This is a genomic window from Paenibacillus oleatilyticus (assembly GCF_018998565.1).
Classification (GTDB): Bacteria; Bacillota; Bacilli; order Paenibacillales; family NBRC-103111; genus Paenibacillus_G; species Paenibacillus_G oleatilyticus.
This window is the reverse complement of the sequence record NZ_JAHNZO010000023.1, coordinates 1-57671: the sequence shown is the minus strand read 5'-3', so window position 1 is coordinate 57671 and position 57671 is coordinate 1. Positions and strand designations below refer to the sequence as shown.

The window sequence follows — 57671 nt, the reverse complement described above, 5'->3', positions numbered from 1 at the left end:
AGCTGCGCAACCAGCTTGCGCAAAGCGACGTGCCCGAGAAGGTGAAGGAGAAGATCGAGAAGGAAATCGACCGGCTCGAAAAGATGCCGGCGACTTCCGCCGAAGGCTCGGTCATCCGCAACTACATCGACTGGCTGCTTGGCTTGCCTTGGGCCCAATCGACCGAAGACGACCTCGATATCCGTAAGGCCGAGGAAATTCTGAATCAGGATCATTACGGCTTGGAGAAGCCGAAAGAGCGCGTCCTTGAATATTTGGCCGTACAGAAGCTGGTCAAGAAGCTCAAAGGACCGATTCTATGTCTTGTCGGCCCTCCCGGGGTCGGGAAGACGTCGATCGCTCGTTCGATCGCCAGGTCGCTCGGCCGGCAGTTCGTGCGCATTTCCTTGGGCGGCGTGCGCGACGAAGCGGAAATCCGCGGACACCGCCGCACGTATGTGGGCGCGATGCCGGGCCGGATTATTCAAGGAATGAAAAACGCGGGAACGAACAACCCCGTCTTCCTGTTGGACGAAATCGATAAAATGGCCATGGACTTCCGCGGCGACCCGGCTTCCGCATTGCTTGAGGTGCTGGACCCGGAGCAAAACAGCACGTTCAGCGACCATTTCGTCGAAGTGCCGTTCGATCTGTCCAATGTCATGTTCGTGACGACGGCCAACGCCATACACAACATTCCGCGGCCGCTGCTTGACCGGATGGAAGTGCTGTACATTCCGGGATATACGGAAATCGAGAAGCTGCACATCGCGCGCAATTACCTGCTTCCGAAGCAGCAGGAAAATCACGGGCTGCAGGACGGTCAACTCGTCATAGACGAAGACGCCCTCATGAGCACGGTGCGCGAATATACGCGCGAGGCGGGCGTTCGTAACTTGGAGCAGCAAATTTCGTCCATCTGCCGGAAGGCGGCCAAGGAGATCGTCGGCGGAGCGACGGCCGTGCATGTGAAGGCCGACAACCTGAAAGAGTATCTAGGCCAGCCGAAATTCCGCTACGGCATGGTGGAGGAACGCGATCAGGTCGGCGCGGTCACCGGGCTTGCCTGGACGGAGGTCGGCGGGGTTACGCTTGTTATCGAGGTGACGGTGATGCCCGGCAGCGGCAAGCTGACGCTGACCGGAAAGCTCGGAGACGTCATGAAGGAATCCGCTCAGGCGGCGTTCAGCTACACCCGTTCGCGGGTCGAGCAATTCGGAATTCAGCCGGACTTCCATGAAAAATACGATGTCCACGTGCACATGCCGGAAGGCGCCATCCCGAAGGACGGCCCGTCCGCCGGCATTGCGATGGGCACGGCGCTCATCTCGGCCTTGACCAATATCCCGGTTTCGCGCCACGTCGCCATGACGGGCGAGATCACGCTTCGCGGCCGCGTGCTCCCGATCGGCGGTTTGAAGGAAAAGGCTATGGCCGCCCACCGCGCCGGCATCCGCACGGTGCTGCTGCCGAAGGACAATGCCAAGGACATCGAAGAAATTCCCGAGAGCGTGCGCTCCGAGCTGACGTTCATCCCGGTTTCGCATATGGATGAAGTTCTCGAACACGCTCTGGTCAAGCCTGTAGGCGTATAATAACAGGCGTTGGGTTGGATGGGGTTTGCATGTTTATTTTACTCCAAAGCAAGGAAGGTATTTTCGCGGAAAGTTTACGGCCGCCTTTGAAATCAAGTTGTATCCGCTAAGGATCATCATAGACAACTTGAATTTCAAGAGCGGTGGAGCGGAAATACCTTCCGGTTCAGCCGGAAGAAATAAAAGCAATTCCATCCGGCCCAACGCCCCATCAAGAAATGAGTGAAACCTATGAAGGTCAATCAAGCTGAATTCATCATCAGCGCGGTTGGTCCGAGCCAGTACCCTACGGATGCCTTGCCGGAAATTGCTCTGGCAGGGCGTTCCAATGTAGGGAAGTCTTCGCTGATCAACCGGATGATCAACCGCAAAAACTTGGCTCGTACCAGCTCCAAGCCCGGCAAGACACAGCAGTTGAACTATTACAAAATTAATTCCGATTTGTTCTTCGTCGATTTGCCGGGGTACGGGTATGCGCAGGTATCCAAAACTGAACGTGAAAAATGGGGCAAATTTATCGAAAATTATTTGCTCCACCGGGAATTTTTGAAGCTGGTGCTGCTCGTGATCGATCTTCGCCATCCGCCGTCCAAAGACGACCAAGCGATGTATTCGTGGCTGAAGCATCACGGCACGCCGCTTTGCATCGTGACGACGAAAGCGGATAAAATTCCGCGCAGCAAGTGGCAGCAGCATGTCAAGATCGTCAAGGAAACGCTGGGAGCGGACAAGTCGGACCCGGTCGTCCTATTTTCGTCCGAGCTGGGACTTGGAAAAGACGAGCTGTGGCAGATCATCGAACAGAAGATCGGCTATGGCGCCGATACGACAGCGGAGGGTCTGTCTGAGACGCAGCCCGAATCCGCCGAGCAAGAACGCTAATACGCTGCCCTTCGAAGGGGGCGGAAACCAAAAAAAGCTATCTCCCGATCCGGTCATGTACCGTGAAACGGAGATAGCTTTTTTTAGATCGGCCATTACCGCTTAAGCTCATAATCCCACCACATTCGGCTCTGACCGGATGTCAGGTCGGAAATGCGGTTCACTTGACGGTCTACGACGTAAATGTGCCCCTTGCTGTCCACGTAGCCTCTGCCTGCTCCTTTGTACAAAAACAACCGCGTTTCTTTCCCCTGCAGGTCCAGATGATAGTATGTCTCCCGTTCCTCCGCATCAAGCGGAATGAAGCTGTCATGATAAGCTTTAAAACGGTCGCTGTAGGCTTTGACCGTCAAGCCGTCGGCGGTGGAAGCCAGCAGATCGATGTCTTTTTCCCCGAGCTTCGTGTTCATGCCATGGAGCTGTCCCGATGCGTCTAGCAGCGCGAGCTGGCCGTATACGTTTGGCGTCCGGCTTGTCATCCGGTCGGCCGCCTCGCTGGCAATCCAGAACGAACCGTCCGGATTGCGGACGACGCGGGTAGGCACCTGGGTCAAATCCGGCACGGCCGAAGCTTTCCCGTCCCGAAGGATGAAAGCCTCGTGCGTATAGGGCGTGTAGGGAGGCGGGATGTGCAGAAAGCTTGAGACCGAGATGACGGCGAGCACCGTTCGGTCGTCGAGCTTCATGATTTTGGATTGCACGTCCAGTCCCTTATTCTCATATTCCGTCTGCGATTCGTAGAAGGCTGCCGCTTTTTCCAGAATCGGCTTGAGCGACATCAGTTCGATGTTGTTGTAATAGACCGAATCCCCCAGACGCACGGCCTTTTGGTTCGCATCTCCCGCAAAAGGCATGCCGGGCTTCCGCTTTTCCGCCAATTGATTTACGCCAGCCTTCACCTTGTCGTCTATCGGGGACGGATCGCTTTTCAAATCTTTGTTCACCTTCAGCATCCGATTCGACTCGGCTTCCACATAGAGCGCTTCCGTATCCTCGGCGATAATGCGGTGGAGCACCTTTTGCTGCTCCGTTGTAAGCTGAAATCCTTCCTTCGCGCTCCACTCCGTCCGCCAGCCGAACTCGTTATGAGCATAACGCCAGGTCATCGGCAAATAGGAAACGTTATCTACCAGCAGCAGCGGGTAAGGCTCGCCGGCATTGTTGATGGATTTTCCGTTCACTTCGATAGGGAATCCGGGCAATACGGCATCATAACGCCGGCTTCCGGATGCTTTGTCCTTCGACTCTATCGTCGGCCGTATCCCCGAAGGACGCTCGCGGCGGCTAATCTTAAGCCCGCGGTTAGCGTCCCAAACCACTTCCAGCCCGAGGGTGTCCGCGAATGGCTTCACCGGAAGATAAACCATATGGTTATACGTCAAAACAGGATAAGGGCTTCGCTCGTTATCGACCTTAAGGCCGTTCACTTGAAGCGGGAATGAAGGAAGCTGCATCGGGACAGACGGTTCTTCGGCTTGCGCGGGGGCGCCGGAGGCAAGTGCAAGCAAAATCCCGGCGACCAGCCCACTGACGGTATGGCGTAAACGAATGCGATGATTTTTCATCGGACGGATTCCTCCTTCGTATAATCTGCCGCCTTTTACCCCAAACTTGGAGCAAGAGACTTTATCTTCCATCCTGAGCGAGGAGCGTCGGAGCGAATTGAACCTGTTAACCCGTTTCAGCTTAAAAAATGCGGCCGCCATCCTGTTGGGCTCCATCCTGCTTATGCTCGGCGGAATATACGCTTTCACATCCCTGAAAGTGGACTTGCTGCCGGATGTGGAACTGCCCACGCTAACGGTGCAGGCCGTGTACCCCGGGGCATCTCCGGCCGATGTGGAGGAGCGGGTGACGCGCGAGCTGGAACGAAGCTTGAAAGCGCTCAGCGGCCTCGAATCGTTAACGAGCCAATCGATGGAAAGCTTCGCCGTGGTGCAGATGAAGTACCCGATCGGGACGGATATGGAGCTGGCTTCCCGTCAGGCAGAAGACGCGTTCAAGGGACTGAAGCTTCCCGAAGGTGTGACACCCAAAGTGACGCGATTGAATTTCAGCGCACTGCCTATCCTGAACTTGGCCGTATTCTCGAAGCAGAGTGATTCCATTGAAGAGCTTATCGTTCAGGACATTCAACCCGAATTGGAAAAAATCCCTGGCGTCAGCAGCGTCGCGGCAGGTGGTTTAAAGGAAAGCTATATCCGAATTGCCGTCGATCCCGCCAAAGCCAAAGCGTATAATCTAACCTTAACCCAAATTCAGCAAAAAGTGCAGGGGCTATTTTTATCCTTCCCGGTCGGTTCCGTTGTCCAGAACGAGCTGGTCATCCCGGTCCGGGTCGAGCAGCGCGCCGCGGGCATTCAGGAATTGAAGCGGATTGCGCTCGATGTCCAGACGGGCTTTCCGCCTGTCCCTGCAGAGATCCCGCTGGAAGATATCGCCGCAGTGCAGCCGATAGAGGAAGCGTCCGAGCTGGTTCGCTACAACGATAAAAGCGCCCTGGCCCTATCCATTTCCAAAAAACAGGATGCCAATACGGTCCAAATCGCCGATCAGGCATTCGCCGTGCTGAACAAGCACCGGGACCGGATCGATTACGCGCTCGCTTTCGATCAGTCGGAAGGGATCAAAAAGTCGGTCCAAAGCCTGCAGAGAGAAGGGCTGTACGGAGCGCTTTTCGCCTCTTTGGCGGTGCTTCTGTTTCTGAGGAATCTAAGAGCGACGCTCATCGCCGTTTTATCCATCCCTTTGTCTTTATTGATCGCATCGATCGTCTTGAATCGCATGGATATCACCCTGAACATTATGACGCTGGGCGGCATGGCGGTTGCGGTAGGGAGGGTGGTCGACGACAGCATCGTGGTGATCGAAAATATTTACAGGCGCATGAGCCAAAGAAAGCCCGGGGAAGACCGGACGCAAATTACGCTGGATGCGACCAAAGAGATTATGGGCGCGATCACCTCGTCTACCTTGACGACCGTCGTCGTGTTTTTGCCGCTCGGCTTCGTAGGGGGAATTACCGGGACGTTTTTTAAGCCGTTTGCGCTGACTGTCGTCTTTGCGCTCATCGCTTCGCTGCTTGTCGCCGTTACCCTCGTTCCAATTCTGGCCAAAGCTTCCTTCGGCCGCATCCGGGAAACGGAGGAGCGGGAGAGCGCGCTGCAGCGGGGGTATGCGGCAGTGCTTAGCTCGGCGCTGCGGCACAAATGGTCCGTCATCGTCGTTTCGCTGGCGGTGCTTGCCGGGTCGCTTCTGCTGGTGCCGAAGCTCGGATTTATTTTTTTGCCGAACGAAAAGCAGCGGATCGTCGCCGCCGGAGTGCAACTGCCGCCCGCTTCCCGGCTTACGAAAACGAACGAAATATCCAAAGAGATTGAAACGATGCTCCGCGAGCAGCCGGACGACTTCGAATACGTATTTACGACGATCGGCGGGCTTGATTACCGTTCCGGTCTCAAGCAGGAGAATCAGGCGCAATACATGATGAGCGTGAATCGCTCGGCCGATATCGAAGCCGTCGTGAAGATGCTCACGATCAAGATGGATGCGATCGTTAAAAAGAGCTCGCCGGAGGGAACCGTAACGGTGCGGGAAATGAGCTCCGGTGGCCCCATGACCGGGACAAGCGTCGAAGTCCGGCTGTTCGGCAGCCAACCGGACCGGCTGGGGGAAGCCGCCAAGCGGGTGGAAGACCGGCTGAAGCAGATCCCTTATCTGCGCTCGGTCCAAAACAATTTCCGCGAAAAGCAGCGGCAGTGGACTGTCCGCATCGATCCCGGGAAAGCCGCCGCGGCGGGAGTCGATCCCCAACTGGTGCTCGGACTCGTCTCGGACCGAACCAAGCCGGTCGAGATCGGCACGTACAAGCTGGACGGCAAGCCGCAAAAGCTGCAGGCCACCTATACGGCGGGCCCTGCCAATGCCGCCGAGTTGGAGCAAATGCCGCTGTTCGGCAAAAAAGGTCCGGTGCTGCTTCGCGATATCGCGGCCGTTGAGGCCTCCGATACCGTATCCGCGATTCAGAAGCTGGACGGCAAGCCTTATGCCGCGGTCAGCGCGGAGCTGACCGGAAACAACATCAGTCAAGCGACGCAGGAGGTTTGGAACGCGGCTTCTGCTGTTCCGCTGCCGGAGGGTGTTACACTCGGCTTCGGGGGCGGCAGCGATGAGACGGAGAAGACGTTTAAGGATCTGGGCGTGGCGATTGCCGCGGCTATCGGGTTGGTTTATTTGGTTATGCTCGTTACCTTCGGCCAGGCGCGCGTTCCGTTCATCATCTTGTCTTCGCTGCTGTTCGTACCGGTCGGCGCAGCCTTCGGTCTGTATTTGACCCGTGAGCCGCTGTCGGTCAGCGCCATGATCGGGCTGTTGATGCTGGTCGGCATCGTCGTGACGAACGCGATTGTGCTGATCGACCGGGTGCGTCAAAACCGCGACAGCGGGTTAAACATACGCGAGGCGCTTATCGAAGCGGGCAAAACGCGGTTGCGTCCAATTCTGATGACCGCGTTCGCTACCGTCTGCGCGTTGGTTCCCTTGGCGTTGACCGAATCCGAGGGCAGCTTGATATCCAAAGGGCTTGCCGTCGTCGTCATCGGGGGCTTGGTTACGTCGACGCTGCTGACGCTGGTCATCGTGCCGGTGATGTATGAATTGTTTTTTCATCGTCAGCGCCGCAGGGAACTGCGGAACAAAAGGAGGTAAAACGAGTTTTTAAGCTTTTATGCCGTCCTCCTGCGAGGAAAACGCGGAATTTTCTGATTTCCGGCGAAAATCAATGACTGCCTGGCAGGAATATTAAATAATTATGTAGTATAATGTATATAGACAATAGAATCAGGCTCACAGACACATGGTTTGAAAAAAATGAATCGAGGGATTTTTATGGCAATTAGGTTAGCGACCGAATACGTCAAAACCTGCCTGCAGCTTACGGAAGCCGAGATGGCCAAGTTCATTCGGATGTTTGTCGATCACGGAGCCTCTCTGCAAGTCAAAGTACTCGAAAACGGAAATCAAGAGGTGGTATTGCCGGACGACGCCGGCGAAGAAATCGTGCTGTCGTTCGAACGTGAAATGAACTTGTATGTATGCCGGGGAACATGCCGCATCCGCAACAAAAATTTGGTCAACCTGATGCGCAAAGCGGTAGCCGAATTCAAAGGCGACGCTGTCGTACATCGCATTTATGCAGCATACACGATGGTCTATACGTACAAGCAAGGCGCAGTTATCCGAATTACCGAGAAAAAGGGCGCCGCGGAAAAAGTGATTTACGAATACCGGGACACCGTCGGACAATTGGAGCAGCTGTTCCATAAGAATGGGGTGGAGCAGGAAATCCAAATGCTTAAAGCCCAGGTGAATCATCTGCTCGATATGAGAAACGAGATGCAAGAAGCCGCCATCCGCGAGCACATCGACGGGCGTTTGCACAAACTTACCCATCGCTTGTTCGTACTCGAAGCTTAACATATATTCTTTTAACTTCTCGATCATAGCGGAAAAAGCTCTTCCTGATCGCCCGTAACAAGGGCAGGGAAGAGTTTTTTTGTATTTTTATGCATCGGAGGGTATATTTACCTCAGGAAAGAAGCGACAAGAAAAAAACGGAAAAGTTGGGCTTATCCGGAGCTTCCCGGCTTACACCCCGTGCGGGCTTCGGGCATAATTTATTGTTGTGTGCCACCGTCCCGCAGGTAAATATGGCCTGTGCAAAAAAAAGGGTTGCATTTCTGTTCAATAGATGTTATTTTTATCTTCGTTGAAAACAAAATAGGAACCAGGATTCACTCAGGACATGTAATGTTGCGAGAGATTATTCCCTCGGGAAGTGAATGACGTAGGTCCTAGCGGATGAAATTTTCAAAACATTTTATTCCTAGGAAGGGGGAACCGGAAGATGGAATATTCAACTTTCGGAAGACACGTAGCTGTAGACACTTGGGGAGTAGATTTTGAGCTTCTCAACAATGCTGAATGGTTACAAGCGCAAATGGTAGAAGCTGCTGAGGTATGCGGAGCAACCGTTTTGTCGGTACAATCCAAACAATTTGAGCCCCAAGGGGCAACCGTTCTGGTCATGTTGTCGGAAAGTCATCTCTCCATTCATACGTATCCTGAGAGAGGATTTGCTGCCCTTGACTGCTATACTTGCGGTGAGACGGTAGACCCTCAACTCGCGATCGAGCACATGCTGTCCGTGCTGAAGCCGGAAGTATCTCATGCGAAGAAACTGGTTCGCGGTATGGGTGAACTGCAAGTGGAAACACCGGCATTGAAGCAAGCTGAATTGGTAAAATAATTACAAGCGCATATACGATAACCACGGATGATTCCGTGGTTATTTCTTTTGCTCCGGGCCCATACACTCTCAAAGAGAGCTTGGTTCCTGCGGCGTCCGTCCGCCGCAGGCAGAGGAGGGGGACCCGGGTTGAAAAGATTCAGAAAAAAGCTGTTCATGTACCTGATCGTAGCCGTGCTGATCATCTGGCCCGTTCTGCAAATCGCAGAGCTGATCGGCCATAAGGCACCGCCCGAAAAAGCGGAGAAGCTGCTGTATCAAGTATCCCTCTTTCAAATGGAGCTGCTCGGCAGCTACTTGCAGGAAACCGGCAAGCTCAAGGATACCGAGGCGCTCAGCACGCTTCGTCAAGCCGTTTACTCGGCTTCATTCGCGCACGATCATCTGGCGCTTGCCTACGGCGACACCAGCTTGACGAAGCTCGATTCGCTCGCCCAGCTCATGCAATATTTGCTGCGCCTCCAGGTCGGCGGCTCCCGCCCTCTGCGCGCGGAAGAGGCTCAAACCCTGGGAGACGTTTCGACGCTGTACGCCGACCTGTACGAGGCTTACTCCAAACTGATGTCGAGCGGCGCCGACATTGTCGGTTCGCAGAACGACCGTTTGATGAAATCTGACAAAGCGATCGCCGACCTCCTGCGCAAAAAGCTGCTGCAATAATGGCCGTAATCGCATAGGCCCACGCGTTTCGGAGGAAACTAAAATTGGCAGCCTTAGGCAGTGAGAGGGCGGCATGGTAGGCGAGGTAGGGGGAAAGAAGTTGCTGACAGGGGAGCGGAGCGGTGGTTGGCTGAAATGTGGGCAAGTGAGCGTGATTTGAATCACAGCCTGCTTGAGTCAGGCGTGATAGGATGTTGGGGAAAGTTAGGGAATATTGATGTTCTCGGCATAATGCGACGGTGTGGGATATGGGGTTCGCCGCTCGATCCCACCGAAGAGTGTGGGAGTCGAGCCATCGCAGTGAAGCGTGTTCAGGAGACGGCCGCTTCCTGGGGGAAGCCGGCCTCTCCTGAACAGACGCGCTCCCTGCACCACAGCAGCTCTCATGCGCGTCTCTGTGCCTCCCACGTTCTTTACCCGTTCCCGCACGCCGTTAAGCGTATCCTTGCGTTAACCGGCCCCCTCTCCATAGGGAGAGAGGGGCGGTTAACACAAGGAGGAAAAGCGCTCACTCCACCAACTGCGCATCGAAGCTCGGGGGTCCAGGGGGCAAGCCCCCTGGGGTCCCCCTTACGAAGGGGGATTTAGGGGGATGGAAACTCCTTCCTGTAATAAAACTTTCAAAATTATTGTCGCAAAAACTCGGACTTGTTCCGCATCGTGTGATATAATAAATTGACTTTACGAGGAGGAGGCAGGTGAACCAGATGCATATCGTCGTGGCGGGTTTAAATTATCGCACAGCACCGGTGTCCATCAGAGAAAAATTTACATTCGCCGAAGGGGATTTGCCGCTGGCGCTGAAGGAGCTCAAGGAAACGAAGAGCGTCATGGAGTGCGTCGTCGTGGGCACCTGCAACCGGACGGAATTGTACGTGGCGGTCGACCGCCAGCCCTGTGCCCATTATTTGCGGGGCTTCATTGAGAAATGGTTCGGCGTGCCGCGCGGCGAGTTTCAGGAGCATTTGTACGTTTACGAGAACGAGAAGGCGATCGAGCATTTATTCCGCGTAACCAGCGGCCTCGATTCCATGGTCATCGGCGAGACGCAAATTTTGGGGCAGGTTCGGGACGCGTTCCTGCTGGCTCAGCGCGAGAAGACGACCGGTGTTTTGTTCAACACGTTGTTCAAGCAAGCCGTAACGATGGCCAAACGGGCCCATTTCGAGACCGGCATCGGGGAAAATCCGGTGTCTGTCAGCTATGCGGCCGTCGAGCTGGGCAAGCGAATTTTCGGCAGCTACGCGCATAAGAAAGTGCTGATTATCGGCGCGGGTAAAATGAGCGAGCTAACCGTCAAGCACCTGTATGCGAACGGAGCCGACAAAGTGACCGTCGTGAACCGGACGCTCAGCCGGGCGCAAGAGCTGGCGGACAAGTTCCGGGGCGTGGCCAGCACAATGGACCGGTTGATGGCGCACCTGGAAGAAGCCGACATCGTGATCAGCTCTACCGGCGCCGCCGGTTACGTGCTGACGGCCGAGCAGGTATCCTGTATTTTGCAGCGGCGCCGTTCGCGACCGCTGTTCATGATCGATATCGCGGTTCCGAGAGACCTCGATCCGCGGCTTGGCGAGATGCCGAACGTCTTTTTATACGATATTGACAATCTTCAATCGCTCGTGAATTCTCATTTGGAAGAGAGGCGTAAAGCCGCGGTGCAGATTGAGAAAATGATTCGTGAGGAAATGGTTGCTTTCGACCAGTGGACGAAAACGCTGGGCGTCAGCCCGGTTATTCAAGCGCTGCAGACCAAAGCGGCCACGATTCACGAGGAAACGATGGACAGCTTGATGAAGAAGCTGCCGGATTTGGACGAACACGAATTAAAGGTCATTCGCAAATTAACGAAAAGCATCGTCAATCAGATGCTGCGCGATCCCATTGTCCGCATTAAAGAAATGGCTGCCGAGCGTCACGGGGATGACGCGCTGGACATGTTCACGAAAATTTTTGCTTTGGAAGAGCCTTTGGCTGAGCAAAAACGGGTGGAGCAGGCGGTACGGAAGCAGGAGGCGGAGGCGGCGCAGGATCGGATCAAGGAAGAACTGCTATCCAAAGTGCGGGCCGCGGCGCCTGCCGAAGCGCTTGACGTTCTGGCCAAAGCTTGACCGGAAAGGAACAGCATGGTCACTCAAACCTGGTTGTACGATGTCATTTTATATATTTATGCCCTGAGCCTCCTGTTTTACTTCTCGGACTTTGTCGGTCCGAACCGAAGTGCAAAGCGGATGGGGACAGGGTTGCTTTCTTTTGTATGGGTGCTGCAAACCGCCTACTTAATCTACAGCTTGGTCACGCACGGCAAGCTGTCGGCGTTTTCCATGTTCGAAACGCTTTTTATTTTATCTTGGCTGCTTGTGACCGTCTCGCTGATCGTGAACCGGTTTTTCCGGATCGAGCTGTTTGTGTTTTTGGTTAACGTGTTCGGATTCGCGACGTTTGCGCTTAACGTTTTCAGCCGGCCGGGGCTGGCGCCAACCTTGGCGCATTGGAACATTAACGATGAGCTGCTGTTCATTCATATTACGTTCGCGATTTCCGGCTATGTCGCATTCGTCGTATCCGCCATTTTTTCCGGCATGTACTTGTTCCTGCACCGCAAGCTGAAGGAGAAGCAGTGGTCGCAGCAAATGCTGCGGCTGCCGAGTTTGGAGAATACGGACCGTTACGCGTTTGTTTCCGTAGTTATCGGAGCGCCGCTTCTGCTGCTTACGCTGTCGCTCGGGATCGTCTGGATCGCGCTTGAAGGTGATTTGATGCTGTTTTTCGATCCGAAGGTGCTGAATTCCTGGTTCGTACTGTTGGCTTATATTTTTTATTTGTTTCAACGGCTGGTGATGAAAGCGGCAGGCAACCGGCTGGCGTTGTGGAATTTGGCCGCGTTCGTCATTACGCTGCTTAACTTTTTGTTGGCTAACCAATATTCGAACTTCCACCAATGGTCCTGAAGGGGGCGTAGGACATGACGAAAGCTGGCGAAGGAAGGCTCCCGGGGCCGTCCCCCGGCGTCAAATCCTACTATCCCGCTATGCTCGATCTTGAAGGGCGGCCATGCGCCGTTATCGGCGGAGGCCGTGTGGCGGAGCGCAAGGCACGCACGCTCCTGGAGGCGGGGGCACACGTCACCGTCGTGAGCCCCGTTTTTACGCCGCAGCTGGAAGCGTGGGCGGCCTCGGGCGCGTTGCGCGCGCTGCGCGAGCGGTACGCGCCCGGGCTGCCCGCGCTGGCCGAGGCGCGGCTGGTGTTCGCGGCCACCGACGATGCGTCGGTGAACGCGCAAGTCTGTGCCGAGGCCGAGGCGCTCGGCAAGTTCGCGAACGCGGCCGACGACGGGGCCGGCGGCGGTTTTCTCGTCCCTGCCGCGGTCCGGCGGGGACGGTTGACGCTTGCGGTGTCCACCGCAGGCGCCAGCCCCGGCCTGGCCGCGGCGCTGCGCCGCAGGCTGGAGGAAGCGTTCGGCGAAGAGTATGCGCCGTACGTAGAAATGCTCCACGAGCTGCGCGGCATCGTACAGCAGGCCGTCCCGGAAACGGGTCGACGGCAGGAGCTGTTCCGCGGCATGCTGGAGTGGGAGCTGCTGCCGCTGCTGCGAAGCGGCCGGGCCGATCCGGCGGAGCTGCGCGCCGAGCTGGCGCGCAGGGTGCTGCAAGACCCGACGCCGGGAGGCATCGAAGCGATCGGCGACTGGCTGCGTGTAGATACGCGGCAATTGGGATATGAATGAGTACAGTGGTACATAGAGAATACAGCACTTCCGGCTTTACAGGGGAGAAGATAAGGGGTTGATTTCACGCATGCGTACCATCGTAGTAGGCACAAGGCAAAGCGCGCTTGCTTTGACGCAAACCGGACAGGTGATCGATCACCTGCGCGAGCTTTGCAAGCAGCACGGCATCGAAGCCGAATTCGAGCTGAAAAAAATCGTCACCAAGGGTGACCGCATTTTGGACGTTACGCTTTCGAAAGTCGGCGGCAAAGGCCTGTTCGTGAAAGAAATCGAGCAGGCACTGCTTGACGGAGAAATCGATCTCGCGGTACACAGCATGAAGGATATGCCCTTCGAGCTGCCCGAGGGACTTGTGGTCGGCGCCGTTCCTCTGCGGGAAGACCCGCGCGACTGCTTGATCACGCGGGACGGCCGCGGGCTCGATGACCTGCCTCAGGGCGCCAAGGTCGGGACAAGCAGCCTGCGCCGGGCTTCCCAGTTGCAGCATTACCGCCCCGACTTGCAGATCGAGTCGATCCGCGGCAACATCGACTCGCGGCTGCGCAAGCTGGAAACGGAAGGCTTCGATGCGATCCTGCTCGCCGCCGCCGGACTGCACCGGATCGGTTGGCAGGACCGCATCAGCGCTTACCTGCCGCCGGAGCTGTGCCTGCCAGCGGTCGGACAAGGCGCCTTATGCATCGAATGCCGCGGCGATAACGAGTTCGTGCTCGACCTGTTGTCCAAGTACAAGCACGAACCGACGGCGGTTGCCGTTGCCGCGGAGCGCAGCTTCCTGGGCCGTTTGAACGGCGGCTGCCAAGTGCCGATCGGCGCTCACGCGCATTTGACGGAAGGAAACGGCCCGTCGATTGTACTGACCGGTATGGTCGGATCGCCGGACGGCAAGCAGGTGCTGAAAGAGACGATGACCGGAGACGATCCGCAGCAATTGGGACTGCGGTTGGCGGAAGCGCTGATCGCGAAAGGCGCTGCCGAACTGCTTGCATTAGCTGAAGAATAGGGGAGAAGCGGTTGTGAACAAGGGTGTCGTTTATCTTGTCGGTGCCGGACCGGGAGATCCGAAGCTGATTACGCTGCGAGGCTTAGAAGCGATTCAGCGGGCCGACGTAATTGTCTATGACCGGCTGGCCAGTCCCCGTCTGCTCAAACATATGAAAGCCGGGGCGGAGAAAATTTTTGTCGGCAAACTGCCGGATAAACATATGATGAAGCAGGAAGAGATCAGCCGCCTGCTCGTCGATTTGGCGCTGCAAGGAAAAACGGTGACCCGGCTCAAGGGCGGAGATCCGAGCGTATTCGGGCGCGTAGGCGAAGAAGCGGAGCTGCTCGCGGAGCACGGAATCCGCTTCGAGATCGTGCCGGGTATCACGTCCGCGATCGCCGTTCCTGCTTATGCAGGCATCCCGGTGACGCACCGTGATTTTACGTCTTCCTTTTCGATCGTAACCGGTCATGAATATAAGAATAAAACGTACTCCCAAGTGAATTGGGATAACCTGGCGCAAGCCTCCGGCACGTTGATCTTTTTGATGGGTGTCGCCAATCTGGAGCAGATCTGCACGGAGCTGATCCGCGGCGGGAAGTCGCCGCAAACGCCGGTCGCCCTCATCCGGTGGGGCACTTGGATGGAGCAGGAGACGTTAACGGGGACGTTAACGGATATTGCCGACAAGGTAAAAGCGGCAGGCTTCCAATCCCCGGCCGTCACCATTGTCGGCGAAGTGGTCAAGCTGCGTGACAAGCTGGCCTGGTTCGAAACCAAGCCGTTGTTCGGCCGGCGTATTCTGGTTACCCGCGCGCGCAGTCAAGCGAGCGAGCTGTCCTCGCAAATCGACGAGCTTGGCGGGGAAGCCGTGGAATTCCCGGTGATCCGCACCCGCCCACCTTCCCGTCCGGAAGCGCAGGCAGAACGGGACGAGGCGCTTAACCGCCTTTCCACATACGATTGGGTCCTGTTCACGAGTGCGAACGGCGTCGAATTTTTTATGGAGCGGCTGCGGGAGCTGCGGCTTGACATTCGGGCGCTGGGAAATGCCCGCTTGGCGGCGGTCGGTCCGAAAACGGCGGCTGCTTTAGCGCAGTACGGATTGCTGGCAGAGGTCGTCCCTTCGGAATTCGACGGGGACGCTTTGCTCGACGCCATCGCCCCCGAGCTGCGTCCGGGGCAGAACGTGCTGCTTGCGACGGCGGATATCGCTAGAGCGTACTTGCCCGAACAATTGCGGGAGCGCGGCTTGAACGTAACCAAAATCGATATCTACGAAACGGTGCTGGACACCGAGGGCGGCTCCGAGATTATCGAGCTGCTGAAGCAAAACATGCTGCACATCGTTACTTTTACCAGTTCCTCGACGGTTACGAATCTGCTGCGAGCTCTGCAGGAGCTTGGCGAGACGGAGCCGCTCAAGCTGCTGCAAGGGTGCAAGATCGCTTGTATCGGTCCGAGAACGGCGGCTACCGCGCAGGAAGCGGGACTTCAGGTCGATTATTTGGCCAAGGAAGCGACCGTTGCTTCCCTGGTTCAGTGTTTATACGAGAAGGAGGAATAAACCATGAGTTTTCCACTTGTTCGAAATCGGCGATTGCGCAGCTCGGCTGCGCTTCGGAATATGGTACGAGAGCATACCGTTACGCTGGACGACTTGCTCTATCCGATATTTGTGACGCACGGAACGAATATTAAAGAAGAAATCAGCTCGATGCCGGGCGTCTACCACTTCTCGCTCGACCGGCTGGAAGAGGAAATCCGCGAAATCGTCGGGCTGGGCTTGCCGGCCATTGTGCTCTTCGGTGTTCCGCACGAGAAAGACGCACATGCCAGCTCGGCTTACGATCCAAACGGCATCGTTCAACAAGCGTCGCGCTTGATCAAAACATGGGCTCCGGAGCTGCTCATTGTTGCCGATACTTGCCTGTGCCAGTTTATGGACCACGGCCACTGCGGCGTCGTTCATTACGACGAGGCGAAAGGCCGCGCCGAGGTGCTGAACGATGCGTCGCTGGACCTGTTGGTCAAAACGGCGGTTTCACAGGCAGAAGCCGGCGCCGACATTATCGCGCCGTCGAACATGATGGACGGCTTCGTCTACGCGATCCGTCAAGGACTTGACGAAGCCGGCTACGAGCAGGTGCCGATCATGTCGTACTCCGTGAAGTACGCGTCGTCGTTCTACGGTCCGTTCCGCGAAGCGGCACATTCCACGCCGCAGTTCGGCGACCGCAAAACGTACCAAATGGACCCGGCCAACGTCCGGGAAGCGCTGCGCGAAGCGGAATCCGACGTAGCCGAAGGCGCGGACATGCTGATGGTCAAGCCGGCTCTGGCGTATATGGACGTCGTTCGCGCGCTCCGCGACAATTTCAATCTGCCGCTCGTGGTCTATAATGTGAGCGGGGAATACTCCTTGGTGAAAGCTGCCGCCATGCAGGGATGGGTCGACGAGAAATCGATCGTTATGGAGACGATGACCGGATTTAAGCGGGCCGGCGCCGACATGATCATTACTTATTTTGCCAAAGATATCGCTCGCTGGCTCCGGAACTAACCGCCACCACGCTACGCGATGAAAATGAAGACCGTTCCGCTATCCGGCGTTTCTCCCGGAACGGAGCGGTCTTTTGCATAGCGGCACTGTCAAACTTTTGTCGGAAACTGTAGCCTGACACACGTTGTTACCTCGTTTCAAATAGGGCATAATGGGAAGTAGACTATGGGAGTTTACGGAAAAGAGGATGCACCAATGAGTTATAACGATACGTTTATTCGCGCCTGTCGCAAACAGCCTGTCGAAACGCTGCCCGTATGGTATATGCGTCAAGCCGGCCGTTACGACCCCGAATACCGGAAAATTAAAGAGAAATACAGTTTGCTGGAAATTTGCAAGCAGCCGGAGCTGGCGGCCGAGGTCACCTTGATGCCGGTCAAAAAGCTGGGTGTGGATGCGGCGATTTTATATTCGGACATTATGAATCCGGTCGCTTCCATCGGCATCGATTTTGATATCGTCAAAAATGTCGGTCCGGTCATCGACAACCCGATCCGCTCGGCGGCGGACGTGAACAAGCTGAAGCCGATCCAAGTGGAGCAGGATTTGCCGCATATTTTGCGGACGATAGAGATTTTGGCGGCCGAGCTGAAGGTGCCGCTAATTACGTTCGCCGGCGCGCCGTTTACGATCGCAAGCTACCTGATCGAAGGCAGGCCGTCCAAAAGCTATATCCGCACGAAAGGCTTAATGTACGGCGAGCCGGAGGTATGGTTCAAGCTGATGGATAAGCTTGGCGATATGGTGATCGCTTATCTGAAAGCGCAGATTGCCGCTGGGGCGAAAGCGGTGCAGCTTTTCGACAGCTGGGTCGGCGCGTTGTCCCCGGTTGATTTCAAAACGTACGTTCTGCCGACGATCCGCCGTATTTTTGCGGAACTGAAGCATCTGGAGCAGCCGAAAATTTATTTCCCGGGCGTCAGCTCAGGTGAATTGCTGCCTTATCTGCAAGGCATTGACGCCGATGTCATCGGTCTCGATTGGCGTGTGTCGATCTCGGAGGGCCGCAGAAGAGTGGGCTCGTTCTATGCGGTGCAGGGCAATCTCGATCCGTACGTATTGACCGCTCCGATGTCCGTCATTCAGGCGCAAGCCAAGGCGATTATCGACGAGGGCATCCAGGAACCGGGCTATATTTTCAATCTGGGTCACGGACTGTTCCCGGAAGCGTCGCTGGAGAAGCTGAAAGAACTGACGGATTTCATTCACGACTATTCTCGTCAAGCTCTGAAAGCGCAAGGCTGGACGAAACAGGAAAGCGGTGTATAGCATGAGCGTTACGCAGCAAAAACGGATCGGTGTTTTGGTCATGTCTTACGGAACGCCGGAAAGCCTCGATCAAGTGGAAGCTTATTATACGCATATTCGTCGCGGAAATCCTCCGACCCCGGAGCAGCTCAAAGATTTGACCGATCGCTACGAAGCGATTGTGGGAGGCTTTTTCCCGCTTCGGGAAAATACAGATAAGCAGGTGCAAGCGCTGGAAGCCCGGCTGAACGAGAAATACCAGGATACGACGTTCGTATGCTATCAAGGACTGAAGCACGCGTCCCCGTTCATTGAGGACGGCGTGGAGCGGATGGTGCAGGATGGGATAACGGAAGCCGTTGGGGTCGTCCTGGCACCGCATTATTCGGTCATGAGCGTAGGCGGCTACATCAAGCGCGCCCAAGAGAAGGCGGATTCGCTTGGGCTTTCGATGCGTTTTGTGAAGAGCTATCATCTTCATCCGGCGCTGATCGAAGCGCTTGTGCAGCGGGTGGAGGAAGGCTTGAACAGGTTCGAGGGTGTGGCGAAAGACGCGGTCAAAGTGATTTTTACGGCGCACAGCCTGCCTGAAAAAATTCTAGAAATGAAAGACCCGTACCCTGATCAGCTATTGGAAACGTCCAAAGCGATAGCCGAGCGATGCGGCATTACCCATTGGCAATTTGGATGGCAGAGTGCCGGACAGACCGGCGTGCCTTGGCTTGGGCCCGATATTCTCGACGTCCTGCACACTGTGAAAACAGAGAAGCAGGCGGAGCATGTGCTGATTTGTCCGATCGGGTTTGTATCCGATCATCTGGAAGTGCTGTACGATCTCGATATTGAAGCGCAGAAGACGGCACGGGAGCTTGGACTGCGGCTGGAACGCACCCGCTCGCTCAATACCGATCCGCTTTATATGGAAACGTTAAGCGACGTCGTTTACGCGCAGACCGAGAGGGATTGAGACGATGGAGGAGAACCGAAGTCCGAAACATGTGGTTATCGTTGGCGGCGGGATTACGGGCTTGAGCGCCGCTTTTTATTTAAAACAAAGCGCCGAGCAGTCCGGGACGCCCTTGAAGATAACCATCATGGAAAAGGGCGAATCGTTCGGCGGCAAAATTCAAACGCTGAAGCGCGACGGGTTCGTCATTGAGAAGGGGCCGGATTCGTTTCTGGCCCGCAAGCTTCCGATGGTCGAGCTGACTCGCGAATTAGGCTTAGAGGATCAATTGACCGGCATGAATCCGGATTCCCGGAAAACGTATATTTTGTCCGGCGGCAAGCTGCACCGGATGCCTCCCGGCCTGATGCTCGGCATACCGACCCAGATGGGGCCGTTCATGCGCACGGGACTGCTGTCATTGGGAGGCAAGCTCAGGGCGGCCATGGATCTGGTGCTGCCGAAACGGACGTCGCCCGAGGACGAATCGCTGGGGCATTTCCTGGAGCGCCGGCTAGGTGTGGAAGTGCTTGGTCAGATCGCCGAGCCGCTGCTGGCGGGCATTTATGCCGGCAATACGTACAATTTGAGCTTGCGGGCGACCTTCCCGCAATTTCATGCGATTGAGCAGAAGCATCGCAGCTTGATCCTCGGCATGATGAAGAACCGCAAGACAGGCGGCGAAGAAAGCCGTACGCTTCCCGAGGTGGCGCGCAATACGATGTTTCTTTCCTATAAGGAAGGGCTTGAAACGATCGTTCACGGCTTGATCGATGCGCTCGACAACGTGCGGTTCGTCAAGCAGTGCGGAGTGGCCGGGATCGAGCGGGCCGACGACGGGTACCGCGTGATCCGAGAAGACGGTTCGGTCGAGGAAGCGGACGGGGTTATCGTGGCGCTCCCGGCTCACGGCATCTCCAAGCTGCTCGGCTCGTCGGTCCCTGAGGTCAAAGAGCTGGACCGGATCGAGTACGTGTCGGTTGCCAACGTGATTCTCGCTTTTGACGAGAAAGAGCTTGGGCGAGAGCTCGACGGTTCGGGTTTCCTCGTCCCGAGACGGGAAGGGCGTTTCATTACCGCGTGTACGTGGACGTCCAAAAAATGGCTGCACACCGCTCCAAGCGGCAAAGTGCTGATGCGCTGCTATATCGGGCGTTCCGGCGACGAACGTTGGCAGCATATGTCGGAGGATGAGATCATCCGCGCGGTACGGCGCGATTTGAAGGAAGTTATGGGGATTACGGCAGAGCCTTTGTTTACGGAAATGACGAAGCTGATGCAGTCCATGCCTCAGTATCCGGTAGGTCACCTGGACCTTATTCGCGGGGTACGGCAGCATTTGGCGGACAAAATGCCGGGCGTGCTGATTACCGGAGGCGCGTTTCATGGCGTCGGGCTGCCGGACTGTATTCGTCAAGGCAAGGAAGCGGCCAAGGAAATGACGGAGCGGCTGCAGTTATCCTCAAAATAGGTTAGGAGTGGAATGGATGAACGATCAGCGAAAACGTTCCGATGCGCGTTCGGCGCAGGCGTTCGAGGAAGCGAAGCAAGTGATTCCGGGCGGGGTAAACAGTCCGGTTCGCGCGTTTAAATCGGTTGGACTGACTCCCCTGTATATGCAGAAAGGGAGCGGCTCGCACGTCTTCGATATCGACGGCAACGAATTTATCGATTACATCGGCTCGTGGGGCCCGCTCATTATGGGACATGCCCACCCGGAGGTCGTCGAAGCGATCAAACGGACCGCGGAGCTCGGTACGAGCTTCGGCGCGCCGACGGAGCTGGAAACCGAGATGGCGAGGCTCGTTATCGAAAGAATGCCTTCCATCGAGCTCGTGCGGATGGTCAGCTCCGGGACGGAAGCGACGATGAGCGCTCTCAGACTTGCCCGCGGTTATACGGGAAGAAGTAAAATTCTGAAGTTCGAAGGCTGCTACCACGGCCATGCGGACTCGCTGCTGATCAAAGCGGGGTCCGGGGTTGCCACTCTTGGATTGCCGGACAGCCCCGGCGTACCCGAAAGCGTAGCGGTCAACACGATTACGGTGCCGTACAACGATCTGGATTCGGTACGGACGGCTTTTGAACATTTCGGCGAAGACATCGCCGCCGTTATTGTGGAGCCGGTCGCCGGAAATATGGGCGTCGTGCCGCCGCTTCCGGGTTTCTTGGAAGGATTGCGGGAGATCACGTCTTCCTACGGCAGTCTGCTGATCTTTGACGAGGTCATGACCGGCTTCCGCGTAGGCTTGAACAGTGCGCAAGGGCGATTTGGCATTACGCCGGATCTTACCTGTCTGGGTAAAGTTATCGGCGGGGGGCTGCCGGTTGGGGCATACGGAGGCAAACGGGAGATCATGGAGCGAATTGCTCCGTCAGGCCCGATTTATCAGGCTGGAACGTTATCCGGGAACCCGCTGGCAATGGCTGCAGGATATGCGACGCTTAAGCTGCTGGGAGCGCCCGGCGTATATGAAGAGCTGGAGCGCAAGTCCGCCCGGCTGGAAGCAGGAATGCTCCAAAATGCCCGGGAGCTGGGCGTTCCGATGACGATCAATCGCATCGGCTCCATGGTTTGCCCGTTCTTTACCGACCAGCAGGTAACCAATTACGAAACCGCCAAACAATCGGATTTGAACAAGTTCAACCGGTATTTTGGCTTGCTGCTCGACTACGGCGTCAGCATTCCGCCTTCCCAGTTCGAAGGCATGTTCGTTTCGGCGGCGCACTCCGACGACGATATCGAGGCGACGATCGAGGCACATTACCAAGCGCTCAAGCAGCTATAATGTAAAAACGGACGGCACGTCCACTCCCGAAGGAGAGGAACGTGCCGTCCGTTTGTTTGTGTTATGTTGCTACAGATGTATGTAAACGATCATGGTGTTTTGGCCGGCGGTACAGCCGTACCCGAGGCCGGTTGGTTAGGCGTTTGATTTTGCTGAGGAGGTGGCGTCGGCGTTGAGGACGATGTAGTCGTCTCGGTCGATTTCTCGGTCGTCTTGGCTGGTGTGCCGCTTCCGGTTCCTGGAGCCGGGGCTCCGGCGGAGGAGTTCGGAGCGGTTCCCGTAGAACCGTTCCCTCCTCCTCCTGCCGTACCGCTGCCTTGGGAAGAACCGGAGCCTGCAGCCCCGCTTCCGGTTCCGCCTTGGCCGGAAGTGCCGCCGTTCGGCGTTACCGACCCGCTGCCCGTACCCGTTGGCGGCGTATTGCCCTGGCCGCCGTCCGGCTTGCCGTGATCTGCCGTTCCCGTACCCGAACCGGAATTATTTCCCGCGCCGGGAACACTAGGTTTTTCGGTACCCGGCTCTTTGGTTGCATTGCCGCCGGGCTTCGCACTCTCGCCTTTCTCCGTACCCGTCTTGCCCGTTTCGTTCATATCCGGTTTATTTGTAGCCGGCTTGTTCGTTTCCGGTTTTGTATCGGTTTTCGTCTTTGTCTTATCGGTATCTGTCTTCGTCTTGTCCGTATCCGTCTTGGTAGCCGGTGTCGGGTTTTGCTGCTGCTTGGCCCGCTTTTCGGCCTGCTCGCGCAGGAAGTCGGGGTGATCGTACGAACCGCCTGCATCGATTTTGTCGATACCGTCCCAGACGCGGTCCGCTTTAACCGACGTCGGATCGTCGTAAACCAGGAACGCGTTAGGCAATCTGCGCTCGCCGTAACGGCTCGATGGCTTGGTAAGCAGCTCTCCGTCGACCACGAGCTCGGACGAAGCGCCTCCGTCCAGGTTGCCTGCATTGACGCAGCCTTCTTCCAGCAGAAGGTCCTGTACTTCCTTGAGCGTCGCCCCTACGCTGTGCGCCTGCCGTCCGTCGATAACGATGAATATAACGGTGCCGTCCGCTTTTTGCCCGACAGCCGTTCGCGGTCCGCGGCCCCAGCCGCCGTCGCCGCTTGTGATCAGCGGCTTGCCGTTGGCGATCAGACGCGGGTGGAACGAGACGGCGTCCGAGATGCCCATCTCGCGCAGCTCGAAAATATTGTATTTGCCGACGACGAGAATCCCTTCCTTCGTAAAGCCGACGATGTGCTGCGGAATGCTGCCGTCCTGATCCGTATAAATGACCTCGCCGCCGGAGATAATGGCGCCGAACGCCGCAAATCCGTTCCCGAGACCTTCCGGATCGTCGAAACCGCCGCCATTGACGCCAGCCACGGCTCCTGTACGCTTGACCATCGAGGTGATTCTCTCGCCTTCTCCGGACTTGGGAGGCGTCATGACACGAATCGTCTTCGGATCATAGACGTACATCTTTTTGCCTTGCCAAAATTTTCCTGATATATCTTCGACCTTAATCAGTTCATCGATCGAACGGGCTTTGCCCTGATGATTGCGAATTTTGATCAAGCTGCTGTCCTGCTTTTCACGTGCGGCTTCCTCGTTGAAGTCCTGCAACCGTTTGACCATCAAATCGCGCTGCTCCGCGCCGACGAAAATCCATGCCCAGCTCCGGTGCTGCGTCGTAATGACCGTTTCCGCGAGCCACTCCCTGATCTGGCCTCCCGGCGGGGTCAGGAATAAAAAGCTGGACGTTAAAAAAGTCAACACCGTGAAATAAAAAAGCGCCTTTTTCCAACTACTCCAATGTCGTATCGCTTGCAGAGCCCTGCTCAATGTTTTAACCTCTCCCATGCGTAAATTAAGGCATTTCGTGTCGAATTTTTTTACTTTTTTCCTATGCTATTCTATCATATGAAAAGAAGATTTAACAACTTTCGCTAGATTGTAAGATCCGGCGGAATTGGCATTGTAACCGCTTTGCGTTCGCCGTGAAGGATTGATAGAATGACCATAAGCTATACATTGGAGGAAGCGCTCATGTTAAATCGGTACAGCCTATTCGGTACCACGCTCGAATTAATCGTTGTGGCGGGCGTGTTTTTCATTTTGTTTGCAGGAATCGTTCTGACGGCATGGCTGCAATGGGCAAGCCAGAAGAAACGGGCGGCATCCGTAGCGGGGCAATCCAAGAGGCGGCTGCCATGACCGCATGGCGCCGCAAAGGCCAGTGGCTGGAATGGACGGCGAACACCGAGCCTTCGACTTTCGAGGAAGTGAAGGCGTTTCTGCTGGATGCGATCGACGAGCGGACGCTGAAGAAGCTTTGGAACGCCTCGGGCGTCGAAATTCAGGGACGCCGCATTTTGCTGCGGCTGTTCCCCGAGGAATCGCTGCAATATATGCCGGAATGGACGGGGATAGAAGTATTGTTCGAAGACGACTTTTGCCTCGTGGCGGATAAACCGGCCGGGATGAAGGTGCATCCGACCGGGGAGTCGGAGGGCGGAACGCTGCTTCATGCGGTCGGCTGGCATCTGGAATCGACAGGACAGTCGTGCCGGCCCCGGCACATTCACCGGCTTGACGAAGATACGACCGGACCGGTGCTGATGGCCAAGTGTCCATGGGCGCAGGTCCGATTGGACGCAGCGATGCGGGAGAAAAAGGTCGAGCGGACCTATGTGGCCCTGGTGCACGGGCGTCTCTCTCCGAACCGGGGCCGTGTGGATGCGCCGATCGGCAGGGACCGGCATCACGCGACTCGCCGGCGCGTCTCTCCCGGAGGCGAGCGGGCCGTTACCCATTACGAGGTCGTGGAGTGTTATCGTTCCGCGACGCTTGTGCGGCTCCGGCTCGAAACCGGACGGACGCATCAAATCCGCGTTCATCTAAGCCATCTGGGCCATCCGTTGATCGGCGACACGCTGTATGGCGGACGAAGAGAGGGCATGGAGAGACAGGCGCTGCACGGCGAGCGATTGACGTTTCCCCATCCGTGGAGCGGCGAAAGCATCGAGGTGCAGTCCCCGTGGCCCCCGGACTTTGCTGGGCTGAATGAGCGATTGAAAAAATAGTAGTCATGCTCCTTCCCCTGAAGCCATATAAATTGTAGAGACGAAGGCATAGGGCCATCTATCTTTTTATGGTTATATCAGAATTTCGAACTCGCCGGAGCCGATGCGGGATTCTGTGGAAAAGGCAGGAATTACGGAGGGAGGATTTACATTGACGACGCAGCATAACGGATTACGCTTCGACATTTACGAGCGTGTGCATTTGTCCGAAGGGGCGATCGGCATTCAAGACTTGGAAGGAGTGGAGCTTGTTCCCCATATTCAGGTCATTCCGCAAGGGGACCAAGCCCTGCTTCGCGGCAATCTGTTTTTGACCGGGACCTTTATCGATGAGCTGGGCCGCAGCGATCAGACGTTGGAGCATCTGATCCCGGTAGAGATTACGCTGCCGATGAACCGGGTTCAGCGGATGGAGGATATCGCGGTCGAAATCGAAAATTTTGACGTCGATCTGCTATCATCCCGCAGCTTGAACATTACGGGAGTACTGTCGCTCGCCGGTCTGGAGCTCGTGTCGGATGCGGCCCAGGAGGCTTGGCGGGAAACGGAAAACGAAGTGGTGTTCGTTCACGAAGCCCGCGACCCGCATCCGGTTCCTCTTGCAGAGGCGACGGATGAGGCATTCGGGGACGTTTCCGGCTTTTTCGATTCGGCGGACCAAGCTCCGGCTGAAACGGATTCTTGGGAGCTGCGAGGCGAGAGGGTGGAACCGACGAGCAAGCTGCCTGTGGGGCCGCAGACGCAGAGCGTACCTCAGCCAGCGCCGAATGTGTTTCAGGCGGCTCAGCAAAATGTGCCGCAGCCAGCGCCGAATGTGTTTCAGGCGGCCCAGCAGAATGTGCCGCAGCCAGCGCCGAATGTGCACCAAGAGGCTCAGCAGAACATCCCGCAGCCTACGCCGATCGTGCAGCAAGAGGCGCAGCAGAATATACCGCAGCCTTTGTCGAATGTAACTCCAGCCCCGCTGTCTGTTCAGGAACCGACGAAAGGTCCGGAGACTTTAAAGGCGCAGGAAGCGCAAAAAACGAAAGAAGCCCCGACCGCCCAATCCTTCGGTGAGCTTAACCCGACCGCAACGATGGATAAAGATCTGAAGGTAGGCGTCGGTAGCAAAAAAACGCCCGAGCCCCCTACGGCACCCGCACCGCTTTACAAATCGTTCGGACTGTCCAACTTGTTTAACACCGGCTCTTCCCAAAAGGAAAAGCGCGATCCGGAAGACGCGATTGGGGAAGAATCGGAGTCCGTGGCGGGGAAGGTGGAATGGAAAAACCTGCTGCTCACTTCCAAAGGCGAAGAGCAGGGATTCAAAAGGCTCCGGCTGTGCATCGTGCAAAAGGAAGAGACGCTGGAATCCATCGCTAAGCGCTATGATCTGAACCCTCGCGAAATCGCGCTTTACAACCGTCTCGGAGATAACGACGTATCCGTAGGGCAGATTGTGTATATCCCGAAATGAAGCCGTTTTTACAAAAATTCCCTCAGTCGAGCCAAAACAGGCTTGACCGGGGGGTTTTTTGGTTATACTTGTATTGACTCTGTCCTGACTATTGTTTATCATAGTACGCATAGATGCAAGCAAAAACGCGGAAAGGGAATAGTAGACAGCGAACCCTTCAGAGAGCGGAGCCGGCAAGAGCTGGAAGGTTCCGCAGGACGTACCTGTCGAAGTCGCCCCGGAGTTGTCGAATTGAAAGCGGAAGCTCTAGATTCGGCCGGTCACAGCCGTTATCTGTTCGAGTGCCGCACGGATGAAGGGAAGCTTCCAGCTTCTCGGAGCACGGGCGGAATAAAGGTGGTACCACGGAAGCGAGAGCCTTTCGTCCTTTGCGGCGGAAGGCTTTTATTTGTTTGTCGCCATTTCTCCGGCAATGGTACTGTAAGCTGAAAACTCAAAACAAACCACAATTATGTGTATTTGGAGGTTGCAGTGATGGAAGAAACCAAACAAGCGGCGCCGGAAACGGCTATGCCGACAACCTACGATCCGAAGGAAGCCGAGAAAAAGTGGTACGACTACTGGCTTAAGGGACAATACTTTAAAGCGGGGCAGCGTCAGGATGCGAAGCCGTACACGATGGTTATCCCGCCTCCGAACGTCACCGGTATGCTGCATATCGGCCATGCGCTCGATTTTACGCTCCAGGATATTATGGCGCGGACCAAACGGATGCAGGGCTACGACGCCTTGTGGCTGCCGGGCTCCGACCATGCGGGCATCGCGACGCAGACGAAGGTGGAGCAGAAGCTCCGCGAGGAAGGCGTGACGCGGTACGATCTCGGCCGCGAGAAGTTTTTGGAAAAGGTGTGGGAGTGGAAGGAGCATTACGCCGGAACGATCCGCGAGCAGTGGGCCAAAATGGGCTTCTCGCTCGACTATTCCCGCGAACGTTTCACTTTGGACGAAGGGCTGTCCAAGGCGGTGCGCGAAGTATTCGTCCGCTTGTACGAAAAAGGGCTGATTTACCGAGGCAAATATATCATCAACTGGGACCCGGCCGCCCGCACGGCGCTTTCCGACATCGAAGTCGAATACAAAGAGGTGCAGGGTGCGCTGTATCATTTGAAATATCCGGTGAAGGACAGCAATGAGTTCATCGTCGTGGCGACGACCCGTCCGGAAACGATGCTCGGGGATACGGCCGTCGCGGTCCATCCGGAAGATGAGCGATACAAGCACCTGATCGGCAAAACGCTTGTGCTTCCGATCATTGGCCGCGAAATTCCGATCGTTGGCGACGAATATGTCGAGAAAGATTTCGGCAGCGGCGCGGTGAAAATTACTCCGGCGCACGACCCGAACGATTTTGAGGTAGGCAGACGCCACGATCTTCCGCAGGTGCTTGTGATGGACGAATCCGGCAAAATGAACGAAAATGCCGGCAAGTATCAAGGGATGGACCGCTTCGACTGCCGCAAGCAGATTGTGGCGGATATGAAGGAGTTCGGCGTGCTGATCAAAATCGAGGAACACGTGCATCAGGTCGGACACAGCGAGCGCAGCGGCGCCGTCGTGGAGCCGTACTTGTCCACGCAGTGGTTCGTTAAAATGAAGCCGCTCGCCGAACGCGCAATCGAAGCGCAGAAGTCGGGCCAAGGCGCGAACTTCGTACCGGATCGCTTCGAAAAAATTTATCTGCATTGGATCGAAAACATTCGTGACTGGTGCATTTCCCGCCAGCTGTGGTGGGGACACCGCATTCCGGCCTGGTACTGCAGCGATTGCGGAGAAATGATCGTCTCCCGCGAGGACGCTACCGTATGCCCGCATTGCGGCGGCTCGCATCTGACCCAGGACAACGACGTGCTGGATACCTGGTTCAGCTCCGCGCTGTGGCCGTTCTCTACGCTTGGCTGGCCGGAACAGACGGAAGATCTGAAGCGTTATTACCCGACCAGTCTGCTCGTAACCGGCTACGATATTATTTATTTCTGGGTCGCGCGGATGATTTTCAGCGGACTCGAATACACGGATCAAATTCCGTTCAAAGACGTGCTGATTCACGGGCTCGTCCGCGACGCGGAAGGCCGCAAAATGTCCAAGTCTCTCGGCAACGGCGTCGATCCGCTTGAAGTCATCGAAAAGTACGGCGCCGACGCCATGCGCTTTATGATTTCCACCGGCTCCACGCCGGGACAGGATCTCCGCTTCCGCTGGGAGAAAGTCGAGCAGGCGCGCAACTTTGCCAATAAAATTTGGAACGCTTCGCGCTTCGTCCTGATGAATCTGGGCGATTTCCAAGCGTCGGATATCGACCTGAGCGGCGAGCTTGGTACGGCCGACCGTTGGATTTTGCACCGCCTCAACGAAACCGTCCGCGAAGTGACCCGACTGATCGATGCGTATGAATTCGGGGAAACCGGACGTCTGTTGTACAATTTCATTTGGGACGATCTGTGCGACTGGTACATCGAATTCAGTAAGCTGTCCTTGTACGGCAGCGACGAAGCGGCGAAGAAAACGACGAAATCCGTTCTGGCTTACGTGCTGGACCGTACGCAGCGCTTGATTCACCCGTTCATGCCATTTATCAGCGAGGAAATCTGGCAGCACCTGCCTCATGAAGGCGAGACGATTACGCTCGCGGCGTGGCCGACCTTCGAGGCGCGCTTTGAAGCGGCGGACGCGGTGCGTGAGATGGAGCTGCTGATGGACATCATCCGGACGGTGCGCAATATTCGTGCGGAAGTGAACGTGCCGATGAGCAAAAAGGTCGAGCTGCTCGTGAAGCCGGCCGGCGAAGAATCGCTGGCAATTCTGAAGCGCAACGAAGAATACGTGCAACGTTTCTGCAATACGTCGGCACTTTCCATCGAGCTTGGGCTCGCAACGCCGGAAAAAGCGATGACGGGCATCGTAACCGGGGCGGAGCTGTTCTTGCCGCTTGCGGGGCTGATCGACATTGCCCAGGAAATAGCGCGTCTGGAAAAAGAGCTTACTACGCTGCACGGCGAAGTGGACCGGATCGAGAAAAAGCTTGCCAACCAAGGCTTCGTTGCCAAAGCGCCGGCCAAAGTCATCGACGAGGAGAAAGCCAAGCTCGCCGATTATGCGGACAAACGGGATAAAGTGTCGGCTCGGCTGGCCGAACTGAGAGGATGAGCCATCATGAGCGAAACACAGCTAAGCGTTAACGAAGGGCCGTTCCGGACGGCCCGGGAAGCGATCGACTGGGTTGTCCGATTTATTCCTCTGGCGGGAATCAAGCCGGGACTGGAGAGGATGGAGCGGCTCATGGAGCTGCTCGACCATCCTCACCGGCGTCTCAAGTTTATTCATGTCGCCGGTACGAACGGCAAGGGATCGGTTTGTGCCTATTTGACCGAAGTAATCCGCACATGCGGCTATGATGTGGGAACATTTACTTCTCCTTACATTGAAAGCTACAACGAGCGCATTCGGCTCAACGGGGTCAATATCCCGGACGAAGACCTGCTGAAGGTGATCAATAAAATCAAGCCGCTCGTCGATCAGGTTGCGGAGGAGTTCGGCCAGCCGTCGATGTTCGAGATCTCGACTGTGATCGCAATCGAGTATTTCGCACGCACCGCTTATCCCGACTTTGTCGTCTGGGAAACGGGGCTCGGCGGACGGTTGGATTCGACGAATATCGTGACGCCGCTTGTCTCCGTCATTACAAATATCGGTCATGACCACATGGAGTTTCTCGGCGATACGCTGGAGAAAATCGCGGCCGAGAAGGCGGCCATTATTAAAGCGGGCGTCCCGGTTGTAAGCGCCGTGGAGCAGCCGGAGGTCGTCCGGGTCGTCGAGGAAGCGGCGAAGGTCAAGAACAGCACGCTTTATTTGCTGGGCCGGGAGTTTCGTTATGAAACGATCTCGATCAAGGAAAACGAGCAGACGTTCCGGTTTACCGGCACGTTCCGGGACATTCCGGACGTTGCCATCTCCATGAACGGCCCGCACCAGCTGAAAAACGCGGCAGTCGCGTTAATGACGCTTGAGGTGCTGCGGCAATATTATGCGCTGATCGTGGAAGACGAGGATTTGCTTCGAGCCATGAAAGCGGCGCAGTGGCCGGGGCGGTTGGAGATGGTATCGCAGGAGCCGCGCATTCTGATCGACGGCGCGCACAACCCCGAAGGGGCCGAGTCGCTTGCCGCAGCCCTGAAGGGAACGTATTCGTACAATAGGCTCCATTTTATGATGGGAATGCTGACGAACAAGAATCATACGGGCTATTTGAGGCATATACTACCAATAGTGGATACGCTTATCCTAACCGAGCCGAATTGGCTGAAAAAGGCCGCTGCCGAAGATCTGGCCGGACTGGCCAAGTCGCTTCTGGCGGAGTGCGGGAGGCACGACGTGGAAGTGATCGTGGAACCCGATTGGAAGACGGGGCTGGAGCGGCTTAAACGTATGACGGCACAGGACGACCTGGCTGTCGTCTCCGGCACGTTATATTTAATAGGGGACGTCCGTTCCTGGATCAAGCATCAATCCGATTCTGAAAAAGGCTGGTGAACGCAGGCGTGAATACATCGGAGCATATCCATTTTATCGGCATCGGCGGGTACGGCATGAGTGCCATTGCCAAAGTGATGCTGGAAATGGGCTACCAAGTTTCGGGATCCGATTTGGCGCAGCAGGAGCTGACGGAGAAGCTTGCGGCCAAAGGGGCGCAAGTGTTCATCGGGCACAAGGCGCAAAATGTGAAAGGCGCGGACGTCGTCGTATATTCCACGGCTTTGGCCAAGGATAATGTCGAAATGGTGGCGGCGGAGGAATTGAACATTCCGATGCTGCATCGTTCGCAAATGTTGGCGAGACTGATGAACGCCAAGAAAGGCATCGCGGTTGCAGGCGCGCACGGAAAGACGACCACGTCGTCGATGATCGCGCTCGTGCTTGAGCGCTGCGGCTTGGACCCGACCTTCATCATCGGCGGGGAAATTATGAACGTGGGAAGCAACGCCAAGGCGGGGAAGGGCGATTGGGTCGTCGCGGAAGCGGACGAGAGCGACGGTTCGTTTTTGCAGTACCAGCCTGCCATTGCGTTGGTAAATAATATTGAAGCGGATCATCTGGAAAACTACGACGGCAATTTTGAAAATTTGAAAAAAGCCTATGCGCAGTTTTTGAGCCAGGTGAAAGAGGACGGCAAGGCTGTCGTTTGCTTGGACGACCAATACTTGAAAGAGATGATCTCCAGCGTAAATAGCGAGGTCCTCACGTATGCGATCGAAGCGGAAGCGGATTTTACGGCTCGGAACATCGTTCTTGGCGACCGTAAAGTATCCTTCGATGTGATGCGCGGCGGCGAGGCGCTCGGAACGATTCATCTGTCCGTACCGGGCAAGCACAACGTCTACAATGCGCTCGCTACGCTGATTACTTGCATGGAAGCAGGGCTCTCCTTCGACCGGATTGCGGAAGCGATTACCGAGTTTCGGGGGGCCAAGCGGCGTTTTCAGGTGCTCGGAGAAGTCGACGACATTCTGGTGATCGACGATTACGCGCACCATCCGACCGAAATCGAAGCGACGATTCAAGCGGCCAAGGCGACAGGTAAACGGATTATCGCCGTATTTCAGCCTCAGCGCTACACGCGGACGTACTTTTTGTTCGAGCAGTTCAGCCGTGCGTTTCCCGAGGCGGACGAAGTGATCATTACCGACATCTATTCGCCTGCGGGCGAGAAGCAGATCGAAGGCATCGATTCCGCGAAGCTCGTCGAGCTGATTCGTCAGAACAGCAACGCCAACGTGCGCTACGTCCCGACCAAGGAGCAGGTGCAGACCTATTTGCTGAAGTCGGTGCGGCCCGGAGATTTGGTGATTACGATGGGCGCGGGAGATATATGGAAAGCGGCGGCCGGTCTTGCCGAGGCATTGACGGAACGCTTGGCTTAGCAGTACGAAACGAAAAACCTCCGGAACGCCGTTCTTTTTGAGCGGCGAAGCCGGGGGTTTTTTGCTTGCGACCGTTCTATTTGCGGACCGATTCTCATAGTCTAGTAACACGACTATGGGACAAGGGAGAGTTGGCGCAATGAACAAGACCAAGATGACGTTTCGTTTCCACAAGGACGGGCAGCGGCAAGAACGGCAGGAAACGGGGAGCGGGCCGCAGGTTATCCCCCTTCGATCGGAAGAATACACGGTCGTGGAGCAGCGGGCTGACGAAAGTCGCGAGGAGCCGGACAAGCCGCCGGTAGAGACCGGAAAACTAAGAGGACCGCTGTGGACCGGACCTGCGCTTAATGAATATACGACCGATTTCGGCGGTTGGCAGAGCTCCTTTGAGACCGAGACGCACCGCGTGGAACAATTGATTCGCGAATCGGGCGGCGGCCGGTCGTTCGATCCGGAAACAGGCTACGTCGAGCGGCCGGATCCGACTGGCGGTATGGAGCGAACGCACCGGCCTTATACGCAGGAGGAATCGGCCTATTTCAGAAGAACCCCGGGCAACGGCTCTTGGATTCGGATTACCGCTTCCGTCGCCGGTGCGGTTGTAACGGGCGTCGCGTTCGGTTTTTTGGTTTTGTCGATGTTTTCGGGCGGTACGGACTCCGGCAAAGCAACAACCCCGGGCGGCACAACGACAGCCCAGCAAGGGACAAAGGGAGCCGGGGCCGGCGGGACGGCTTCCACGGGAGAGACGGCCGGTAAAACCGGAGATGCGGCGTCCAAGCCGGGCGTCGCGGATTCGGCAGCCCCGGCGAGCGGTTCTGCAATCGGCGTGCCGGTGCAGATCCCGGCGAAATCATATGCCGTTCTGCAAGGCGGGGTATTCAGCAGCGCGCAGGGAGCCGAGGCCGCGGCTGCGGATTTTCGCAAGAAAGGGCTGGCGGGAGCGGTAGATGGGGGAGACAAGCACCCGGTCTATGTGGGAATGGCGGGAAGCCGGGACGAAGCTCTGGGGCTGTCGCAAGCTTATCAGCAAAAAAATATCGAGGTGATTGTCAAAACACTCGATTTGCCGGCGGTGACGAAAGTCAAATGGAACGGCAAGCAAGCCGATGTGTTTTCCAATTATATAGCGCAAGGGGATAAGCTTGTGAAGCTCATCGCGGCACAAACGATCGCTCATGCGGCCGACGCCAAGCCGGAAGCGCTTGACGACAAGGCGCTGCAGTCGATCAAGACGACGCATCAAAGCTGGTCCCAGACGGCTGCCGCGGTCAGCGACGGTCTGGGCGAAGCCGGGAAGAAGGCGCTGCCCAAAATGAATAATTCCTTGAATACGGCTGTGGCGTCACTTGAGGAATACAAGAAGAACCCGTCCCAAGCCTTCCTGTGGCAGGCGCAAACGGCTGCCATGCAGTATGTCGTAGCGGAGAAGGAATTGCTCCAAGCGGTTGCGCTTCCTTAAACTCACGAGCAGACATCCGCCGACGGGGGCGCATGAAAAGAGCCGTCCGGACCGCATTCAGTTCGGACGGCTTTTCCGCGGGTATAAAGGTTTACTTGCCGGTTGAAATCTTGCCGGATGATGGCGGATCAGGGGGCGGTTTCTTCGGGGTTGCTGCATCCGCCACGTAGCGGTCAACCAGCGCGGCGGCCTCCGCTCGTGTGATCAGCCGCTCCGGCTCGAAGCGCTCCGCCGTCACACCGTCGATCCAGCCGGCCCGCTTGAGGCTCGCGATGGCGTCCACGGCCCAGAGGCCCGCCTTCACGTCCCGGAACGGCGGCTGCCCGCCCGGTCCCGGCGGCGCCTTCGCCAGCCGCTGAAACATCGCCGCCGCCTCCGCCCGGGTCACGGGCCGGTCGGGCCGGAGCGTGCCGTCGGGGTAGCCCTCCAGCACGTCGGCCTTCACCGCCCGATCGAGGGCGGCGAAGGCCCAATGCCCCGCGCTCGCGTCGCGGTACGCGCCCGCGCCGGCCCCGGCGGCTCCGCAGCTCCCGCCGCCGTCGCCGTAAACCCCGCCGGTGACCGTGCCGTCACCGGCGCAGGAGCTCCCTGCCGGCTTCGCCGCCGGCAGGTCGAACACCCGGCCGAGCAGCGTCGCCCACTCCGCTCTCGTCAGCATCCGGCCGGGCTCGAACCGCCCGCCGGTGCCTTCAACCACGCCTTGCGCTTTCAGCCGCAGGACGGCGTCCCGGGCCCAGTGTCCCCGAAGATCGGGGAACACGTTGCTTTGCGGCGATATGTACGCTTCAATGCCGCGGGCAATACCGAGCGCCATCGTCTGGCGCATCGAGTCGCTGGCCAGCAGCTCCGCCTCCTCTGCGTTCGAGAGAAACGCCGTCTCCACAAGAATGCTCGGCACCGTTCCCATCCGCACGACATATACCGCGCTGGGAACAAGTCCCTTATTTTCCAGTCCCGTCGTTTGGACGAAGGCGTCCAGCACCTGCTGCGCCAGCTTGCGGCTCTCGGGTGTGAGCGCCTTCATCTCTTCGCTGGCGGGGTAGCTGCTCTGAGGGTAGGCGTCGTCATAATAAAGCACCATGGCCCCGCGTGCGTCCGCATTAAAATACGAATTCGCGTGAACGGAGACGAACAGATCGGGCTGCTGTCCATTGGTGAAGTCGACGCGTCCCTTGAGCGAAATAAAATCGTCGGTGTTCCGGGACATGACCACCTCATAGCCCCGCTGGACAAGCAGGTCCCGCAGCCGGCGGGCAATGTCCAGGTTCACCGTTTTCTCCTGCAGGCCATTCACCCCGATGGCCCCGGAATCGGAGCCCCCATGTCCTGCATCGACGACAATTTTCGCAGCCGAGGCATGCCCCGGCAGCACCAGAAGGGCGAACGCAAGCAAAGCGGCCCGCATCCATGGCTTTCGCATCTTCCGGTCCACTCCTTCCTTGATCCGGTTTTTATTGTATTGGTATTTCTTGCATCAGGTAAGCGGTAAAATATTCCTACGCGAAGAAGTCCTTTGTTAACTAAAAGTCCGCTTGTTATTTCGCGAGTTATGGTATAATGACGTGTGGCATTTTCGAAGCGGCCGATTGCATTTTTTACGAAAGAGGTATCCTATATTTTGAAAAAGAATACGCTCACGTTCATCCTCATGCTGCTGCTCGGGCTCGTCGCCGGAACGCTTATCGGCCAACTGCTGTCGCCGTATGCGGGCTTGTCCTTTCTGACCAAATCCGTAGAGCTGACCTGGCAGCCCAAAGCCGATTTGTTGGTCATCCGGTACGATCTGAATCTGCATATTCGGCTGAATCTGATCAGCATCGTCGGGCTGGCGGCCGGCTTTTGGCTGTACCGCAAGCTTTAGGACCGAAGCGGACGGAGACGGCAAAGACCCACTTTTACAAAATTCGAAACGAGGGACCGGTTTATGACGCTCACGACATCCAAAACCTTAATACTGGCTTCATCTTCTCCGCGCCGCCAGGAGCTGATCCGCTTCCTTCAGCTGCCCTTCGTCGTCCAAGCGAGCGATGCGGACGAAACGACGGCCCCCGGCCTGACGCCTTCGCAAATCGTGGAAGAGCTGTCCAGGCGCAAGGCGCTGGCCGTACTTTCGCGTTTGAAGGCGGACGATTCCGTGCCGGAGGACGGTGTCCTTATCGGGTCGGACACCATTGTCGTATGGCAGGGCGAGGTGCTCGGCAAGCCGCAGGATGAAGCGGATGCCTTCCGGATGCTTAGCGCGCTTCAAGGCGCGGAACACGAAGTATACACCGGGATAGCCTGTATCGGACTGACGGTGGACAACGCCCCGAACGGCGAAGCCGGAGGCACGGAGGTCTCGGTTAGCCGGCTTCCCGGGGCAGTGTATGCAACATCGGCCGACCGTCTTACGGGAAGCTGCCGCATGACCGTCGGGCACAGCGTGACCAAAGTCGGCATGAAGCCGCTCACGGACGAGCAAATTCGGAATTACATTCGAACGGGAGAGCCGATGGATAAAGCGGGGGCTTACGGCATCCAAGGCTTAGGCTCCACCTTGATTCAAACCATCGACGGCGATTATTTTACCGTAGTCGGATTGCCTATGTACCTGTTGTCCGAGATGTTGGGGGCCCACGGCATCCGGGTGCTATAGAGCCGGACGCCTTCCGGGTGTCCCGCAGCGAATCGCTAAACTTCTCCAAGAAAGGCGCCCTTCATCCGGCGCTTTTCGCGCCTCCCGACCATCATTTCCCAACGGGCCCCGGGACTGAAATCGACTCCGGCTCCCGAAGAGATATATAGGTTTTACCGCTTGGCCTGCGTGCATCAGTTCGGTATTCGACACGTTTTTTCGGTCGCTGTCATTTGACAAAACATCATGCTATAATGAGGACTCGGACATCTCATAGAAAGAAGGGAATGCATGGAATCGCCCAATATGACCTTGCGCGATGTCCCCAGCGAAGACCGACCGAGAGAGCGCATGATGTTGTATGGGGCACAAGCACTGAGCAATGCGGAACTGCTGGCTATTTTGCTCCGCACCGGTACATACCAGGAATCTGCCGTTCACGTTGCCCAGCGACTGCTTCTCGAATGCGGCGGTCTCCGCATGCTGACGGACATGAGCATGGAGCAGCTTACCGAAATCAAAGGCATCGGCGAAGCCAAAGCGCTGCAGATTCAAGCGGGCATCGAGCTCGGGAGAAGGCTGGCGCGAAGCACGATGAACGAAACGGTTACGATTCGCTCGCCGCAGGATGTCGCTGCGCTGCTGATGGAGGATTTGCGCTATTTGCAGAAAGAGCATTTTGTGTGCCTGTTCTTAAATACGAAAAATCACGTCATCGGCCAGGAAACCTTGTCGATGGGTAGCTTGAACGCCTCCATCGTACATCCCCGCGAAGTATTCCGGGCGGCCATCAAGCGCAGCAGCGCTTCGATTGTATGCGCCCACAATCATCCGAGCGGCGACCCTACGCCGAGTCCGGAGGACGTGGAAATCACCAAGCGTTTAGTCCAAGCGGGCGAAATTGTCGGGATTGACGTGCTGGATCATATCGTCATCGGCGATAAGCGCTACGTAAGTTTGAAGGAGCTTGGATTCATGTAATATAATGAAAGAAACGGGCCGGACGGCAGGAGGTTCGGGATTAGACGAGCCTTGGCCGTCAGGCCGCAAATGCGTTGCCGCAGCAGTGCGGCAGCTCCTCGTAAGCCGCATCAAACAAACCATTCCGCGTGATCAGCGCCTCAAATAGAGAAGGGAGCACCAACCATGTTCGGAGGATTCACAAAAGATTTGGGTATCGACCTGGGAACCGCAAATACATTAGTATACGTCAAAGGCAAAGGCATCGTCGTGCGCGAGCCGTCCGTCGTCGCGATTCGCACGGATACGAAAACGATCGAGGCCGTAGGCAACGACGCGAAGAAGATGATCGGCAGAACGCCGGGCAATATCCGCGCGATCCGTCCGATGAAGGACGGCGTCATTGCCGATTTCGAGACCACGTCGACGATGATCAAATATTTCCTCCGTCAAGCGCAGAAGCAGCGCGTCTTGTTTCAACGTCACCCGAGCGTCATGGTATGCGTTCCCTCGGGAATTACCGCTGTGGAGAAACGCGCGGTAGAAGATGCGACGCGCCAAGCCGGCGCTCGCGATGCGTATACGATCGAAGAGCCGTTCGCCGCGGCCATCGGCGCCGATCTTCCGGTATGGGAGCCGACCGGCAGCATGGTGGTGGATATCGGCGGGGGGACGACCGAAGTCGCCGTCATTTCCCTCGGCGGCATCGTCACCAGCCGTTCGATCCGTGTGGCTGGCGACGAGATGGATGAAGCGATCATCCAATATATTAAACGCACATACAATTTGATGATCGGCGAGCGCACGGCGGAACAGATCAAGATGGAGATCGGTTCGGCACTGCCGTTGGAGCCGCCGACCCGTCTTGAAATCCGCGGCCGCGATCTCGTGTCCGGTCTGCCCAAAACGATGGCCGTCACGTCCGACGAGATTACCGAAGCGCTTGCCGACACGGTGAACAGCATCGTGGAAGCCGTCAAGGTTACGCTTGAGAAATGCCCGCCGGAGCTGGCGGCCGACATTATGGACCGCGGCATCGTGCTGACCGGCGGCGGGGGCTTGCTCCGCAATCTGGATAAGCTGCTGTCCCGTGAAACCGGCATGCCGGTACTGGTCGCCGAGAATCCTTTGGATTGCGTGGCTATCGGCACCGGACGCGCGCTTGAGAACATTCATTTGTTCAAAACGAGAACCGGCCCTACAAGCAGGTCCAGGCGCTAAGCGCAGTCTTAGGTTGGAAGGTGTAGCCATTGAAACTACTGGGGAATAAAAGACTGCTGATCCTGATGCTCGGCCTCATCTGTTTTATTGCGCTGATGGGGCTGACCTTCGGTCAACTGGGCTATAAAACTTGGCCGGAGAAATTTGTGAAAGATACGATTTCATGGACGCAAGGACTGATCTATAAGCCGGTCAGTTTTGTTGCCGGCGTGTTCGAAGAAGTGAACCGGCTTCGTACGCTTCATGAAGAAAATACGGTACTGCGGGAAACTCTGTCCAGATACGCCCGCGATACGACGCGGCTGAACGAATTGGAGCTGCAGAATGAACGGCTGCAGGCGGAACTCGGCTTCACGGAGCGGCAAAAGTCGATGAACAAGTATAACTTCCGGATTGCCAATGTGGTGACGTTCCAGCAATCGAACAAAACGATTACGATCAATCTGGGAGAAAAAGACGGCATCCGCCCGAACATGGCCGTTCAATCGGTGGAAGGTCTGATTGGCCGCGTCGTTGCGGTTTCCAATTTTTATTCGGATGTCCAGCTTCTTACGGGAATCGACGACAAGGCCGCCTCGGAATCCAAGGCAATATCCGCCACCGTCAAAGGAAGAGAGAACGAGTCGTTTGGCATGATCGAACGGTTCGATCTGGACAAGCAAAAGCTGATTATGACGAAAATCGATCCGCAAGATCAGCTCAAGGTAGGAGATACGATTATTACGGCAGGGAAAGGGCTTGTTTTCCCGAACGGCATAGAAATCGGCAAAGTGGTGCAACGGTACGAGGGCGAGTCCGTCACCCATGTCGCCGAGATCGAGCCGTTTGCTTCCTTCAACCATCTCCGCGAAGTATTCGTCGTTGAAGTGCCGGAATTGAGGTGAGCCGCATGAGTCATAAAAAGCTGTGGCTGATTCTCTTCGTTTTGTTTCTGCTCGAAGGAACGCTCCTTCCTTGGCTCGTTCCCGTCGCTTGGCAATCGAAGGTTCAGGTGGACCCGCATTTTGTCCTTGTTATCGTTCTATTTATCGGATTGTACATTAACCGGCATACAGCGCTAGTTTACGGCCTCGTTTTCGGTATGCTGCACGACTTCATCTATCATTCGCCCATGCTCGGACCGGTATCGTTCGGTATGGGCCTTGCCGGATATTTGGCCGGCATGCTGCAAGGACGCATTTATTCGAGCATCGTGATCAGCATGGTCGTGATCGGGCTCGGCAATTTGTTTTACGATACGGCGATTTACGGCTTGTTCCGGCTGTTTCGTGTCACCCATACGAACCTTGAGTGGGTATTCCTTCATCAGATGCTGCCGAGCATGCTGATCAACCTGTTGTTTGCGCTTGCCATTTACGTGCCGATCCGCAAGCTTTTCGAGAGTCTTCCGGTGAAGCAGAGCGAGGAAATGGAATAATTTTTTTAACGCAAGGCAGCAGGAGAACGCCCGCGCCAAGCCGAATTGTATAGGCTTAGGAGGTAGGAGCGGTTATGGCGGCAGCTAAACATCATGTGACGATCAAAGGTGTGAAGGACGGATTGGTGTTTTTGCTCGATGACACGTGCGAGTTTTCCGACGTGGTCGCCGAGCTGAGACATAAGCTGGAGAAAACGCACCAGCAAATTTTAACCGGCCCGATTATTCATGTGCACGTTAAGCTCGGTAACCGGGCGGTGACCGAAGAGCAGCGGGAGCTGGTGCGCAGCATCATCAGCCAAAAGGGCAACCTGCTTGTCCAATCCGTAGAGACGGCAGATCCTTCGTACGAGCGAGCGCCGCAAGGGACTCCGGACGTAAAAATCGTTCGGGGAATCGTCCGTTCGGGACAGACGTTTTCGCACGAGGGCGACATTTTATATTTAGGGGACATTAACCCGGGCGGAGCTATTATCAGCTCGGGCAGCATATATGTGATGGGCTCGCTTCGCGGCATGGCGCATGCGGGGGTCGATGGAGACGAAAGGTCCGTTATCGCCGCTTCGCACATGAGGCCGACGCAGCTTCGCATCGCGGGAATCATAAGCCGTCCTCCCGACGAATGGGGTCTTGGGGACGCTTTCGATACGTATATGGAATTTGCCTACGTGAAGGACGGCAAAATGGAAATCGACAAAATCCATCATTTGCACAAATTCGGCTTGAATGTACACGCTTGATGGTAAAGGAGTGGGACCTATGGGAGAGGCAATCGTTATCACGTCCGGCAAAGGGGGCGTCGGCAAAACGACGACGTCCGCGAATATCGGAACGGCTTTGGCGCTGCAGGGAAAAAAGGTCGTCATGGTTGATACGGACATCGGTCTCCGCAACTTGGACGTCGTGATGGGCCTTGAAAACCGCATTATATACGACTTGATCGATGTCGCCGAAGGACGGTGCCGACTGCCGCAAGCGCTTGTGAAGGATAAGCGCTTCGACGAGCTGTACATGCTGCCGGCTGCCCAGACGAAAGACAAGCACGCGATTTCGCCGGAATCGGTTCGGCAAATTGTGGTTGAGCTCAAGCGTGATTTCGACTTTGTGATTATTGATTGTCCGGCCGGCATCGAGCAGGGCTTCAAGAATGCGGTAGCGGGCGCAGACAAAGCGATCGTCGTCACGACGCCGGAAAACGCCGCCGTACGGGATGCCGACCGCATCATCGGTCTTTTGGAAAAAGAGCCGAACGTCGAGTCGCCGAAGCTCGTGATCAACCGCATTCGTCCGAACATGGTCAAAAAAGGCGAGATGCTCGATATCGACGAAATTTGCTCTGTCCTTGCCATCGATTTGCTTGGCATCGTTCCGGATGACGAGTATGTCATTAAAGCGGCGAATATCGGAGAGCCTACCGTGATGAATCCGAATTCGCGCGCAGCGATCGCTTACCGCAATATCGCCCGGCGGATGCTTGGCGATTCGGTGCCGCTGATGCCCATGGAAGAGAAGACCGGGGTATTGAATAAAATGAAAAAGTTTCTCGGAATAGGATGAACGTCAGGTGCTGCACAAGCTGAAAAAAATCGATGTGCCCATCGTAGTCATACTTCTCGCCTTCATGGTCATCAGCACGATGCTCGTGTACAGCGCGACGCTAAACTCAAGAGTCATTACGTTTGAACCGAAAAAAATAATCGTGATTTACATCGTATCCATTATTGCTTTTTTGGTTACGACCTTGATCGACTACAGGATACTTACCAAAGTCTCCTTTTATTTATACGGATTCGGCGTATTTCTTCTCATTGCCGTTCTACTATTCGGCGAAAAGATCGGCGGGGCGAGAGGCTGGTTTTCCCTTCCGGTCGTCAAGCTTGACTTTCAGCCTGTGGAGTTATTCAAAATTATTTTGATTCTCACCTTGGCGATGTTCATTGCCAGGCGCAAAGGGGAACCGCTTGAGCTGCTTCGGGATGTCGTTCCCGTCGGCTTGATTACGTTCTTCCCCGTTGTTCTGGTCGCGGTCCAGCCGGACCTTGGAAATGCGATGATTTTGGTTGTCATCTTGTGCGGAATGTACTGGATCGGCAACATGAGGCTAAGCTATTTGCTGATCGGGGCACTGGTTATTGCCGGGGCTGCCTATTTGTTTCTATATTTGTTTCAGCATTATCATACGGATATTCAGCAGTTCTTCCAGGCCAAAAAATGGCCGACCCACTGGATGGACCGCATCAATACGTTTATTAGTCCGGAAACGGCCAGCAAGGACGATAAATGGCAGGTGAACAATGCCATCCGCGCCATCGGCTCAGGCTCGCTGATCGGGGAAGGGTTTTTGAACGGATCTTCCGTTCACAGCAACCGGATTCCTGTCGTTTACACGGATGCAATATTCGTAGTTGTCGGCGAAGAGTTCGGTTTTGTCGGAGCTTCCGTTTTGCTGCTGCTGTATTTTGTATTGATTTACCGCATGATTCTTATCTCGATTTATTGCAACCACCTCGCCGGTACCTACATTATTATCGGTATCGTCTCGATGATGGTTTTCCAAATTTTTGAAAACATTAGCATGTGGATCGGCATCATGCCCGTGACCGGTATAACGCTGCCGTTCATCAGTTACGGGGGAACCTCGCTGCTGATCAACATGATTGCGATGGGACTCGTCATGAGCGTGCGGCTGCACGATGACAAGCTGCTTGAGGACGAATGAACAAAAATGATACGAAGCCAAGTGAAGCACCCGCCGAAGGGTGCTTTTTTGTATATAGCTTGCAGAGGCACTGAATCCGTTCGTTCCTGCTCCTTGTCCGTATATTTACGGGTACAAGCTCATAGGATGGAGTATAGCTTGAATGCGGGAGGGGCACGGGGATGGAAACGAGAAAAAACGTCCGGGAACGCCGGTCCGAAAAAATACGCAAGCTGCAGGAAGGCGGAAGCCGCCGACCAGACAGAAACACGGAATATGCGCACATCGAATTTCCGCCCGGAGGAGAAATTCGCGAATGGGAATGGGATCGGGATAGCCTGGGCATAGAGGGCGAATGGAGATTCCGGTCCGACGACCCGCGCGGATTGCCCGGGCCTTATTCCCGCCAAGAGGGATCGCCGGGGCCGGACTTATACGTTCCCGCTGATCCGGAGGAGGAATGGAACCGCAAATGGCAGCGGGAACTGTCACGCATGGGCCGGAAGGACGACGGAGGATCGTTTTTTCGTCCGGGCCCCCGCACCGGACGGCTTGCGGTCCGGCTGCTGATTAGCGGGATGCTGTTTGCTGCCGTATGGGGCATGTTTCTTCTCGACCGTCCTTGGGCCAACAAGGGCAAGCAATGGGTAACCGCCGCTTTAACCGAGTCGTTCGATATGGTCGCGCTTGCCTCATGGTACGAGAGCAAGTTCGGCAGCGCACCCTCGTTTCTTCCGGCAATGAACCCTGCGAAGCACACGGAGGCTCAGAAGGTCGCTATTGTATCGAAGCACTACTTTCCGCCCGTCGCCGGAAAGCTCATTGCTCCGTTTACGCCGGTACAGGGCGGGGTTCTTGTAGAAGCGGCGGCGGGTTCGCCCGTGGCGACTATCGATACGGGGCTGGTCACGTTTGCCGGTCCGAAAGACGATATCGGATTTGCCGTGGTGCTTCGGCATGCAGACGGTATGGAGTCGATATACGGGCATTTGGAGCCGGGAAAGGTGCAGACAGGCGATTGGTTTAAAGGAGGAGAGTCGATTGGTACGGTAGCGGAACCCGCAGGGGGGCAGGGAGCGGGGACGCTCTTTTTTGCCGTTTCGAAGAACGGTAAGCCTGTCAATCCGATGGACGTGATTTCATTTGATTAGACCGAGGAGAGGCAGGCCGTGGAATGAATGGTTTGGCATCCGCTACCGGTTTCATCCGCTGTTTTCGATCCTGCTGCTGCTATCCGTATGGACGGGATATTTTATTGAAACGGCAACGCTGTTCGGAATCGTTCTCATTCACGAGCTTGGGCACGTCGCGGCTGCCCGCAGCTTCGGCTGGCGGATCAGGGAAGTGCATCTGCTGCCCTTCGGGGGCGTCGCTTCGATGGAGGAGCCCGGCGGCGTTCCTGCCGTTCAAGAGCTTGTCGTCGCTCTGGCCGGACCGCTGCAGAACGTCTGGATGATGGCGGTTGGCTCCTTTTTGACTGCGGTCGGTCTGTTTTCCGAGCCATGGGGCCCCTATTTCGTACAGGCGAATCTGCTGATCGCCTTGTTCAATCTCCTTCCGGTGCTGCCGCTGGACGGAGGCAAGGTTATGCAGGTTCTGGTCGGGCTGTGGCTTCCTTATCAACGAACGATACAGGTGACAGCCGGGGTCAGCCTGCTCCTAAGCGCGCTGTTGATCGGCGCCGCCTGTGTGCACTTGCTCTCGGAAAAAGGCGGCATTCAGCTCAATTGGCTGATGATCGGACTGTTTTTGCTCTATTCCAATTGGTACGAATGGCGCAGCGCGCCTTACCGCTTCATGCGTTTTCTGGTGCATCGGGAAGCGCAGTTCAAGAATATAAGAGATGGAACAGGAGAGCTTGCCGGACCGATCGTGGTGCCCGGAAACCGCAAAGTGACCGAGGTGGTCCGGTTGTTTATGCGCGACCGGTATCATTTGGTTTATGTGCTGGACGACAAAGGGCGCATCCGCTATGTCGTTCCCGAGCGCGCGGTGCTCGCTCATTACTTTGACGAAACAAAAAGAGGAAAGTCGCTTGCCGAGCTTTTCGCCTAAAGAATGTGGTACAATAGGGCCGAGGTGTTGCTGCACATGAAACGTATATTGGTGAAACGCGACGAAGAGCATACCGAGGTGGCCGTCCAGGAGAACGGCAAGCTCGTGGAATATTACAAGGGTGAGCGAAATCAGGGGCAATTGGCCGGAAACATATACATCGGGCGCGTGGTTCGGGTGCTGCAGGGAATGCAGTCGGCTTTTGTCGATATCGGGCTGGAGCGAAACGGGTTTTTATATATTGACGATCTGCTGCCGGCTCATATGGATAAGCAGCCGAAGGAAAAGCCGCCCATTCATGATTTGGTCAAAGTGGGACAGCAAATTATGGTCCAGGTCGTCAAGGAGCCTGTCGGCACCAAGGGAGCTCGCGTGACGACGCATTTCTCGCTTCCGGGCCGTTTCGGCGTCTATATGCCGTTCGCCGATTACATCGGCGTATCCCGCAAAATCGACAGCGCCGCCGACCGCGACCGGTTGAAACGGATGGCGGAGCGCCATCTGCGGCCCGGGGAAGGCTTCATCGTGCGTACGGCAGCCCTCGGAGAGCCCGAAGAGGCGCTGGCGGCCAATCTTGAGGAGCTTCGCATCCGTTGGCAGCAGCTGGAGAAAATGTCCCGATCGGACGGAGACGTACCGCGTAAAATTTACAGCGATCTGGAAATGCTTCCGCGTTTGCTTCGCGATTTGTTCCGCGACGATGTGCAAGAGCTGGTCGTAGGCTCTGAACAGATGCTGAAGGAGGTGCGCGGGCTTATTGCCTCCCCTCGTTCCGAAGCACTTGCCGATCGGGTCAAGCTTCGCCCTCATACCGATCCGATTGCGGAATACGGGGTGGAGAAGCAGCTCGAGCAAGGACTCAGACGCAAGGTTTGGCTGGACAACGGCGGGTATTTGATCGTAGACCGGACGGAGGCGCTGACCGTCTTTGACGTCAATACGGGCAAGTACACGGGCTCGATTGATCTGGAGCAGACGGTGTTCGACACGAACCTCGAAGCGGCCAGAGAGATTGCGAGATTGCTGCGGCTGCGCGATATCGGCGGACTGATCATTATCGACTTCATCGATATGGAAACGGAAAGCTCACGCCAGCAGGTGCTCGAGGAGGTGATTCAGGAAACGAAGAAGGACCGGACGAAAACGGTCGTTGTCGGCTGGACAAAGCTCGGGCTGGTGGAGTTGACGCGCAAAAAAGTGCGGGACAGCAAAGAGGCGGCGGCTCTGAAGTCGTGTCCGACTTGCGGAGGTAGCGGTTTTGTTGACTATAGTCAATAAAGTGTTGCATATTGCCTACGTTTTATGATAATATATCTTGGTATGTTGCTATAGCATGCTGTAACCGCGCGAAGCGGGTTGTATCAAGCGTTTGTCCGGCTCGGACAAACCACCTGGCTTTAGGCGAGTCTGAGACATGAGGAGGTGCAACAATGTACGCAATTATTGAAACTGGTGGTAAACAGTACAAAGTCCAAGAGGGCGATGTTCTTTACATCGAAAAACTCGAAGCAGGCGAAGGCGAAGCGGTAACGTTTGACCGCGTATTGGCCGTATCCGGCGCTAACGGTTTGGTGGTAGGCGCTCCGGTCGTTTCCGGCGCTTCCGTATCGGGTAAAGTTGAAAAGCATGGCAAAGGCGAGAAAATCATCGTTTACAAATACAAAGCGAAGAAAAACTATCGCCGCAAGCAAGGCCATCGTCAGCCTTACACTAAAGTTGTGATCGAAAAGATCCAAGCGTAAGAAGCCATGATTCGGGTCGCGATAACACGGGGGCCGGGCAGGCGAATTGAACGTTTTACCGTGGACGGACATGCGCAATACGACGAATCGGGCAAGGACATTGTCTGTGCCGGCGTCTCTGCCGTAACCGTAGGAACGGTAAACGCCGTCGAAACGCTGACGGGAATTCAGCTTGGAACGCGCATGAAGCACGGGCTGCTTCAAGTCAAGATTCCGGCGGAGCTCAAGGCAGACATCGACGAAAAAGTACAGCTGCTGCTGGAAAGCATGGTTGTCATGCTGAGATCTATTGAACAATCGTATGGTGCATATATAGCGATGCAAGATACATCATCATTCGAGTAAGGAGGTAGACAGACATGTTGCAATTGAATCTTCAGTTGTTCGCATCCAAAAAGGGTGTAGGTTCCACGAAGAACGGCCGTGACAGTATTGCGAAGCGCCTTGGCGTTAAGCGTGCCGACGGTCAAAAAGTGACGGCAGGAAGCATCCTCGTTCGTCAACGCGGAACGAAAATTCACCCGGGCAACAACGTGGGAATCGGCTCGGACGACACGCTTTTTGCTAAGGTTGAAGGCGTTGTGAAGTTCGAACGTTTAGGCCGCGATCGTAAGAAAGTGAGCGTCTACCCTGTGTCGGCTGCTCCTGTAGCCGCAGCAGTGGAAGTTTAATTCCCATCATCAACGTCCAAACCCCTGGCGAACGATGCTCGCCGGGGTTTTTTCTTAGTTAAATCCGGAATATTTTGGTAAGTTCATGGAGGGATACCGTGAATTTTGCCGCACAGCGTGCTATACTGGGAGGATAAAGGACGAACCGGAACGGAGAGGGTAAGCGTGACGTCGAACGCACAAGGTCGTACCAACGATGTACAATTTTACGATGCGGCAAAGCCGGCGACGGCGTTAGGGGCCTTGCTCGATGGGCCGGATTCGGACGTTCGTTTGCTTCGGTTATTCAATCATTACCGGCATGACTGGATGAACGATATCCAAATTTTGATGGGCTACGTGCAGTTGAAAAAGTATGATAAATTGCTTCCGTTAATGGAGAAAATAAAAGAGAAGGTCAGGCAGGAGAGCCATGTGTCCAAGCTTGGGGTTCCTTCCTTAGTCGTGCATTTGCTTGCGTTTCAGGCAGAGGTTAAAGAACTGCGTCTGGAAATGGCGCTGGAAGAAGAAATTCATCTTCAGGATCTTGCTCAGCCACAGGAAGCAGTCGATGCCATAATGGCGATGCTCGCTTGTTTCAGGGAAGAAGCCGGCGATTCCAAAGACGAAGAGAATGTTCTGGAATTGCGATTGGCCAGAATGAAAGACCGATTGAAGCTAACGGCCCGTTACGAAGGGAAATATGCGGCACAGCGGCTGCAGCGTAAAGAAAGATCGCTTAAAGAAATACACGAAAGCTTGGAAACGTATTACGGCGAACATACGGCTGTGTGGACGTTATGGTGGTCCTACCGGCATTGATACATAAAGAGGGTGAACCTGATGTTTGTAGACAAGGCGAAGATTTATGTTAAAGGCGGTGACGGAGGCGACGGTCTGGTTGCTTTCCGGCGGGAGAAGTACGTTCCCGAAGGAGGACCGGCCGGAGGCGACGGCGGGGATGGCGGCGATGTCATTTTCCGCGTGGACGAAGGATTGCGCACGCTGGTTGATTTTCGCTACCAGAAGCATTTTAAAGCGCAGCGCGGCGAAAAGGGCCGCAATAAAAGCCAGCACGGTGCGAATGCGGATGATATGATCGTGCGGGTCCCGCCAGGAACGGTCGTCATCGACGACGATACGCAGGAGATCATTGCCGACCTGACGCGTCACGGCCAGCAAGTCGTTGTGGCTAAGGGCGGACGGGGAGGCCGCGGCAACACCCGGTTTGCGACACCGAACAACCCGGCTCCGGAAATTGCCGAGAACGGGGAAGAAGGCGTCGAACGTTGGGTGGTGCTTGAACTGAAGGTCATGGCGGACGTCGGTCTGGTCGGCTTTCCGAGCGTAGGAAAATCGACGCTGTTGTCCGTCGTATCCGGCGCCAAGCCGAAGATCGGGGCGTATCACTTTACGACGTTGACTCCGAATCTCGGTGTGGTCGATGTAGGCGACGGCCGCAGCTTCGTCATGGCGGATTTGCCGGGTTTGATCGAAGGAGCTCATGAGGGAGTAGGACTGGGTCACGAGTTTTTGCGGCACGTCGAGCGGACGCGGATCATTGTCCACGTGGTGGACATGGCGGCAACCGAGGGTCGCGATCCGTTTGAAGACTGGGTCAAAATTAACGACGAGCTGAAGCTTTATAACGCGAAGCTGGAAGAACGGCCGCAGATCGTTGCTGCCAATAAGATGGATATGCCCGATGCGGAGGAGCAGCTTGTCGAATTTAAGGGCAAGCTTGCCGAAATCGGCAAAGAATTGGACATTTATCCGATTTCCGCCCTTTCCCGGACCGGTGTGCAAGAGCTATTGTACAAAGTCGCCGATAAGCTGGAGACCATTCCGGAAATGCCGATGGTGGAAGAACTGGTCGAATTGTCGGAGCGTAAGGTGTACCGCCTGGAGACCGAGGAAGACGAGGACTTCACGATTCGCCGGGAAAACGATGTCTTTGTTGTCGATAGCCCAAGCATTGAGAAGCTGATCAAGCGGACCAACTTCAGCACCCATGAATCGGTCATGCGGTTTGCGCGCATTTTGCGGAAGAAGGGCGTCGATCAAGCGCTGCGCGAACGCGGGGCGAAGGACGGCCAGACGATTCGCATTGGGGATTTTGAATTTGAGTTCGTTGAACAGGAATAGAACAACGGAAAGCATCAATCGAACGTGTGATAAACATGTGAGGTTGGTGTTTTTTTGTTGATTAATTTTGGAGGGGGGATACGAATGGATCGATAAAAAAATAGTGTTGAACTTTTTTCTTTTGAATTGTATAGTAAATTAGTGTAATGAAATATTACATTGAATTGTGCTTTTATGACGTTTTATTTTGCGGAAACGCTTGGTTCTCAATCGTTATCTTAATATATGTCAACAAAAGTAACATTTAATATGCCGGTTGGGGAGTCGGATCATTAGACGGCCCTCAGTATCTGTATGCTTTCGTTCTCGTCCTTAGGCCGTCTTATACCCCTTAGCCTTTCGCATGCCGAAGGTTGATATTTTCAGGAGGTGGTTCCGTCTTGAAGGAGTGGATCAAAGCGGTAGGGAGCCGGAAGCCCGGGACCCGGAACTTGAGCTATGACGAAGCGGTAGCTGCAGCTCACGCCATTGCGCGCGGCGACTCGACGGATGCGCAAACGGCCGCATTTCTGATGGCGATGCGGATGAGAGGAGAAACGGAAGAGGAGATGACGGGGTTCATCGATGTTTTCCGCAAATATTCCTTGCCCTATCGTTCGTTCTCTCATTCGCTTAACTCCGCTGGTCCGCATAACGGACGATCGTGCTTTCCGTTGACGATTCCGGTCAGTCTGCTGCTGGCCTCCGTCGGCTTTCCTCAGGTGCTGCACGGCGGCGAATCGTTTTCCCCGCGAACAGGGCAATCGATGAAATCGCTTCTGGAGGGACTCGGGCTTCAAATTGTGCTTGGGGCGAGAGAATGGGAAGCGGTATTTTTGCAGCTCGGTATCGGCTTTATTTGGACGGAGCTCATGTGTCTGCCATTCGGCCGCGTGCGCCCGGTTCGGGAGGAAGTCGGCTTGAGGACCTTGCTGGATACGGTCGAGCAGGCCATGAATCCGGTTCACTCGCAATTTATCATCCTAGGGGTTCGTCATAAGACGGCGATGGAGCGGCTGCTGAAGCTGCTGCCGAAATCCGGAGTGGAAACGGCTTACCTTATACAGGGAATAGAAGGTACGGAAGATTTGCCGCTTCATAAAAGTAGCTCGATTCGTAAGGTGACCCCATGGGGCGATGAGGCAACCACGATCGATCCCGGGACATTTGGCTTTCATGGAGCTCCTTTGGAGAAATGCGGCAAAGAACGCCAGCTTGAGCTTCTGGAGCGCATCATACAAGGAGAAGAAGCACCGGAACTGCACAACGAGCGGGAGCATGTCGTTTTTAACGCCGGGCTGCGATTGTATTGGTTTGACAAGGTCGGATCGTATGAAGAAGGCTTCCAGCTGGCCCGCTCCTTATTGCAGCGCAAAGAAGCGTATAAACTGCTGGTCAAATGGCGTGAGCTCAGCGGTATCGGCCAGAGCGGAAAGCTGTCACGGAAGAAAATGAGCGGCTGATGGACGCGGGCTGCAAAAGCGATATGGTTGAAGGGAAGGGCGCTCATCTAGGGCGCCCTGAGCTTGTTGAGAAAGTGAGTAATTGAGGTAATAGGGTTTACGAGGTGGTGGGGTATCCACTTCCGACCGCTCTTGTCAGCGGGAAATTTTAATTGAAGCCGCTTAACAGCGGGTATTTCCCGCAGACAAAGGCGGCCGCTATTGCTTCTCCCCACCTACGTATGTTTCTCTATTTCAGTCAGAACCACTTTCTCAACAATCTGAGGGCGCTCATCTAGGGCGCCCTCTTTGTTTTTGACATACGGGGAGAAGATCAGATTTGCTGCGGGTCGATGAGCTGCGTCCAATGCACGGTAGAATTACCATCTTCGTCATAGCCCGCCGTTCCGACCCAAACGTGGGGATTCGGCCCTTCGGTAAAATAATGCTCCAGCAGCTTGCGGAAAATAAACGGGATCTCGCGGTGTAGCACTTGATGGCGCGGAATCCAATGCAGCTCCCCCTCGTCGGTCGAGCCGACGTCCCTTTTCAAGGTTTCGGCCGTGTAGATAAACTGCTGGCGCACTTCCTGTTGGTTAAGGCGTATTAAGATGTACTGCAGCCGCAGATTCGCGATATGCTCCGCCAGCAGTCCGGTTTCCTCATAAATTTCCCGAAGTACCGCCGCCGCCGGGTCGCCGATTTCGTGCGGCTCCATATGTCCGCCCACAGATGCCCATAAGCCGGGGGATAGCGTCCGGTTGGGGGAGCGTTTCATCATCAGCATATCGTTTCCGTGAAATAAGATCGCCGTAGCCATCAAACGCGCTCGTATCAAGCTTCGTCCTCTCCTTTGTGCTTAACGCGGATTTGCTGAATACCACTTTATCACAAACTATCGAAAAAAGCCTATTGCGGGAAGTCTTCGCTTTGCGATATAATGTCCACTAGGTAAAAACAATCGTCTTTTTAGAGAGGACTGTTACAGTGCCGGAAAAACAAGCCGTTCAGGATAACCGAATCGGGACGGAGCGCTACTTTTTGGTGCGTGAAGATATACTGCCCGAGGCGCTGATTAAGACGGTGCAGGCCAAAGAGCTGCTGGCCCGCGGAGAAGTGAAGACCATTCACGAAGCGGTGGAGCAGGTGGAGCTGAGCCGAAGCGCTTTTTACAAGTATAAGGACGGGATTTTCCCGCTCAGCAAGCTCGAACGGGAGCGGATCGTAACGATCTCGATGGATTTGGAGCATCGGCCGGCGATTTTGTCCCGGGTGCTTGCGATGATTGCCGGCCTTGAGGGCAACGTGCTGACGATTCACCAGACGATCCCGCTGCAAGGCGTAGCCAATGTTGTCATCTCGGTGGAAACGTCCATGATGGGCGAGACCGTCGCCTCGCTGCTCGACAAGCTGCGCAGCCAGGAAGGGGTAAGCCGGGCCGCTTTGGTGGGGCAAGGCTAGAACTAATTTTTGGGACCATCTACTTTATGCACTACTACAATCAGGAGGAACCCTATGAAACCGGTCAAAGTTGGATTACTCGGTCTCGGTACGGTCGGTACCGGGGTCGTTCGCATCGTGGAAGGACATCAGCACGATCTGATGAGCCAATCGGGCTCGCCGATCGAAATCGCTAAAATTTTGGTGCAGGACAAAAATAAAGCCCGCAGTATCAACGTATCGCCGGATATGCTGACGGAAAATCCCTGGGATGTCATCGAGAATCCGGAGATCGACGTCATCGTCGAAGTGATGGGCGGTATCGAGCTGACGAAGCAGCTGATGCTTGGCGCGCTGGAGCGCGGCAAGCACATAGTTACGGCAAACAAAGACCTGATGGCGCTGCACGGTCCGGAAATTTTGGCGAAGGCTGCCGAGAAAGGCTGCGACGTCTTCTACGAAGCGAGCGTAGCCGGCGGTATTCCGATCATCCGCACGTTGATCGAAGGCTTTTCTTCCGACCGGATCACGAAGATTATGGGTATCGTCAACGGAACGACCAATTATATTTTGACGAAAATGAGCAAGGAAGGCGCGGCTTACGCCGATGTGCTGAAGGAAGCGCAGGAGCTCGGCTACGCCGAAGCTGATCCGACCTCCGACGTCGAGGGCTTTGATGCCGCGCGGAAAATGACGATTCTCGGCACGCTCGGCTTTCACGCTAACGTCGCGCTGGCGGATGTGGAAGTGAAGGGCATCTCCGGCGTAACCAAAGAGGATATTACGTACGGCAAACGTTTGGGTTACGAAGTGAAACTGCTCGGCATCGCCGAGCGTCAGGACGAGCATATTAGCATCAGCGTTCAACCGACGATGGTGAAAACGTCGCATCCGCTGGCGTCCGTCAACGGAGTGTTCAACGCCGTCTACGTGTATGGCGAAGCGGTAGGCGAGACGATGTTTTACGGTCCCGGCGCGGGCGAGATGCCGACGGCAACGTCGGTTGTGGCCGACCTTGTCGCTGTCGTCCGCAACCTGAATCTTGGCGTCAACGGCCGCCGCGGGTTCATCCCGTACAAAGAGAAGAAGCTGAAAACCGACGAGCAGATCGCTTCCAAAAATTTCATCCTGCTGCACGTTGCCGACAAAGCGGGCGTGCTGTCCCAAATCACGCAAGTGTTCGCCGAGCACGGGGTTAGCCTGGAATCGGTTCTACAGCACCCGAATGCAACAAACCCGCTTGCCGAAATCATCATTATCACGCACGACGCCAACAAGGCGGCGATGAACAAGGTGCTGAAACAATTCGAAGCTATGGACGTCGTTCATGCGATCAAAAGCGTATACCGAGTGGAGGGCTAATCGAAATGAGATACATGGGATTGCTGCAGACCTATAAACAATATTTGCCGGTGAACGACAACACGCCGCTGCTCACCCTGCAGGAAGGCAATACGCCGCTCGTCCGCGCGGAAAATTTGTCGAACGAGCTCGACCTCGACATTTATTTCAAATATGAGGGCTTGAACCCGACCGGCTCGTTCAAAGACCGCGGGATGGTGATGGCCGTTGCCAAGGCGATGGAAGAGGGCAGCCGCACGATTATGTGCGCCTCCACAGGCAATACGTCGGCGGCGGCAGCCGCTTATGCGGCGCGCGGCGGGCTGAACTGCATCGTGCTTATTCCGAACAACAACATCGCGCTCGGCAAGCTGGCTCAAGCGATTATTTACGGCGCCAAGGTCATCGCCATTGAAGGAAACTTCGACCGTGCGCTTGAGATCGTACGCGAAATTACGGCCAAGCACCCGATCACGCTGGTAAACTCCGTCAATCCGTTCCGGATCGAGGGCCAAAAGACGGCAGCGTTCGAGGTATGCGATCAGCTTGGCAAAGCGCCGGACTATCTCGCGATTCCAGTTGGCAATGCGGGCAACATTACCGCTTATTGGAAAGGATTCAAGGAGTACTACGAGAACGGCAAATCGAAGTCGCTGCCAAAAATGATCGGCTTCGAAGCCGAGGGCGCGGCGGCTATCGTGCGCGGCGAACCGATCCCGAACCCGGAAACGATCGCGACGGCGATCCGCATCGGCAACCCGGCCACTTGGAAAGGTGCGGAGGCGGCAGCTAAAGATTCCGGCGGTCAAATCAATTTTGTGACGGACGAGCAGATCTTGCATGCTTACAAGACGATTGCCGCGCGCGAAGGGATCTTTGCCGAACCGGCCTCGGCGGCGTCGATCGCAGGCGTCATGAAGCTGAAGAGCGAAGGTTACTTCGAGAAGGGCCAATCCGTCGTCTGCGTGCTGACGGGACACGGTCTTAAAGATCCGAACATCGCCATCAAGAGCGTCAGCGCAGAACCGATGGTCGTGCAAGACTCCGAAGAAGCGGTCATGGAAGCGATCCGCAAGCTCGAAGGTTAGGGGCGTCGCGGTAACTATGGAAAACGGCAGCAGGAGAGTGCGCGTCAAGGTGCCGGCCAGCACGGCCAACCTCGGCCCCGGCTTCGATACGCTGGGAATGGCACTGAATTTGTATGCTTGGATTGAAATGGGGCTTGCCGAGACAACGCAGATTGAGCTTTTTGGCGACCAGATGAACGGTGTGCCTGCGGATAAAAGCAATCTCATTTACAAAGTAGCCCAAATGGTGTTCGAACGGGCCGGTGTCCGTCATCCGGAGCTGTACATTGCGATGTACAGCGACATTCCGTTGACGCGCGGCCTCGGCAGCAGCGCTTCGGCCATTGTCGGCGCGCTGGCTGCGGCTAACGCGCTGATCGATCGTCCGTTTACCGACGACGATTTGTTTCAAATGGCGACGGAGCTGGAACAGCATCCCGACAATGTCGGAGCCTCGCTGTTTGGCGGCATCGTCGTCGCTTTCTGGGATGGCAAGCGGGCGGAGCATATCCGCATCGAGCCGCACGAACAGCTGGAAGTGCTGGTGGCGATCCCGCACTTCCAGCTGTCGACGGACAAAGCTCGCGGGGTGCTGCCGCGTGAGCAGAGCCTCGAGAACGCCGTCTTCAACGTCGGCCATTCGTCGGTGCTGGTAGCCGCCCTGTGCACCGGGCGGCTCGACATGATCGCGCGCGCGATGAAGGACGCGCTGCATCAGCCTTACCGGGCTCCGCTCGTGCCCGGGCTGGCCAAGATCCTCGCCGAAGCGACGGACCACGGCGCGCTCGGCGTCGCACTTAGCGGCGCGGGTCCGACGATGCTGGCGCTCGTCGACCGACGCAGCACCCGGAAGGCGGAGCTTGAGGCGTTCATGCGGGGAACGTTGAAGGAAGAAGGGATCGAGGCTTCGACGATGTGGCTGAGTCCCGACAGAGCGGGGGTTCAGGCGCACCGATTGACCTCTGCGGACGACGGACGTACACTATTTGAAATGATAAAGGGAGAGAACCGGGCATGAAGCGAATATCGCTCCTCGGACCTGGAACGTACACCGAAGAATCCGCACATCATTATCTTGGTCGGGACGCTTTTGACTATGTAAATTACAAATTGATTGCGGATGTGTTCGAATCGACGGTAAACGGTGTGACCGATTACAGCGTGATTCCGATCGAAAATACGTTCGAAGGCTCTGTCAGCCTGCATGTAGACTGGCTCGTGCACAATGTGGACCTGCCGATTCAGGCGGAGTGGGTATATCCCATTTCGATCAATCTGCTGCGTTTGCCCGGCGGACCGGGTGGTTCGGACGAGCTGGAGGCGGCTTGCGGAGCGATCCGCAAAATTTATTCTCACGGGGTAACGCTGGCGCAATGCCAGCAGTTTCTGCGTACGCACTTGCCCGATGTGGAGCTGGAGCCTGTCGGCAGCAACGGCGAAGCGGCACGCATGGTCAGAGAGCTTGGCGATCCTGCCGCAGCTGCGCTTGCGCCGCTCGGCGCCGGGGCATTGTACGGGCTGGAGACGCTGGCGGCGGGCGTGCAGGACCATCAGAACAATTTCACGCGCTTCGTGCTGATCGGTCACGAGAAGCCGCAGCTCAAAGAGACGGCCGACCGGAAAACGACCATCCTGGTCACGCTGCCGGAAGATTTTCCGGGGGCGCTGCATCAGGTGCTCTCGGCGTTTGCATGGAGGCGCATCAACTTGTCCAAAATTGAGTCGCGCCCGACAAAGAAAAAGCTGGGAAGCTATTATTTTTATATCGATATTGAGGCTTCGATGGATTCCGTGCTGCTTCCTGCGGCTCTGCAAGAAATTGAGGCCATCGGTTGCCAAGTTCGGCTCATGGGCTGCTACCCTACGTTTTCTTACGGAAACGAAACGGCAAAAGTCTAGTCCGTATGGTACAGGTCGTTTATTTAAACGGCGAATACGGCAGCAAAAAGAATGCGAAATTTCGGCGAGAGCGTCGATTTTTGCGATTAACTGGTAATTTTGAGGAAATCTGCCTGCGGCAGGTTTCTTTTTTTTGAAGTTTTGACTAGATACAGGGGAATCGCGCTCTATCGTGGATAGCAGGAGATACTGTGGTTTCGTACCATTTTTTTCGATTCGGATGGTCAAATGCCTACTTTGCTGCATAAACTGTAATGTCATTTTGTTCCGGAGCGCCAGCGGGCTTCACGTAGCCGGTTCCGGGCCGGAAATCAAGCGGTTTTCTTAAGTCAGAACGACTTCCGCACAACTGAAGGAGGTTTACGCAGTGAAGATTCATATCGTCAAGAAAGGCGAGTCGCTCTACGGGCTGTCCCAAAAGTACGGCGTCGAGCTCGACAAGCTGATCGCGGCCAACCCGCAAATCACCGATCCGAACGTCATCGATGTCGGGCAGAAGGTGAAAATTCCTCATGCGCCGAAGCCGGTAGCCCCCCCGCCAACAGATTATTTGTATAAGCACGTTGTGGTTCAGGGGGACTCGCTTTGGAAGCTGGGCAAAGCGTGGGGAGTTCCGCTTGCGGACATGATTGCGGCCAACCCGCAGCTCAAAAATCCGAACGTATTGATGACCGGAGATGTCGTCTACATTCCGAAGCCGGGCTCGAATCCGAATCCTTACCCGCCGGCTGCTCCGCAAGCTCCGCTGCCTGTTGAAGCGTCTCCGATCTCGGAGCTTCCGCTCGCGCCGAACGTAGGCATGCCTAATGTAGGTTCGCAGCCTGAGATGGAAACGCCCCATATGGGGCCGCTCGCGAATCTGGGGATACCGCACGTTATGCCGCTGTCGAATATGGCGCAGCCGAACGTGACGCCATTTTCGATTCAGCCGAATGTTCCACAGCCGAACGTGGAGCCATATTCGGTGCATCCGCCGAATATGCCGGAGCCGAACGTGATGCCGTTTTCGATACAGCCAAATATGCCAGAGCCGAACGTAATGCCTTTCTCGGCCCAGCCGAATATGCCGCAGCCGAACGTAGCGCCGTTTTCGGCCCAGCCGAACATGCCAGAGCCGAACGTAATGCCGTATGCGGTGCAGCCAAATATGCCGCAGCCGAACGTAGCGCCGTTTGCGGCCCAGCCGAATATGCCGCAGCCGAACATAGCGCCGTTTTCGGCCCAGCCAAACATGCCGCAGCCGAACGTAGCGCCGTTTGCGGCCCAGCCGAATATGCCAGAGCCGAACGTAGCGCCGTTTGCGGCCCAGCCAAACATGCCACAGCCGAACGTAGCGCCGTTTGCGGCTCAGCCAAATATGCCACAGCCGAACGTAGCGCCGTTTGCGGCCCAGCCAAATATGCCGCAG

51 protein-coding genes and 2 other annotated features (1 of these 53 running past the window's edge) are annotated in these 57671 nt (G+C 55.9%); of the genes, 47 read left to right on the top strand and 4 right to left on the bottom strand.

Features of this window, described 5'->3' with window-relative positions; translation table 11 throughout:
• Together lon and yihA are read left to right on the top strand one after the other, a co-directional pair.
• Positions 1–1574, top strand: partial view of an endopeptidase La gene (lon, locus tag KQX66_RS25225; RefSeq protein WP_216795559.1) — the 3' portion only. The gene continues 757 nt to the left of window position 1, outside the view; the window shows 1574 of its 2331 coding nt (coding positions 758–2331); its start codon lies beyond the left edge, outside the window; its stop codon occupies positions 1572–1574.
• Between the two features lie 231 nt (positions 1575–1805).
• Entirely contained in the window at positions 1806–2456 is a 651-nt protein-coding gene (gene yihA, locus KQX66_RS25220) for a ribosome biogenesis GTP-binding protein YihA/YsxC (protein WP_216795558.1), read from the top strand.
• Between the two features lie 95 nt (positions 2457–2551).
• Here yihA and KQX66_RS25215 read toward each other — a convergent pair whose 3' ends face one another.
• Positions 2552–4021 (bottom strand): stalk domain-containing protein, encoded by a 1470-nt coding sequence (locus tag KQX66_RS25215; protein WP_216795557.1) that lies wholly within the window; start codon positions 4019–4021, stop codon positions 2552–2554.
• Positions 4022–4118: 97 nt separating this feature from the next.
• Here KQX66_RS25215 and KQX66_RS25210 point away from each other — a divergent pair, with 97 nt between their 5' ends.
• The 14 genes from KQX66_RS25210 to hemL all read left to right on the top strand — a co-directional run bounded on the left by KQX66_RS25210 (position 4119) and on the right by hemL (position 21684).
• On the top strand, positions 4119–7163 hold the full coding sequence (locus tag KQX66_RS25210; protein ID WP_216795556.1) for an efflux RND transporter permease subunit: 3045 nt from the start codon (positions 4119–4121) through the stop codon (positions 7161–7163).
• A 180-nt stretch (positions 7164–7343) separates the two neighbouring features.
• Positions 7344–7931 carry a non-ribosomal peptide synthetase module gene (locus KQX66_RS25205; protein ID WP_216795555.1) on the top strand — a complete coding sequence of 196 codons (588 nt, stop codon included), beginning with the start codon at positions 7344–7346 and terminating at the stop codon, positions 7929–7931.
• A gap of 430 nt (positions 7932–8361) precedes the next feature.
• On the top strand, positions 8362–8763 hold the full coding sequence (speD, locus tag KQX66_RS25200; RefSeq protein WP_010494003.1) for an adenosylmethionine decarboxylase: 402 nt from the start codon (positions 8362–8364) through the stop codon (positions 8761–8763).
• A gap of 129 nt (positions 8764–8892) precedes the next feature.
• Entirely contained in the window at positions 8893–9423 is a 531-nt protein-coding gene (locus tag KQX66_RS25195) for an S-adenosylmethionine decarboxylase (protein WP_216795554.1), read from the top strand.
• 707 nt (positions 9424–10130) lie between these two features.
• Entirely contained in the window at positions 10131–11534 is a 1404-nt protein-coding gene (gene hemA / locus KQX66_RS25190) for a glutamyl-tRNA reductase (RefSeq protein ID WP_216795635.1), read from the top strand.
• Between the two features lie 15 nt (positions 11535–11549).
• Entirely contained in the window at positions 11550–12374 is an 825-nt protein-coding gene (ccsA, locus tag KQX66_RS25185) for a cytochrome c biogenesis protein CcsA (protein WP_036690635.1), read from the top strand.
• 14 nt (positions 12375–12388) lie between these two features.
• A complete protein-coding gene (locus KQX66_RS25180; RefSeq protein ID WP_216795553.1) occupies positions 12389–13150 on the top strand; it encodes a precorrin-2 dehydrogenase/sirohydrochlorin ferrochelatase family protein in 762 nt (253 codons plus the stop codon).
• Between the two features lie 70 nt (positions 13151–13220).
• On the top strand, positions 13221–14156 hold the full coding sequence (gene hemC, locus KQX66_RS25175; protein ID WP_216795552.1) for a hydroxymethylbilane synthase: 936 nt from the start codon (positions 13221–13223) through the stop codon (positions 14154–14156).
• Positions 14157–14169: 13 nt separating this feature from the next.
• Entirely contained in the window at positions 14170–15705 is a 1536-nt protein-coding gene (gene cobA, locus KQX66_RS25170; RefSeq protein ID WP_216795551.1) for a uroporphyrinogen-III C-methyltransferase, read from the top strand.
• Positions 15706–15708: 3 nt separating this feature from the next.
• Positions 15709–16701, top strand: coding sequence for a porphobilinogen synthase (gene hemB, locus KQX66_RS25165; protein ID WP_216795550.1), 993 nt, complete (start codon positions 15709–15711; stop codon positions 16699–16701).
• Between the two features lie 195 nt (positions 16702–16896).
• Positions 16897–17970, top strand: coding sequence for a uroporphyrinogen decarboxylase (gene hemE, locus KQX66_RS25160; RefSeq protein WP_216795549.1), 1074 nt, complete (start codon positions 16897–16899; stop codon positions 17968–17970).
• A gap of 1 nt (position 17971) precedes the next feature.
• Complete coding sequence (hemH, locus tag KQX66_RS25155; RefSeq protein WP_216795548.1) at positions 17972–18916, top strand: ferrochelatase; 945 nt, start codon at positions 17972–17974, stop codon at positions 18914–18916.
• Positions 18917–18920: 4 nt separating this feature from the next.
• Positions 18921–20366 (top strand): protoporphyrinogen oxidase, encoded by a 1446-nt coding sequence (gene hemG, locus KQX66_RS25150; protein WP_216795547.1) that lies wholly within the window; start codon positions 18921–18923, stop codon positions 20364–20366.
• A 16-nt stretch (positions 20367–20382) separates the two neighbouring features.
• Positions 20383–21684, top strand: coding sequence for a glutamate-1-semialdehyde 2,1-aminomutase (gene hemL / locus KQX66_RS25145; protein ID WP_216795546.1), 1302 nt, complete (start codon positions 20383–20385; stop codon positions 21682–21684).
• An 89-nt stretch (positions 21685–21773) separates the two neighbouring features.
• On the opposite strand, the gene KQX66_RS25140 is transcribed toward hemL, so the two are convergent.
• A complete protein-coding gene (locus KQX66_RS25140; RefSeq protein ID WP_216795545.1) occupies positions 21774–23444 on the bottom strand; it encodes a phosphodiester glycosidase family protein in 1671 nt (556 codons plus the stop codon).
• A gap of 270 nt (positions 23445–23714) precedes the next feature.
• Between KQX66_RS25140 and KQX66_RS25135 the strand changes: the two genes are divergently transcribed.
• The 7 genes from KQX66_RS25135 (at position 23715) to KQX66_RS25105 (ending at position 33593) form a co-directional block, all read left to right on the top strand.
• The gene (locus KQX66_RS25135; RefSeq protein ID WP_216795544.1) at positions 23715–23882 is read left to right on the top strand and encodes a hypothetical protein; all 168 of its coding nucleotides are present in this window, start codon (positions 23715–23717) and stop codon (positions 23880–23882) included.
• The gene (locus KQX66_RS25130) at positions 23879–24751 is read left to right on the top strand and encodes an RluA family pseudouridine synthase (protein WP_216795543.1); all 873 of its coding nucleotides are present in this window, start codon (positions 23879–23881) and stop codon (positions 24749–24751) included. The genes KQX66_RS25135 and KQX66_RS25130 overlap by 4 nt, the downstream gene beginning before the upstream one ends.
• A 151-nt stretch (positions 24752–24902) precedes the next feature.
• Positions 24903–26210, top strand: a complete 1308-nt coding sequence (locus KQX66_RS25125; protein WP_216795542.1) for a LysM peptidoglycan-binding domain-containing protein — start codon at positions 24903–24905, stop codon at positions 26208–26210.
• A 119-nt stretch (positions 26211–26329) separates the two neighbouring features.
• Positions 26330–26582 (top strand) — a binding site (T-box leader).
• A 102-nt stretch (positions 26583–26684) separates the two neighbouring features.
• Positions 26685–29354 (top strand): valine--tRNA ligase, encoded by a 2670-nt coding sequence (locus KQX66_RS25120; RefSeq protein WP_216795541.1) that lies wholly within the window; start codon positions 26685–26687, stop codon positions 29352–29354.
• A 6-nt stretch (positions 29355–29360) separates the two neighbouring features.
• Positions 29361–30740 carry a bifunctional folylpolyglutamate synthase/dihydrofolate synthase gene (locus tag KQX66_RS25115; RefSeq protein ID WP_216795540.1) on the top strand — a complete coding sequence of 460 codons (1380 nt, stop codon included), beginning with the start codon at positions 29361–29363 and terminating at the stop codon, positions 30738–30740.
• Between the two features lie 8 nt (positions 30741–30748).
• Complete coding sequence (murC, locus tag KQX66_RS25110; protein ID WP_216795539.1) at positions 30749–32128, top strand: UDP-N-acetylmuramate--L-alanine ligase; 1380 nt, start codon at positions 30749–30751, stop codon at positions 32126–32128.
• A 139-nt stretch (positions 32129–32267) separates the two neighbouring features.
• Complete coding sequence (locus tag KQX66_RS25105) at positions 32268–33593, top strand: hypothetical protein (RefSeq protein ID WP_216795538.1); 1326 nt, start codon at positions 32268–32270, stop codon at positions 33591–33593.
• Positions 33594–33684: 91 nt separating this feature from the next.
• Here KQX66_RS25105 and KQX66_RS25100 read toward each other — a convergent pair whose 3' ends face one another.
• Positions 33685–35013 (bottom strand): N-acetylmuramoyl-L-alanine amidase, encoded by a 1329-nt coding sequence (locus KQX66_RS25100; protein ID WP_216795537.1) that lies wholly within the window; start codon positions 35011–35013, stop codon positions 33685–33687.
• A 198-nt stretch (positions 35014–35211) separates the two neighbouring features.
• Between KQX66_RS25100 and KQX66_RS25095 the strand changes: the two genes are divergently transcribed.
• The 18 genes from KQX66_RS25095 (at position 35212) to KQX66_RS25010 (ending at position 50537) form a co-directional block, all read left to right on the top strand.
• A complete protein-coding gene (locus tag KQX66_RS25095) occupies positions 35212–35454 on the top strand; it encodes a DUF4321 domain-containing protein (protein ID WP_054975041.1) in 243 nt (80 codons plus the stop codon).
• 63 nt (positions 35455–35517) lie between these two features.
• On the top strand, positions 35518–36228 hold the full coding sequence (locus tag KQX66_RS25090) for a Maf family protein (RefSeq protein WP_216795536.1): 711 nt from the start codon (positions 35518–35520) through the stop codon (positions 36226–36228).
• 270 nt (positions 36229–36498) lie between these two features.
• Complete coding sequence (gene radC / locus KQX66_RS25085; RefSeq protein ID WP_025849632.1) at positions 36499–37188, top strand: RadC family protein; 690 nt, start codon at positions 36499–36501, stop codon at positions 37186–37188.
• A gap of 165 nt (positions 37189–37353) precedes the next feature.
• Positions 37354–38388, top strand: coding sequence for a rod shape-determining protein (locus tag KQX66_RS25080; protein WP_216795535.1), 1035 nt, complete (start codon positions 37354–37356; stop codon positions 38386–38388).
• Positions 38389–38417: 29 nt separating this feature from the next.
• Positions 38418–39272: a rod shape-determining protein MreC gene (gene mreC / locus KQX66_RS25075; protein WP_216795534.1), complete on the top strand. Its 855-nt coding sequence runs from the start codon at positions 38418–38420 to the stop codon at positions 39270–39272.
• A 5-nt stretch (positions 39273–39277) separates the two neighbouring features.
• Positions 39278–39805 carry a rod shape-determining protein MreD gene (gene mreD, locus KQX66_RS25070; protein WP_216795533.1) on the top strand — a complete coding sequence of 176 codons (528 nt, stop codon included), beginning with the start codon at positions 39278–39280 and terminating at the stop codon, positions 39803–39805.
• A 74-nt stretch (positions 39806–39879) separates the two neighbouring features.
• Positions 39880–40545: a septum site-determining protein MinC gene (locus KQX66_RS25065; protein WP_216795532.1), complete on the top strand. Its 666-nt coding sequence runs from the start codon at positions 39880–39882 to the stop codon at positions 40543–40545.
• A gap of 19 nt (positions 40546–40564) precedes the next feature.
• On the top strand, positions 40565–41362 hold the full coding sequence (gene minD, locus KQX66_RS25060) for a septum site-determining protein MinD (protein WP_010498631.1): 798 nt from the start codon (positions 40565–40567) through the stop codon (positions 41360–41362).
• Positions 41363–41369: 7 nt separating this feature from the next.
• Complete coding sequence (locus tag KQX66_RS25055; protein WP_216795531.1) at positions 41370–42524, top strand: FtsW/RodA/SpoVE family cell cycle protein; 1155 nt, start codon at positions 41370–41372, stop codon at positions 42522–42524.
• A gap of 161 nt (positions 42525–42685) precedes the next feature.
• The gene (locus tag KQX66_RS25050; RefSeq protein WP_216795530.1) at positions 42686–43654 is read left to right on the top strand and encodes a peptidoglycan DD-metalloendopeptidase family protein; all 969 of its coding nucleotides are present in this window, start codon (positions 42686–42688) and stop codon (positions 43652–43654) included.
• A complete protein-coding gene (locus KQX66_RS25045) occupies positions 43647–44558 on the top strand; it encodes a site-2 protease family protein (RefSeq protein ID WP_216795529.1) in 912 nt (303 codons plus the stop codon). Before KQX66_RS25050 ends, KQX66_RS25045 begins: the two co-directional genes overlap by 8 nt.
• 36 nt (positions 44559–44594) lie before the next feature.
• Positions 44595–45836, top strand: coding sequence for an Rne/Rng family ribonuclease (locus KQX66_RS25040; RefSeq protein ID WP_216795528.1), 1242 nt, complete (start codon positions 44595–44597; stop codon positions 45834–45836).
• Positions 45837–45888: 52 nt separating this feature from the next.
• Positions 45889–45977, top strand: a sequence feature (ribosomal protein L21 leader region).
• An 11-nt stretch (positions 45978–45988) separates the two neighbouring features.
• Complete coding sequence (gene rplU / locus KQX66_RS25035) at positions 45989–46300, top strand: 50S ribosomal protein L21 (protein WP_010498637.1); 312 nt, start codon at positions 45989–45991, stop codon at positions 46298–46300.
• 6 nt (positions 46301–46306) lie between these two features.
• Positions 46307–46645, top strand: coding sequence for a ribosomal-processing cysteine protease Prp (locus tag KQX66_RS25030; RefSeq protein WP_216795527.1), 339 nt, complete (start codon positions 46307–46309; stop codon positions 46643–46645).
• A gap of 14 nt (positions 46646–46659) precedes the next feature.
• A complete protein-coding gene (rpmA, locus tag KQX66_RS25025; protein ID WP_010498641.1) occupies positions 46660–46971 on the top strand; it encodes a 50S ribosomal protein L27 in 312 nt (103 codons plus the stop codon).
• 165 nt (positions 46972–47136) lie between these two features.
• A complete protein-coding gene (locus tag KQX66_RS25020; protein WP_308647273.1) occupies positions 47137–47772 on the top strand; it encodes a Spo0B domain-containing protein in 636 nt (211 codons plus the stop codon).
• Between the two features lie 21 nt (positions 47773–47793).
• A complete protein-coding gene (gene obgE / locus KQX66_RS25015; protein ID WP_216795525.1) occupies positions 47794–49095 on the top strand; it encodes a GTPase ObgE in 1302 nt (433 codons plus the stop codon).
• Between the two features lie 380 nt (positions 49096–49475).
• Positions 49476–50537, top strand: a complete 1062-nt coding sequence (locus tag KQX66_RS25010) for an anthranilate phosphoribosyltransferase (protein WP_216795524.1) — start codon at positions 49476–49478, stop codon at positions 50535–50537.
• Positions 50538–50850: 313 nt separating this feature from the next.
• On the opposite strand, the gene KQX66_RS25005 is transcribed toward KQX66_RS25010, so the two are convergent.
• The gene (locus tag KQX66_RS25005; RefSeq protein ID WP_216795523.1) at positions 50851–51354 is read right to left on the bottom strand and encodes an NUDIX domain-containing protein; all 504 of its coding nucleotides are present in this window, start codon (positions 51352–51354) and stop codon (positions 50851–50853) included.
• A gap of 149 nt (positions 51355–51503) precedes the next feature.
• Between KQX66_RS25005 and KQX66_RS25000 the strand changes: the two genes are divergently transcribed.
• The 6 genes from KQX66_RS25000 to KQX66_RS24975 form a co-directional block, all read left to right on the top strand.
• A complete protein-coding gene (locus tag KQX66_RS25000) occupies positions 51504–51977 on the top strand; it encodes a transcriptional regulator ThrR (RefSeq protein ID WP_216795522.1) in 474 nt (157 codons plus the stop codon).
• Positions 51978–52031: 54 nt separating this feature from the next.
• Positions 52032–53318, top strand: a complete 1287-nt coding sequence (locus KQX66_RS24995; RefSeq protein WP_216795521.1) for a homoserine dehydrogenase — start codon at positions 52032–52034, stop codon at positions 53316–53318.
• 5 nt (positions 53319–53323) lie between these two features.
• The gene (thrC, locus tag KQX66_RS24990) at positions 53324–54385 is read left to right on the top strand and encodes a threonine synthase (RefSeq protein ID WP_063185193.1); all 1062 of its coding nucleotides are present in this window, start codon (positions 53324–53326) and stop codon (positions 54383–54385) included.
• A 16-nt stretch (positions 54386–54401) separates the two neighbouring features.
• Positions 54402–55382, top strand: coding sequence for a homoserine kinase (thrB, locus tag KQX66_RS24985; protein WP_216795520.1), 981 nt, complete (start codon positions 54402–54404; stop codon positions 55380–55382).
• Positions 55379–56263, top strand: coding sequence for a prephenate dehydratase (pheA, locus tag KQX66_RS24980; RefSeq protein ID WP_216795519.1), 885 nt, complete (start codon positions 55379–55381; stop codon positions 56261–56263). Before thrB ends, pheA begins: the two co-directional genes overlap by 4 nt.
• A gap of 367 nt (positions 56264–56630) precedes the next feature.
• Positions 56631–57671 (top strand): LysM peptidoglycan-binding domain-containing protein (locus KQX66_RS24975; RefSeq protein WP_216795518.1); only part of this gene is annotated, 1041 nt, incomplete at its 3' end.

What these genes read in the sequence shown, in the direction of transcription:
- yihA (WP_216795558.1), top strand. Translation starts at nt 1,806, where the DNA reads ATGAAGGTCAATCAAGCTGAATTCATCATCAGCGCGGTTGGTCCGAGC.
- KQX66_RS25215 (WP_216795557.1), bottom strand. Translation starts at nt 4,021, where the DNA reads ATGAAAAATCATCGCATTCGTTTACGCCATACCGTCAGTGGGCTGGTC.
- KQX66_RS25205 (WP_216795555.1), top strand. Translation starts at nt 7,344, where the DNA reads ATGGCAATTAGGTTAGCGACCGAATACGTCAAAACCTGCCTGCAGCTT.
- speD (WP_010494003.1), top strand. Translation starts at nt 8,362, where the DNA reads ATGGAATATTCAACTTTCGGAAGACACGTAGCTGTAGACACTTGGGGA.
- hemA (WP_216795635.1), top strand. Translation starts at nt 10,131, where the DNA reads ATGCATATCGTCGTGGCGGGTTTAAATTATCGCACAGCACCGGTGTCC.
- ccsA (WP_036690635.1), top strand. Translation starts at nt 11,550, where the DNA reads ATGGTCACTCAAACCTGGTTGTACGATGTCATTTTATATATTTATGCC.
- KQX66_RS25180 (WP_216795553.1), top strand. Translation starts at nt 12,389, where the DNA reads ATGACGAAAGCTGGCGAAGGAAGGCTCCCGGGGCCGTCCCCCGGCGTC.
- hemC (WP_216795552.1), top strand. Translation starts at nt 13,221, where the DNA reads ATGCGTACCATCGTAGTAGGCACAAGGCAAAGCGCGCTTGCTTTGACG.
- hemB (WP_216795550.1), top strand. Translation starts at nt 15,709, where the DNA reads ATGAGTTTTCCACTTGTTCGAAATCGGCGATTGCGCAGCTCGGCTGCG.
- hemE (WP_216795549.1), top strand. Translation starts at nt 16,897, where the DNA reads ATGAGTTATAACGATACGTTTATTCGCGCCTGTCGCAAACAGCCTGTC.
- hemH (WP_216795548.1), top strand. Translation starts at nt 17,972, where the DNA reads ATGAGCGTTACGCAGCAAAAACGGATCGGTGTTTTGGTCATGTCTTAC.
- hemG (WP_216795547.1), top strand. Translation starts at nt 18,921, where the DNA reads ATGGAGGAGAACCGAAGTCCGAAACATGTGGTTATCGTTGGCGGCGGG.
- hemL (WP_216795546.1), top strand. Translation starts at nt 20,383, where the DNA reads ATGAACGATCAGCGAAAACGTTCCGATGCGCGTTCGGCGCAGGCGTTC.
- KQX66_RS25135 (WP_216795544.1), top strand. Translation starts at nt 23,715, where the DNA reads ATGTTAAATCGGTACAGCCTATTCGGTACCACGCTCGAATTAATCGTT.
- KQX66_RS25130 (WP_216795543.1), top strand. Translation starts at nt 23,879, where the DNA reads ATGACCGCATGGCGCCGCAAAGGCCAGTGGCTGGAATGGACGGCGAAC.
- KQX66_RS25120 (WP_216795541.1), top strand. Translation starts at nt 26,685, where the DNA reads ATGGAAGAAACCAAACAAGCGGCGCCGGAAACGGCTATGCCGACAACC.
- KQX66_RS25115 (WP_216795540.1), top strand. Translation starts at nt 29,361, where the DNA reads ATGAGCGAAACACAGCTAAGCGTTAACGAAGGGCCGTTCCGGACGGCC.
- KQX66_RS25105 (WP_216795538.1), top strand. Translation starts at nt 32,268, where the DNA reads ATGAACAAGACCAAGATGACGTTTCGTTTCCACAAGGACGGGCAGCGG.
- KQX66_RS25100 (WP_216795537.1), bottom strand. Translation starts at nt 35,013, where the DNA reads ATGCGAAAGCCATGGATGCGGGCCGCTTTGCTTGCGTTCGCCCTTCTG.
- KQX66_RS25090 (WP_216795536.1), top strand. Translation starts at nt 35,518, where the DNA reads ATGACGCTCACGACATCCAAAACCTTAATACTGGCTTCATCTTCTCCG.
- radC (WP_025849632.1), top strand. Translation starts at nt 36,499, where the DNA reads ATGGAATCGCCCAATATGACCTTGCGCGATGTCCCCAGCGAAGACCGA.
- KQX66_RS25080 (WP_216795535.1), top strand. Translation starts at nt 37,354, where the DNA reads ATGTTCGGAGGATTCACAAAAGATTTGGGTATCGACCTGGGAACCGCA.
- mreD (WP_216795533.1), top strand. Translation starts at nt 39,278, where the DNA reads ATGAGTCATAAAAAGCTGTGGCTGATTCTCTTCGTTTTGTTTCTGCTC.
- KQX66_RS25065 (WP_216795532.1), top strand. Translation starts at nt 39,880, where the DNA reads ATGGCGGCAGCTAAACATCATGTGACGATCAAAGGTGTGAAGGACGGA.
- minD (WP_010498631.1), top strand. Translation starts at nt 40,565, where the DNA reads ATGGGAGAGGCAATCGTTATCACGTCCGGCAAAGGGGGCGTCGGCAAA.
- KQX66_RS25050 (WP_216795530.1), top strand. Translation starts at nt 42,686, where the DNA reads ATGGAAACGAGAAAAAACGTCCGGGAACGCCGGTCCGAAAAAATACGC.
- KQX66_RS25040 (WP_216795528.1), top strand. Translation starts at nt 44,595, where the DNA reads ATGAAACGTATATTGGTGAAACGCGACGAAGAGCATACCGAGGTGGCC.
- rplU (WP_010498637.1), top strand. Translation starts at nt 45,989, where the DNA reads ATGTACGCAATTATTGAAACTGGTGGTAAACAGTACAAAGTCCAAGAG.
- KQX66_RS25030 (WP_216795527.1), top strand. Translation starts at nt 46,307, where the DNA reads ATGATTCGGGTCGCGATAACACGGGGGCCGGGCAGGCGAATTGAACGT.
- rpmA (WP_010498641.1), top strand. Translation starts at nt 46,660, where the DNA reads ATGTTGCAATTGAATCTTCAGTTGTTCGCATCCAAAAAGGGTGTAGGT.
- obgE (WP_216795525.1), top strand. Translation starts at nt 47,794, where the DNA reads ATGTTTGTAGACAAGGCGAAGATTTATGTTAAAGGCGGTGACGGAGGC.
- KQX66_RS24995 (WP_216795521.1), top strand. Translation starts at nt 52,032, where the DNA reads ATGAAACCGGTCAAAGTTGGATTACTCGGTCTCGGTACGGTCGGTACC.
- thrC (WP_063185193.1), top strand. Translation starts at nt 53,324, where the DNA reads ATGAGATACATGGGATTGCTGCAGACCTATAAACAATATTTGCCGGTG.
- thrB (WP_216795520.1), top strand. Translation starts at nt 54,402, where the DNA reads ATGGAAAACGGCAGCAGGAGAGTGCGCGTCAAGGTGCCGGCCAGCACG.
- pheA (WP_216795519.1), top strand. Translation starts at nt 55,379, where the DNA reads ATGAAGCGAATATCGCTCCTCGGACCTGGAACGTACACCGAAGAATCC.